Annotated in this window: 51 protein-coding genes (1 of these 51 cut by a window edge); 20 read left to right on the forward strand and 31 right to left on the reverse strand. The window is 74.5% G+C overall.

Annotated elements, in window-relative coordinates; translation table 11 throughout:
* Positions 1-77: 77 nt before the first annotated feature.
* From AB0N04_RS31760 to AB0N04_RS31790, 7 genes are all read right to left on the reverse strand, one after another.
* Entirely contained in the window at positions 78-899 is an 822-nt protein-coding gene (locus AB0N04_RS31760) for a sigma-70 family RNA polymerase sigma factor (RefSeq protein ID WP_360222175.1), read from the reverse strand.
* A 541-nt stretch (positions 900-1,440) separates the two neighbouring features.
* Positions 1,441-1,932 (reverse strand): hypothetical protein, encoded by a 492-nt coding sequence (locus AB0N04_RS31765; protein ID WP_360222172.1) that lies wholly within the window; start codon positions 1,930-1,932, stop codon positions 1,441-1,443.
* On the reverse strand, positions 1,929-2,993 hold the full coding sequence (locus AB0N04_RS31770) for an SCO0930 family lipoprotein (protein ID WP_360222169.1): 1,065 nt from the start codon (positions 2,991-2,993) through the stop codon (positions 1,929-1,931). The genes AB0N04_RS31765 and AB0N04_RS31770 overlap by 4 nt, the downstream gene beginning before the upstream one ends.
* Before the next feature lie 136 nt (positions 2,994-3,129).
* The gene (locus AB0N04_RS31775) at positions 3,130-4,566 is read right to left on the reverse strand and encodes an NADH-ubiquinone oxidoreductase-F iron-sulfur binding region domain-containing protein (protein ID WP_360222166.1); all 1,437 of its coding nucleotides are present in this window, start codon (positions 4,564-4,566) and stop codon (positions 3,130-3,132) included.
* Complete coding sequence (locus tag AB0N04_RS31780) at positions 4,563-5,480, reverse strand: hypothetical protein (RefSeq protein WP_360222163.1); 918 nt, start codon at positions 5,478-5,480, stop codon at positions 4,563-4,565. The genes AB0N04_RS31775 and AB0N04_RS31780 overlap by 4 nt, the downstream gene beginning before the upstream one ends.
* Positions 5,477-6,883 carry a DUF1996 domain-containing protein gene (locus AB0N04_RS31785; RefSeq protein WP_360222160.1) on the reverse strand — a complete coding sequence of 469 codons (1,407 nt, stop codon included), beginning with the start codon at positions 6,881-6,883 and terminating at the stop codon, positions 5,477-5,479. Before AB0N04_RS31785 ends, AB0N04_RS31780 begins: the two co-directional genes overlap by 4 nt.
* 102 nt (positions 6,884-6,985) lie before the next feature.
* Positions 6,986-7,738 (reverse strand): DUF4142 domain-containing protein, encoded by a 753-nt coding sequence (locus AB0N04_RS31790; protein ID WP_363365628.1) that lies wholly within the window; start codon positions 7,736-7,738, stop codon positions 6,986-6,988.
* A gap of 350 nt (positions 7,739-8,088) precedes the next feature.
* Here AB0N04_RS31790 and AB0N04_RS31795 point away from each other — a divergent pair, with 350 nt between their 5' ends.
* Complete coding sequence (locus AB0N04_RS31795; RefSeq protein WP_360222154.1) at positions 8,089-8,991, forward strand: LysR family transcriptional regulator; 903 nt, start codon at positions 8,089-8,091, stop codon at positions 8,989-8,991.
* Positions 8,992-9,105: 114 nt separating this feature from the next.
* Here AB0N04_RS31795 and pstS read toward each other — a convergent pair whose 3' ends face one another.
* The 7 genes from pstS to AB0N04_RS31830 form a co-directional block, all read right to left on the reverse strand.
* Positions 9,106-10,290: a phosphate ABC transporter substrate-binding protein PstS gene (gene pstS / locus AB0N04_RS31800; RefSeq protein ID WP_360222151.1), complete on the reverse strand. Its 1,185-nt coding sequence runs from the start codon at positions 10,288-10,290 to the stop codon at positions 9,106-9,108.
* 144 nt (positions 10,291-10,434) lie between these two features.
* Positions 10,435-12,180, reverse strand: coding sequence for a beta-galactosidase (locus tag AB0N04_RS31805; RefSeq protein WP_360222148.1), 1,746 nt, complete (start codon positions 12,178-12,180; stop codon positions 10,435-10,437).
* A 50-nt stretch (positions 12,181-12,230) separates the two neighbouring features.
* Entirely contained in the window at positions 12,231-14,195 is a 1,965-nt protein-coding gene (locus AB0N04_RS31810) for a cellulase family glycosylhydrolase (RefSeq protein ID WP_360222145.1), read from the reverse strand.
* Between the two features lie 150 nt (positions 14,196-14,345).
* On the reverse strand, positions 14,346-15,185 hold the full coding sequence (locus AB0N04_RS31815; protein ID WP_360222142.1) for a carbohydrate ABC transporter permease: 840 nt from the start codon (positions 15,183-15,185) through the stop codon (positions 14,346-14,348).
* Positions 15,186-15,192: 7 nt separating this feature from the next.
* Positions 15,193-16,206 (reverse strand): sugar ABC transporter permease, encoded by a 1,014-nt coding sequence (locus AB0N04_RS31820; RefSeq protein ID WP_360222139.1) that lies wholly within the window; start codon positions 16,204-16,206, stop codon positions 15,193-15,195.
* The gene (locus AB0N04_RS31825; protein WP_360222136.1) at positions 16,206-17,474 is read right to left on the reverse strand and encodes an extracellular solute-binding protein; all 1,269 of its coding nucleotides are present in this window, start codon (positions 17,472-17,474) and stop codon (positions 16,206-16,208) included. The genes AB0N04_RS31820 and AB0N04_RS31825 overlap by 1 nt, the downstream gene beginning before the upstream one ends.
* A 74-nt stretch (positions 17,475-17,548) precedes the next feature.
* Positions 17,549-18,709, reverse strand: a complete 1,161-nt coding sequence (locus AB0N04_RS31830) for an ROK family transcriptional regulator (RefSeq protein ID WP_360222133.1) — start codon at positions 18,707-18,709, stop codon at positions 17,549-17,551.
* Between the two features lie 175 nt (positions 18,710-18,884).
* Here AB0N04_RS31830 and AB0N04_RS31835 point away from each other — a divergent pair, with 175 nt between their 5' ends.
* On the forward strand, positions 18,885-20,999 hold the full coding sequence (locus AB0N04_RS31835) for an alpha-galactosidase (RefSeq protein WP_360222130.1): 2,115 nt from the start codon (positions 18,885-18,887) through the stop codon (positions 20,997-20,999).
* Positions 21,000-21,101: 102 nt separating this feature from the next.
* Here the strand turns inward: AB0N04_RS31835 and AB0N04_RS31840 are convergent, their stop codons facing one another.
* Both AB0N04_RS31840 and AB0N04_RS31845 read right to left on the reverse strand, forming a co-directional pair.
* Positions 21,102-21,821: a hypothetical protein gene (locus tag AB0N04_RS31840; RefSeq protein WP_360218052.1), complete on the reverse strand. Its 720-nt coding sequence runs from the start codon at positions 21,819-21,821 to the stop codon at positions 21,102-21,104.
* Complete coding sequence (locus AB0N04_RS31845; protein WP_360218050.1) at positions 21,818-23,011, reverse strand: tryptophan 7-halogenase; 1,194 nt, start codon at positions 23,009-23,011, stop codon at positions 21,818-21,820. Before AB0N04_RS31845 ends, AB0N04_RS31840 begins: the two co-directional genes overlap by 4 nt.
* Positions 23,012-23,390: 379 nt before the next feature.
* Between AB0N04_RS31845 and AB0N04_RS31850 the strand changes: the two genes are divergently transcribed.
* The gene (locus AB0N04_RS31850) at positions 23,391-24,773 is read left to right on the forward strand and encodes a cytochrome ubiquinol oxidase subunit I (protein WP_360218047.1); all 1,383 of its coding nucleotides are present in this window, start codon (positions 23,391-23,393) and stop codon (positions 24,771-24,773) included.
* 8 nt (positions 24,774-24,781) lie between these two features.
* Positions 24,782-25,795, forward strand: coding sequence for a cytochrome d ubiquinol oxidase subunit II (gene cydB, locus AB0N04_RS31855; protein WP_360218044.1), 1,014 nt, complete (start codon positions 24,782-24,784; stop codon positions 25,793-25,795).
* Between the two features lie 131 nt (positions 25,796-25,926).
* Here cydB and AB0N04_RS31860 read toward each other — a convergent pair whose 3' ends face one another.
* Both AB0N04_RS31860 and AB0N04_RS31865 read right to left on the reverse strand, forming a co-directional pair.
* Entirely contained in the window at positions 25,927-26,520 is a 594-nt protein-coding gene (locus tag AB0N04_RS31860) for a hypothetical protein (protein WP_360218041.1), read from the reverse strand.
* 181 nt (positions 26,521-26,701) lie between these two features.
* Positions 26,702-26,905, reverse strand: a complete 204-nt coding sequence (locus AB0N04_RS31865; protein ID WP_360218038.1) for a hypothetical protein — start codon at positions 26,903-26,905, stop codon at positions 26,702-26,704.
* Between AB0N04_RS31865 and AB0N04_RS31870 the strand changes: the two genes are divergently transcribed.
* Positions 26,897-27,061, forward strand: coding sequence for a hypothetical protein (locus AB0N04_RS31870; RefSeq protein ID WP_360218035.1), 165 nt, complete (start codon positions 26,897-26,899; stop codon positions 27,059-27,061). The genes AB0N04_RS31865 and AB0N04_RS31870 overlap by 9 nt on opposite strands.
* A 74-nt stretch (positions 27,062-27,135) precedes the next feature.
* On the opposite strand, the gene AB0N04_RS31875 is transcribed toward AB0N04_RS31870, so the two are convergent.
* Positions 27,136-28,104, reverse strand: coding sequence for a DUF4436 family protein (locus tag AB0N04_RS31875; RefSeq protein ID WP_360218032.1), 969 nt, complete (start codon positions 28,102-28,104; stop codon positions 27,136-27,138).
* A gap of 206 nt (positions 28,105-28,310) precedes the next feature.
* On the opposite strand from AB0N04_RS31875, the gene AB0N04_RS31880 reads away from it, so the two are divergent.
* The gene (locus AB0N04_RS31880) at positions 28,311-29,576 is read left to right on the forward strand and encodes a threonine/serine exporter family protein (RefSeq protein ID WP_360218029.1); all 1,266 of its coding nucleotides are present in this window, start codon (positions 28,311-28,313) and stop codon (positions 29,574-29,576) included.
* Between the two features lie 39 nt (positions 29,577-29,615).
* Here AB0N04_RS31880 and AB0N04_RS31885 read toward each other — a convergent pair whose 3' ends face one another.
* Entirely contained in the window at positions 29,616-30,650 is a 1,035-nt protein-coding gene (locus tag AB0N04_RS31885; RefSeq protein ID WP_360218026.1) for an Lrp/AsnC family transcriptional regulator, read from the reverse strand.
* Positions 30,651-30,942: 292 nt separating this feature from the next.
* Between AB0N04_RS31885 and AB0N04_RS31890 the strand changes: the two genes are divergently transcribed.
* The 3 genes from AB0N04_RS31890 (at position 30,943) to AB0N04_RS31900 (ending at position 34,072) form a co-directional block, all read left to right on the forward strand.
* Complete coding sequence (locus tag AB0N04_RS31890; protein ID WP_360218023.1) at positions 30,943-31,785, forward strand: NAD(P)H-binding protein; 843 nt, start codon at positions 30,943-30,945, stop codon at positions 31,783-31,785.
* 7 nt (positions 31,786-31,792) lie between these two features.
* The gene (locus AB0N04_RS31895; RefSeq protein WP_360218020.1) at positions 31,793-32,710 is read left to right on the forward strand and encodes an alpha/beta hydrolase; all 918 of its coding nucleotides are present in this window, start codon (positions 31,793-31,795) and stop codon (positions 32,708-32,710) included.
* Between the two features lie 147 nt (positions 32,711-32,857).
* A complete protein-coding gene (locus AB0N04_RS31900; protein WP_360218018.1) occupies positions 32,858-34,072 on the forward strand; it encodes a saccharopine dehydrogenase NADP-binding domain-containing protein in 1,215 nt (404 codons plus the stop codon).
* A gap of 208 nt (positions 34,073-34,280) precedes the next feature.
* On the opposite strand, the gene AB0N04_RS31905 is transcribed toward AB0N04_RS31900, so the two are convergent.
* Positions 34,281-35,012: a hypothetical protein gene (locus AB0N04_RS31905; RefSeq protein WP_360218015.1), complete on the reverse strand. Its 732-nt coding sequence runs from the start codon at positions 35,010-35,012 to the stop codon at positions 34,281-34,283.
* Positions 35,013-35,085: 73 nt separating this feature from the next.
* Positions 35,086-35,208 carry a hypothetical protein gene (locus AB0N04_RS31910; RefSeq protein WP_360218012.1) on the reverse strand — a complete coding sequence of 41 codons (123 nt, stop codon included), beginning with the start codon at positions 35,206-35,208 and terminating at the stop codon, positions 35,086-35,088.
* Between the two features lie 403 nt (positions 35,209-35,611).
* Between AB0N04_RS31910 and AB0N04_RS31915 the strand changes: the two genes are divergently transcribed.
* Positions 35,612-35,974 carry a hypothetical protein gene (locus AB0N04_RS31915; RefSeq protein WP_360218009.1) on the forward strand — a complete coding sequence of 121 codons (363 nt, stop codon included), beginning with the start codon at positions 35,612-35,614 and terminating at the stop codon, positions 35,972-35,974.
* A gap of 113 nt (positions 35,975-36,087) precedes the next feature.
* On the opposite strand, the gene AB0N04_RS31920 is transcribed toward AB0N04_RS31915, so the two are convergent.
* From AB0N04_RS31920 to AB0N04_RS31930, 3 genes are all read right to left on the reverse strand, one after another.
* Positions 36,088-36,639 carry a DNA starvation/stationary phase protection protein gene (locus AB0N04_RS31920; protein ID WP_360218006.1) on the reverse strand — a complete coding sequence of 184 codons (552 nt, stop codon included), beginning with the start codon at positions 36,637-36,639 and terminating at the stop codon, positions 36,088-36,090.
* 246 nt (positions 36,640-36,885) lie between these two features.
* The gene (locus AB0N04_RS31925) at positions 36,886-37,485 is read right to left on the reverse strand and encodes a hypothetical protein (protein WP_360218003.1); all 600 of its coding nucleotides are present in this window, start codon (positions 37,483-37,485) and stop codon (positions 36,886-36,888) included.
* Positions 37,482-38,585, reverse strand: a complete 1,104-nt coding sequence (locus AB0N04_RS31930) for a polyprenyl synthetase family protein (RefSeq protein WP_360218000.1) — start codon at positions 38,583-38,585, stop codon at positions 37,482-37,484. The genes AB0N04_RS31925 and AB0N04_RS31930 overlap by 4 nt, the downstream gene beginning before the upstream one ends.
* Positions 38,586-38,845: 260 nt before the next feature.
* Here AB0N04_RS31930 and AB0N04_RS31935 point away from each other — a divergent pair, with 260 nt between their 5' ends.
* From AB0N04_RS31935 to AB0N04_RS31960, 6 genes are all read left to right on the forward strand, one after another.
* Positions 38,846-40,843, forward strand: a complete 1,998-nt coding sequence (locus AB0N04_RS31935) for a prolyl oligopeptidase family serine peptidase (RefSeq protein WP_360217997.1) — start codon at positions 38,846-38,848, stop codon at positions 40,841-40,843.
* A complete protein-coding gene (locus tag AB0N04_RS31940) occupies positions 40,840-40,998 on the forward strand; it encodes a hypothetical protein (RefSeq protein ID WP_181970410.1) in 159 nt (52 codons plus the stop codon). Before AB0N04_RS31935 ends, AB0N04_RS31940 begins: the two co-directional genes overlap by 4 nt.
* A 79-nt stretch (positions 40,999-41,077) precedes the next feature.
* Positions 41,078-43,015 (forward strand): RiPP maturation radical SAM C-methyltransferase, encoded by a 1,938-nt coding sequence (locus AB0N04_RS31945; RefSeq protein ID WP_360217994.1) that lies wholly within the window; start codon positions 41,078-41,080, stop codon positions 43,013-43,015.
* Positions 42,996-43,670 carry a DUF5825 family protein gene (locus AB0N04_RS31950; protein WP_360217992.1) on the forward strand — a complete coding sequence of 225 codons (675 nt, stop codon included), beginning with the start codon at positions 42,996-42,998 and terminating at the stop codon, positions 43,668-43,670. Before AB0N04_RS31945 ends, AB0N04_RS31950 begins: the two co-directional genes overlap by 20 nt.
* A 49-nt stretch (positions 43,671-43,719) precedes the next feature.
* A complete protein-coding gene (locus tag AB0N04_RS31955; protein ID WP_360217990.1) occupies positions 43,720-44,919 on the forward strand; it encodes a cytochrome P450 in 1,200 nt (399 codons plus the stop codon).
* Entirely contained in the window at positions 44,912-46,321 is a 1,410-nt protein-coding gene (locus AB0N04_RS31960) for an MFS transporter (protein WP_360217987.1), read from the forward strand. Before AB0N04_RS31955 ends, AB0N04_RS31960 begins: the two co-directional genes overlap by 8 nt.
* 282 nt (positions 46,322-46,603) lie before the next feature.
* Here AB0N04_RS31960 and rpmB read toward each other — a convergent pair whose 3' ends face one another.
* Complete coding sequence (gene rpmB / locus AB0N04_RS31965; protein WP_360217984.1) at positions 46,604-46,840, reverse strand: 50S ribosomal protein L28; 237 nt, start codon at positions 46,838-46,840, stop codon at positions 46,604-46,606.
* Between the two features lie 263 nt (positions 46,841-47,103).
* Here rpmB and AB0N04_RS31970 point away from each other — a divergent pair, with 263 nt between their 5' ends.
* Positions 47,104-48,474, forward strand: coding sequence for a histidine-type phosphatase (locus AB0N04_RS31970; RefSeq protein ID WP_360217981.1), 1,371 nt, complete (start codon positions 47,104-47,106; stop codon positions 48,472-48,474).
* Between the two features lie 63 nt (positions 48,475-48,537).
* Here the strand turns inward: AB0N04_RS31970 and AB0N04_RS31975 are convergent, their stop codons facing one another.
* Both AB0N04_RS31975 and AB0N04_RS31980 read right to left on the reverse strand, forming a co-directional pair.
* Positions 48,538-49,269: a YcnI family protein gene (locus AB0N04_RS31975; protein ID WP_360217977.1), complete on the reverse strand. Its 732-nt coding sequence runs from the start codon at positions 49,267-49,269 to the stop codon at positions 48,538-48,540.
* Between the two features lie 137 nt (positions 49,270-49,406).
* A complete protein-coding gene (locus tag AB0N04_RS31980; protein ID WP_363365629.1) occupies positions 49,407-50,114 on the reverse strand; it encodes a hypothetical protein in 708 nt (235 codons plus the stop codon).
* Between the two features lie 224 nt (positions 50,115-50,338).
* Here AB0N04_RS31980 and AB0N04_RS31985 point away from each other — a divergent pair, with 224 nt between their 5' ends.
* Genes AB0N04_RS31985 through AB0N04_RS31995 form a run of 3 tightly spaced genes read left to right on the forward strand, consistent with a single transcriptional unit; the run spans position 50,339 to position 53,370 of the window.
* The gene (locus tag AB0N04_RS31985; RefSeq protein WP_360217971.1) at positions 50,339-51,433 is read left to right on the forward strand and encodes an ABC transporter substrate-binding protein; all 1,095 of its coding nucleotides are present in this window, start codon (positions 50,339-50,341) and stop codon (positions 51,431-51,433) included.
* Positions 51,434-52,498: an iron ABC transporter permease gene (locus tag AB0N04_RS31990; protein ID WP_360217968.1), complete on the forward strand. Its 1,065-nt coding sequence runs from the start codon at positions 51,434-51,436 to the stop codon at positions 52,496-52,498.
* Positions 52,495-53,370 carry an ABC transporter ATP-binding protein gene (locus AB0N04_RS31995; protein WP_360217965.1) on the forward strand — a complete coding sequence of 292 codons (876 nt, stop codon included), beginning with the start codon at positions 52,495-52,497 and terminating at the stop codon, positions 53,368-53,370. Before AB0N04_RS31990 ends, AB0N04_RS31995 begins: the two co-directional genes overlap by 4 nt.
* An 87-nt stretch (positions 53,371-53,457) precedes the next feature.
* Here AB0N04_RS31995 and AB0N04_RS32000 read toward each other — a convergent pair whose 3' ends face one another.
* The 3 genes from AB0N04_RS32000 to asnB form a co-directional block, all read right to left on the reverse strand.
* Positions 53,458-54,399 carry an isocyanide synthase family protein gene (locus tag AB0N04_RS32000; protein WP_360217962.1) on the reverse strand — a complete coding sequence of 314 codons (942 nt, stop codon included), beginning with the start codon at positions 54,397-54,399 and terminating at the stop codon, positions 53,458-53,460.
* Between the two features lie 101 nt (positions 54,400-54,500).
* Positions 54,501-55,796, reverse strand: coding sequence for a cytochrome P450 (locus AB0N04_RS32005; protein ID WP_360217959.1), 1,296 nt, complete (start codon positions 55,794-55,796; stop codon positions 54,501-54,503).
* Between the two features lie 70 nt (positions 55,797-55,866).
* A protein-coding gene (asnB, locus tag AB0N04_RS32010) for an asparagine synthase (glutamine-hydrolyzing) (RefSeq protein WP_360217957.1) crosses the window boundary here: on the reverse strand, positions 55,867-56,308 show its 3' portion. 1,391 nt of this gene lie beyond the right edge of the window; 442 of the gene's 1,833 nt are visible here — the last part of the coding sequence; its start codon lies off the right edge, out of view — the gene reads right to left on this strand; it ends in the stop codon at positions 55,867-55,869.

Here is a 56,308-nt window from a genome sequence, read left to right on the forward strand (position 1 = left end):
GCCCGGACCGCCTCCCGGCGGTCCGGGCCGACCGCTCCGGCCGGGCCCCGCCGCCTCCGGCGCCTGTCGGCGGCGGCTCAGTGCGGCCGCACCGGCACGTGGCGCAGCGGCACCATCGTGGAGGTCCCGATGCTGGAGTTGGCCCGGCGGAACTGTTCCGCGACCCGCCCACAGCCGGGGCACTCCTGCAGGTGCCGGGCCAGCTCACGGGCCCGGCGGCGGCCCGGGCGGCGGGCGGCTCCGGTCAGCACCGACGTGAAGTACAGGCACCCCTGCCCCGTGCCCTCGTCCAGGTGCGCGCTCAGGTACGCCTCGCGCAGGCCCCCGCGGGCGCGGGCCGCGAGGGAGCGCACCCCGCTCGGGGTCATGCTCATCCGCTGGGCGACGGTGGCGGCGGACTCGCCCTCGACCACGAAGAACCAGAGCAGCACCTGCCACCGTTCGGGGAGGGCGCGGTAGGCGCCGGCGATGAGCGCCGTCTCCTCGGCCGCGAGCAGCGCGTCCTCGGTCTCGGCCTCGTCGGCCAGGCACTCCGCCCAGGTGTGGAAGTCGGCCGCCAGGACGACGCGGTCCCTGGTCTGGGCGCTCCACTCCATGGCGGTCCGGCGGACGCAGGCCTTCAGGTAGGGGCGCCAGGCGTGCCGGGGGCCACGGCCGCGGGCCACGGACTGGTAGGTGCTGGCGTAGGCCTCGGCGGCGAGGTCCTGGGCCGTCTGCTGGTCCCGGCAGAAGTGGCGGGCGTAGGCGAGCACGGCGCCGTGGTGCCGGGTGAAGACCTCGGCCATGACCTCCCGGATGCGGGAGGCGCCGGTCGGGGTCGGTGTGGTGAGCACCTCCGCGAGTTCGGCGTCGCTCAGGGCGCTCAGTCCCGGTTCGCGGGTGCTGGTCAGAAGGGTCACCTTGTCCTCCTCGGCTATGGCCTTCGTCCGGCGGGGAGCTCGCGGGCCCGGCCGGTGGCACGGCCGCAGGGGCCGGAGTCGCCTGGACGAAGGTCGCGACGGCGGTCTGCTGCTGGGCCGTCGGGACGGTGTGGCGGGAAGGGCCTCAGCACACCAGTCCCACGGGTTTCGGGGCAACCGTCCGGGGGGAGCCGTGCGCCGGGTGATTCCGGATCCGAATGTGCGGAGTCGGTGTGCGGCCCGCCGGGCGGGTCCGGGGTGGTGCGGGAGGGACCCGGGGGGTGGGCCGCGGCCCCGTCCCGGCCCGTGGCGAGGTCTCGTCAAGTGCCGGGGCCCCCGGATAACAGAAAAGGTCATACGGCATTCGCATGGTTGAACGACCCCCGCCGGCCGGGGCATGACACCGTGCCAGGCGTGGTCCGTACCAGCGTACTTGGGGCGGCCGCGCCGCCGGACGTACGCCGGCGAGGGCCCCCGCCGGCCCGACGCCGGTGGGGGCCCTCGCCCTTGTCGTCACTGCTCTCGCTGCCGCCCCGGGGCGTCACCCGCCTTCCGTGTGCGCGTGTCCGCCGGTGTGGTCGGCGCCGCCGACGACCGTCCCGCCGAGCAGCCCGTGCAGGAGGTCCGTGGTGGCGTCGGACAGCACCACCACCCACTCGTCGCCGACCAGGTACGACCCGCCGTAGGCCCGCGCCTCCTCGATCCAGGCCTGCTGGGCGCGCGGGGTGGGGAAGGTGGCGATCCAGGTCTCCTCGCCGCCGACGGTGCACAGGCCCTGCCGGAGGTCCGCCGCGTCGGCGGTGATCTCCGCCGCACAGCCGATCCGCTGCGCCAGCTCCTCGACGGAGCTTCCGCCCGGTCTCCGTGCGGCCTGCACGGTGCCGGCCTGCGAGGTGCCGGCCAACCCGCCGGATCCCCAGAGCAGTTCGGTGGCCCCGAGGGCGAGCAGGACGGTCAGCGCGGCCCACTTGAGCGGGGCGCCGACGCGCCGGCCGGGGCCGGCCTGCGCGAGGGCGGGGCCGGGAAGCCTCACTTGCCCGTCGCCGGCTTGCCCTGCGGGTTGATGGCCGTCCACTGGTTCCCGGCCAGTCCGTTGCCGAGGGCGTCACCGTAGCCCTTGTCGCCCGAGTAGACGTACACCGGCGTGCAGTTGATGCTCAGCTGCCAGGTGCCGTCCGGGCGCTGCATCTTGCCGACGAGCTTCGGGTCGACGCCCTTGATCTTGGCCGGGTCCACCGGCGCCGCGGGCATCCAGGTCTTGAGGCAGTCCCCCTCGCAGTTGGAGCGCATGGGCCAGGCGGTGTCCTTCCCGTAGTGGTAGAGGGTCCGGCCGTGGGCGTCCACCATGATCGGGCCGAGCTGGGGGTGGTCGAAGATCGAGAGCTGCACCCCGGCCGGGGGCTGCGGGGAGGACGGCGGCATCGGGGCGGCCGTCGCCGTGGGCGCGGCGGTGGGCGTGGCCGTGGCCGTCGCGGACGGTTGGGCACCGGCACCGGCGCTCGCGGCCTTCGACCCGTCCGGCGCCAGGGCGTGCCAGGTGCCGCCCACGCCCTCACCCTTGGTGTCACCGGGCGCGGTGTCCTGCGCGTAGCGGTAGGCGGGCCAGCCACCCACCGTCAGCTGGTGGGAGCCGTCGCCCCGGACGATCTCACCGAGCTTGGCCTGGTCGATGCCGGTGCCCGCCATGGTCATGGCGTCCTTGGTGACGGGCGGCCAGGTGGTGGCACAGGCGCCGGCGCAGTTGGACATCGGCGGCTTGGCCGTGTCCTTGTCGAACCGGTAGAGCGTGAAGCCCTGGCCGTCCGTCAGGACGGAGCCGAGCTTGTCGTCCACCCGGACGGCCAGCTGCCCGCCGGGTCGGCCGCCGCCGGCCGCCGGCGAGGCCGAGGCCGAGGCCGACGATCCGTAGTCGCCGTAGGAGCCGTAGCCACCGGCCGGGGCCGGCGCCGTCGCCCCGGCCAGCTGCCCGGGGTCGGTGCTCCCCTTGGCGGAGTCGGCGCTGCTGCTGCCGTTGCCGAAGGCCGCCATCAGCACGAGGCCGGCCAACAGGAGGCAGACCGCCACCAGTCCGTAGCGTTTCGTGGTCGTCGTCAAGGTGTTCCTTGCCTTTCCATCGATGGAGCCAGGGATCCCACGGGCGGTACGAGCCCGGGATCCGAAGGGGTACGGGACCGGACCGGTCGGGTCCGGAGCGGGTGGAACGGTGGCGCGCGGGCCGCGGCGCGGCGGCTCACTGGATCCGCAGCGCCAGGGCCGGGCAGCGGTCGACCGCGCGGGCCGCCTGCTGGAGCAGCTGCGGCGGGACGGGCATCACACCGGCGGAGGGGAAGCCGTCCGCCTCCAGGCTGATGACCTCGGGCAGGACGCTGGTGCAGAGCCCGTGGGCCTCGCAGAGCGTCCAGTCCACGACGATGCTCCCGGCGCTCTCCACGGCCGGCATCGGGAGCACGCCCTGCACGGGCCGGCCGCAGCCGTAGCGCTGCCCGTGCAGGTGCAGGTCCTCGTCGAAGACCTCCAGGGCCGAGGCCACGAACCGGGAGGCCGCATCGGGGTGGCTGCACGCACCCCGGCCGGTGACCGCCCGCATCCTGGTCTCGACGACGTCCAGGGCGGCCCGGCCGCCGCCGCGCACCACCTCCTCCAGCGCCTTCACCAGGGCCGGCAGCCCGAGGTAGCACGGCCCGCACTGGCCCGCCGTCTCGTCGGCCAGCCAGCGGGCGACCCGGAGCACCTCGCCCAGCGGGCAGGTGGTGTACGGCAGCGGCAGGATCGCGCCGGCGCCCAGGGCCCCGCCGAGGCTGCGCAGGGACTGCCGGGACACCTCCGCGGTGGCGGCGGCCGCCGGGGTCAGCCACGTGCCGTGGTAGCCGCCGGTCAGCACGCCCTGCCCGGCGTCCAGGCCGAACATCGCCAGCAGCTCGCCGAGCGGGACGCCGGTGGGCGTCTCCACCACCCGGGAGCCGGCGAGGGTCAGCAGGACCGTCCCCGGCTCCGCGGGGGTGCCGACCTCGCGGTAGGGCAGCGCCCCGAGGCGGGCCGCGACCGCGAGCTGCGCGTAGGTCTCGGCGTTGGAGAGCAGGGTCGGCACTCCCCGGACCCCGCTGTCGCTGGTCCGCACGCCGCCGCCGCGCGGCAGGGCGATCCCGTTGGAGATGCCGCGGGCCAGCGCGCTCCCCTCCCCCGAGACGAACCGCTCGGGGAGCCGGACGACGGACACCGGCACCCGGGTGACCCTCCGCTCGGCCAGCGCCCTGCGCAGCGACTGCTCGGTGTCCCCGCGGGTGACCCCGAGCGTCACCTGCTCGGCGTCCAGGGCGTCCGCCGCCAGCAGGGCGCCGTCCAGGACGAGGTGCGGGGTGCGCAGCAGCAGGGCCGCGTCCTTCAGGCAACTCGGTTCTCCTTCGGTGCCGTTGACCACCACGACCGGGCGGGCCCGGCGCCGGGCGGCCGCCTTGACGACGGCCCGGAGCTTGCGGGCGAACGGGAAGCCCGCCCCGCCCCGCCCCCGCAGGTCGACGTTCTCGGCGAGGTCGGCCAGCTCGTCGGCCGGCAGCGTCGGCATCCCGCCGTGCACGACCAGGTGGGCGCGGTGGTCCAGGCGCTCGTCGCGTTCGAGGCCGGCGAACAGGACCGGCCGGCCGAGCCAGGCGATCGGTGCACCGCTCATCCGTCCCGTCGCCGCCGTCCGGTGCCGAGGCCGACCCGCGGCCGGTCGGCCGCCTGCGCGCGGCCCGGGGCCGCGGGGCGGATCGGGGCGGCCGGGCGGACGGGGGCGCCGGGCCGGCGTTTGCTGCCACCGTTGCGCAGGGCCATCCGCAGCCCGAGCACCACGATCACGCCGACCACGGCCGCTCCGTAGAGGACGGAGACCCAGGGGGCGGGCAGCCGGCCCGCGTGCAGGCCGTGGACCAGGGCGGCGCCCCACGCCGGGTAGGCGCAGATGTGGACGATCCGCCACCGCCGCGCCCCGCCGGTCCGGGCCAGCAGCCCGCGGGCCGCCCCGGCGAGGGCCACGGCGAGGAGCAGGTAGCCGGCCAGGACGCCCAGTCCCAGGACCACCGGCCGGTGCGGGTCCGCGAAGGGGACGAACGCCGCGAGTGCGCCGATCCGGTGCTGGATCAGGTTCATCCACACGTGCAGGACGAGGAAGACCACGCCGGCGACGCCCATCGCCCGGTGGATCGCCTGGGCGGCCAGCCGGTGGACGGGGTAGAGCAGCAGCCGGTCGGTCGCGGCGAGGCCCCACAGCACCGCGGAGGAGAAGGACACCAGGGTGATGACCCCGGCGGCCACCCCGAGGAACGCCTGCAGCGCGCCGTTCACCGCCACGGCCGTCAGGCCGAGTGCCACCGCGAGCACCGGGAGCAGCGACCAGGCCCTGCGCGCACCCGGGCCGCCGGGTTCGGGGCGGTCCCCGGCGGTGCCGTCCGGCACCGGCTCCGCGCCGGCGACCCGGCGCACCTGGCGTCCGCGGCCCGCCCTGCGCGCCCGGCCGGCCCTCGCCGGCCCGGCGGCCGAGTGCCAGGCCAGGCGTCCGTCCTCCGTCACCATCGCAGAGCCCTCCGGGCTGGTCGGGGTCATCCGCAGCGACGCCCCTCGTTGATGCAGCTCGCCATCTGGTCCAGCAGGTTGCGGTTCATCACATTGATGAAGTCCCCGTGGTCGGTGATCGGGTTGTGGAGCTGCTCGGGGAAGGTGTCGACGGCGAAGCGCACGCCGGACGGCACGTCGTAGGCGACGCGCTCGGTCAGCTGGGGGATCGCCCGGAAGTTCTTCGGGCAGCTGCCGTCCGCCCGGGAGAAGGCGGTGTGGGTGCGGTGGTTGGCGCTGTCGACGTTCCGGCCGTCCCAGCAGTCCGGGAACTTCAGGGTCCGCACCACCCGGCTGCCGTTGGGGCAGATCGGGTACTTGTCGGCGAGCTGGCGGTCCTCGAAGCCGGTGCAGCTCCAGGAGGCGTGGGCGTTGGCCGGGCCGTTGGTCAGCGCCTTGGCGTCGCCGGTGATGATCCGCAGGAAGCGGGTCATCGGCTGGACCTTGTTCCCGGCGGCGGAGGAGTAGGTGATCCCGACCTCGGCCGGCTGCAGGATGCGCCCCACGTTGCGGTCCTTCCCGCCGCCCGGCGCCTTGGCGTCCTTCTCGGCGACGCCGTCGAGGACTCGCAGCACCGGCCAGTAGTAGGCCGACTGGTCGCCGTTGGAGCAGGTGGTGCCGGCGCCGGCGAGCTTGCCGTTGGCGGAGAACGCGTCGGTGACGAGGTTGCCGACGTAGTCGTGCATGTGGTGGGCGCCGTTGCTCACCCCGGGCGCCACGATCACGTTGTCCGGGTTGAGGTGGCGGTTCTCGTTGCGCCCGCACTGCGAGGTGAAGGTGCCGGTGGCCGGGCCGGTGCGGCTCGGTTTGGCGGTGTTCGGATTGACGGTCCTGATGTCGACGAAGCCGCGCCCGAGGCCCTGCTTCCCGCCGGCCGCCGCCGCGTTGCGGTCGGCCGCCGCGCTCTTGTCCTCGGGGGCGTAGTCCTGGGCCGAGGAGTCGACCACCAGGTCGTGCCGGATGGCGCAGGTGGCGAGCCCGGAGACGTCCTCGGGCAGACCGGAGTCGGGGCCGGCACTGGCCGCGAGCTTGCGCAGGGTCGCCGACCGCTTGTCGGCCAGCTCGCCCATGACGCGCTGCTCGCCGCCTCCGGCGCCGGGCTCGGAGAGGCTGCGGTACGCGTCCGCCACCTGGACGTCGAGGTCGGCGAGGTCCTGGCCGACCTCGGGCTGGGCGGCCTCCGGCACCGAGGCCAGCGCGTCGCCGACGTCCGCGCAGGCGACGGTGCCCGGCTGGGTGCCGGCCGCCTGGGAGGCGGACTGCGGGGAGCGCGACGGGCGCTGCCCGGCGAACGCGGCCGCGGCGAGCACCGAGGCGCCGCTGACCGCCAGTATCCCGGCCAGCAGAAGGGCGAGTGCCTTCCGCCTGGCCGTGTCACGTTTGTGAATCCTCATCTTGGCACCTTCGGAACGGGATCGGGCCTGTGGGACAGGCGGGGGAATTCCTCTTCGCCGCGGGCGTGGGGGCAGCCGCGCGACGGGCGTTCAAGACACTCCCTAGCGCTGGGTCGCCGGGCCGGACGCGGGGCCCTGGCTCGGGCTCGACGGCGGGGAGGCGGCGGTGGCCGACGGTCCGGAAAGGTCCCCGAATTTCACCAGGCCGGTTTCCTCCAGGACCGTCATGTGGTCGAGCACGGTGGAGTTGGCCGTGGTCGCGAGATCGCGGACGGTGGAATTCTGGGTCCCGGCGCGCACTTGGGCGACCACCGCGAACACCTGGCCGTGGGCATTGCGCACGATGTTCGCGAACAGCCGGTCGAATTCGGGCCCCTGGGCGTCGTCCAGCTGTTTCAGCCACGCCTTCTGCTGGGCGGAGGGTTCTTCCGGGACGCCCAGGCCCAGGGTTCTGGCCGTGTCCAGCACGGCCCGGTCGAGGTCGGTGTGTCCGTCGATCAGGTGCTGGCCGGCGGTCCTCACCTCGGCCGTGCCACCCTTGGCGACGGCCATCCGACCTGCGGGGATCTCCCACAGACCGGCCAGCCGGACCCGTTTGACGAAGTCCCGGTCGAGCGGGGTCAACGGCCCGGTCGGCGTCTGCACCGTGCCCGGCGACGCCTCCGCCCGCGGCGCGGTGCGGTACGAGCCCGCCGACCGCAGGACCGGGATCGCCAGGGCCGTCACCGTGAACACCACGGCCACGACCACGAGCAGGGTGGCGAGCCACCGCGGGGGGCGGTTCGCGCGGGGAATCCCGTAGACGGCCTTTCCGGGTTCGCGTTTCTTCCTCGAAGTAGACATCGACTTCCTCATCACGCCGGGATTCCGTTCACCGCCACCGGGCGGAACGGTTCGACGGCGTGCGCGCCGCGAAACCTCCCGGGAACCACCGGCCACTGGCGGGCCGGTCACCGTGAAAAGAGGCCGGAACCGGGGTTTCGTCCCGCGACTTTGCCCATCCTTTACCGACGGCGTTCGACGACGCCACGGCGGAGGGCCTTTCCCGACGCTTGTTCGACAATCCGTCAGCATGTGCGAGACGGCGAGGGAAGGCCACTGTGGCGCGAAGCCCGACAGGCGGTACATTGCCCTACCGGTCGGTACCGCAAGGCGCCGCACCGGCCCCCCGTGCCCCACTACCGTCCGGACGCGAGCGAGGCCATGTGCGACTGAACCTCAATCAACTGGCGATATTCGCCAAGGTCATCGAGTGCGGCGGCTTCTCCGCGGCGGGCCAGGTGCTGTTCCTGAGCCAGTCCTCCGTGTCGAAACAGGTGCAGAACCTGGAAATAGCCCTGCGGACCCAGCTGGTCGACCGCTCGGGCCCGAAGATCCGTCCGACCCTGGCCGGCGAGGTCCTGCTCGCGCAGTCCAGGGAGGTGCTCGCGCTCGCCGACCAGGCCGTCGCGGCCGTCCAGGCCGCGACCCTCCTCGCCGAGGACCCGCTGGTGATCGGCAGCACCAGCACGATCAGCGGGCACTTCCTGCCCTCCGTCCTGCTCGAACTGCGGCAGCGGGCCCCCGAGGTCCGGTTCAGCCTCGTCGTCGACAGCGCGGACCGGCTGGCCCAGGCCCTGGAGGAGGGCCGGATCGGTGTGGCGCTCAGCGGCGGCCCGCTGCCGCCCGGGCGCTACCGGGCGGAACGCCTCGCCGGCGACGACATGCTGCTCGTCTGCCCGGCCGACCACCCCCTGGCGGGGCGCGAGGTCACCCCCGCCGAGCTGTCGAACGAAACGTTCCTGCTGCGCGAGGCCGGGTCCCAGACGCGCCGTCAGCTCACCGACCTCCTGCACGGCTGGGAGCTGTCCGGCGCCCGGACGCTCGACCTGTGGGGCACCGAGGGCGTCAAGGAGGCCGTGCGGATCGGCCTGGGGGTGGGCCTGGTGGCGCACCGGTCCGTCCGCCTCGAACTCCGGCACGGCGAGCTGGCCGAGCTCCGGATCCACCCGGCCCCCGAACGCCGCACGGTGACGGCCGGCTCCACGCTGGCCCGGCCCCTGACGGCCTGCGAGCAACTCCTGCTCCTCGCACTCCGGGACGTCACCCGCGCACCCGCGCCGGTGTGACCTGCTCCTCGAAGGTGCGGCCCCCGCGGAGGCGCCACCGGTCCGCCGCCCGGCGGTGGGCGGCGGACCGGTGGGCGGCGGACCGGTGGGCGGCGGACCGGTGGGCGGCGGGTTTCAGGAGAGCTGGGACACCACCGCACCGACCTTGCCGGTGATCTCCGCGGGCAGCGGGACGTATCCCTTCGCGCCGATCGCCTGCTGGGCGGCGTCACTGGCGGTGTAGGTCAGGAAGGACTTGAGGGCGGGCAGGGTGGCGGCCTTGTTGCCCTTGTCGCACACGATCTCGTAGGTGACCAGGACGATCGGGTACGCGCCCTCCTGCTTGGTGGCGTAGTCGAGGGTCAGGGCGAGGTCGTCGCCGGTACCGGCGACCTGGGCACCCGCGAAGGTGGTGGCCGCGTTGGCGGCGGTCGCGTCGACCGGCTGCGACGCCCCGGTGGCGACGGCCGCGCTCTTCAGACCGTTCGTCTGGGCGTAGGACAGCTCCACGTACCCGATGGAGTTCTTGTTCTGCTTCACCTGGGCCGCGACCCCGGCGCTGCCGTTGGCCGACTCGCCGCCCTTGCCCGCCCAGGTCTTGCTCGGCGGGTACGGCCAGGCCCCGCCGGAGGTGGCGGCGAGGTAGGAGGTGAGGTTGGCGGTGGTGCCGGAGTCGTCCGAGCGGTGGATCGCCTCGATCCCGGCGGTCGGCAGGGTGACGCCGGGGTTGAGCGCGACGATCGCGGGGTCGTTCCACTGGGTGATCTCCGAGTTGAAGATCTTGGCGATGGTCGGCCCGTCCAGGACCAGCTTGTCCACGCCCTCCGCGTTGAAGACGATCGAGACGAGGCCCGCCACCATCGGCAGGTCGATGCCCTGGCCGCCGGTGCAGACCTGCTTCGTGGCGTCCACCTCGGCCGGCTTCAGCGCCGTGTCCGACCCGGCGAAGGCCACCTTCCCGACGGTGAACTGCTGGATGCCGGCGCCCGAGCCACCACCGCCGTAGTTGATCGTGATGCCCTGGCAGGCGGCGCTGAAGGTGGTCTTCCAGATGTCGATCGCGTTCGCCTGCGCCGTCGAGCCGGCCCCCAGGACCTCACCCGACCCGTTGCAGGCGATCGGCGATCCGCTCGCCCGGGCGCTCGCCGGGCTGCTCGCCGCGTCGCTCGCCCGGACGACCGCGGGGCCGCTCGCCTGCCCGGTCGACGCCGAGGTCGGGGTGTTCGAACCGGATCCGCACGCCGCGACCGACACGAGGACGGCGGCCGCGGTGGCGGCGTGGCGGAGGGTACGGCCGGGGAGGGTGGCCCGTCGGGGCATGCGCGGTCTCCTGGACGACGGTCGGCGGGGGACGCGGCCATCCTCGGCCCGCCTACCGGGCACGCCCGGCGACGACATGCCGCACACACGCGCCGTAGGTGAGGTGTTCACCTGCTGTACACCCACGGCTCCCCCGCGTGGGCGTCAGTCCTCGGTCGGGCCCAGGTCGGGGCGGTCGCGCAGCTCGACGGTGGGCGCGGTGCAGGCGTGGAGCTCCAGGACGGTGACGTCGTTGGCGCCGGGGCGGAGCACCGGCGCGGGGACGTACAGGGTGGCCTGCGGGCCGCGGGACCAGTAGCGGCCGAGGTTGAAGCCGTTGATCCACACCTGGCCCTTGGTCCAGCCGGGCAGCGCCAGGTACCCGTCGGCGGGCCGCTCGACGTGCAGCCGGCCCCGGTGGAAGGCCGGACCGACGACGGGGGCGGCGGGCGCGAGGGCGAGGCCGTCGAGGGTGTCCAGGGGCAGCGCGCGGCTGGACCAGCCGGCCGGCTCCTCGCCGTTGACGGTGACCGGGCCCAGCAGGCCCTTGCGGTCGTGGATGCCCGTCCCGTAGTTCACCCGGCCCTGGTTCTCCACCAGGACGGCCAGCCGCGCCCCGCGCCGGGGGGCGGTGAAGGCGATGGCGTGCTCGTGGTCCTCGCGCTCCAGGACGCCGACGGGCTGCCCGTCGACGAAGACCTGGGCGCGGTCGCGGACCTCGCCGACCCGCAGCACGGCGGGCCCGGCCGCCGGCAGGTCCGTCTCGTACAGCACGAAGCCGAAGGACCGGCCGAGCAGCTCCATGCTCAGCGGCCGGTCCGCGGCCACGGCCGGGCCGAACAGCTGGTCCTGGCCGAACAGGCCCGCGCAGGAGTCGAGTTCGACGGTGACGGGGGCGAGCTTCGGGCCGGGGGCGGGCACCGGCTCGGCCGGGACGGGCGCGTGCCGGGCGATGACCTCGCGGAACGCCCGGTACTTCGGGGTGGGGTCGCCGGCCTCGTCGAGGAGCGAGTCGTAGTCGTAGGAGGTGACGGTGGGCCGGTAGGTGCCCTTGTCGTTGGCGCCGTTGGTGAAGCCGAAGTTGGTGCCGCCGTGGAACAGGTAGACGTTGACGGAGGCCCCGGCGGCGAGCAGCCGGTCCAGGTCCGCGGCGGCGTCGGCCGGATCGCGGGTGGTGTGGGTGGCGCCCCAGCGGTCGAACCAGCCGATCCAGAACTCCGAGCACATCAGCGGCCCGGTCGGCTGGTGCCGGCGCAGCTCGGCGAGGCCGGCCTCGACCCGGCTGCCGAAGTTGGCGGTGCGCAGCACCCCGTCCAGGCCGCCGCGCCCGAGGTCGGCGGGCTGGTCGCAGGTGAACAGGGGGACGTCGACGCCGTGGGCGCGCAGCAGTGCGGCGAGGTCGGCGAGGTAGCCGGTGTCCTCGCCGTACGCGCCGTACTCGTTCTCCAGCTGGACGGCGATGACCGGCCCGCCGCCGGTGGACAGGTACGGCTTCAGGGGCGGGAGGAGGTCGGCGAAGTAGTCGTCGACGGCGCGGAGGAAGCGGGGGTCGCGGCTGCGCAGCCGGATGCCGTCCTCGGCGAGCAGCCAGGCGGGCAGGCCGCCGCCCTCCCACTCGGCGCAGATGTACGGGCCGGGCCGCAGCAGCACGTGCAGGCCCTCGGCGGCGGCCAGGTCGAGGAAGCGGGGCAGGTCGAGACCCCCGTCCCGCCGGAACTCGCCGCGCCGGGGCGCGTGGAGGTTCCAGGGGACGTAGGTCTCGACCGTGTTGAGCCCCAGCAGCCTCGCCTTGTGGAGCCGGTCGGCCCACTGCTCCGGGTGGACGCGGAAGTAGTGCAGTCCGCCGGAGAGGATGCGCAGCGGGCGGCCGTCGAGGCGGAAGCCCTCGTCGGCGATCTCCAGTCGAGGCATGCCGGGTGCTCCTGGCTTCGGGTGCGGGGCGGTCGGGGTGTGGGGGCGGATCAGCGGAGCGGTCGGCAGAGCAGGGCGTCGGGGGCGCCGCCGTGCATCCACCGCCAGGTGAAGGCGACGCCGGCGAGGTACTCGTCGTCGGCGCACTGGCCCTTGTAGTGGCCGGGTGCCCAGTCGCTGGCGTTCGATCCGCCGGTGGCGGGCCGGTTGTCTCCGTGGTCGAACCAGACGAGGCGGTTGGTGGCGGGCAGCGCTGTGGCGGAGGGCGCGCAGAGCAGGGTGGCCATGGCGTTGCCGTTGACGCTGTAGCCGACGGCGAAGCCGTTGTCGGGGCACTGGAGCTTGTTGTAGCCGCCGGCCCAGTCGTCCTTGACGTAGCGTTCGTCGGTGACGGCCGTCCAGGCGCCGGCGCTCTTGGCGGGTTGCCCGGCGTCGGTGCACAGACCGCGGTTGGAGCTGCGGGCGAGGCCGACGACGCGCTCGGTGTCGGGGCAGTTGCCCTTGCGGTAGCCGACCGCCCAGTCGGCCGCGGGGCGCATGGTGCGGGAGAGGTTCTGGTCGCCGAAGTCGAGGTCGACCGTGTTCCAGTGGTCGACCGGCGGGACGGCGCCGGTCCTGGCGGGGGCGTCGACGAGCTTGTTCCAGTCGGCGGCGCGCCAGTCGCCGGGGTCCTCGACGCCGGTGCGCCGGCCGGTGGCGTCGTAACTGATCAGCGCCCAGTTGTCGTTCGGCTTGCCGGTGGCGTCGCTCCAGCCGACCAGCGGCCACTGGGCGAAGTCGGTGTCGTTCTTCACCAGGATGTCGGTGAAGCGGTCGAACCAGTCCTTCTCCTTGGCGTTGTCCGAGCCCCGGCCGCCGGCGCCGAACTCGCTGATCCACACGGGGGCGGTGAAGTGCTGTCCGGCCTGGGTGACGAACAGGGCCTCGTCGTCCACGGCCTGGACGAGCTGTTCGGGGGTGAGGTCCTGGTAGCGGGGGTCGTTGGTCTCGCCGTTCTGCCAGCCGCCGCTCGCACCGGTGTGGTGGGGCCCGGTGTAGCCGTAGAAGTGCGCGGAGTAGACCAGCTTGCCGGAGTCGATCAGGGTGTTGGAGAGGGTGCGGACCGGGGTGAGCATCGGGCGGCCGTGGCTGAACATCCCGGAGGGGATGCCCTGCCAGTTGATGCCCTCCATGATGATCAGCAGGTCGGGGTCGGCCTCGAGGATCCTGTTGCCGGCCTGTTCGAAGGCGGCGTAGAGGTCGTGGTCGTCGCCCCACCCCCAGTTCGGGTCGTCCCAGGTGTCGCGGCGGACCTCGTTGCGCAGGTCGGCGCCCACCACGCGCTTGTTGTCCTTGTACCGCTCGGCCAGGAACACCCAGTCGTCGACCCACTGCTGGGTGGACTGGCCGCTGTTCCAGCGCTCGTTGCCGTCCAGCGCGCAGCAGAACCGGTAGCTGGTGGTGTGGTTGTTGAGGACGACGGCGAAGCCGTCGGCGGTGAGCGCGGCGACCACGGCGTCGTACACCTGGAGCGGGGTCTTCCCCCTGAGCTGCGGGTTGGCCGCGACGGCGGAGTCCGGGACGGGCGCCGTGTCGTGGATCATCGCGTTGGCGAACGGGAGCCGGATGCTGTTGACGCCCACCGCGTGGAAGTCGGCCGTGATCCGGCCGAGCGGGGTGCGGTCCAGGCCGAGCGGGATGTCGTGGGAGACCTGTCCGGCCTGGTTGTTCGCCGGGTCGTCGACGGCGCCGCTGCCCTCCCAGGTGCCCTGGGCGCCGGCCCAGTTGCCCGACTTGAGTTTGAAGCGCTGGCCGTTCGCGTCGACGACGTACCGGCCCCGGGTGGACAGCGGCCCGGTCCAGGAGGCGGCGAGTCGGTCCCCCGTCAGCGCGACGGGGGCGGCGGAGGCGGTGCCGGTGGTGGGCGCCGTGCCGGTGGCCGGCGCGGCGACGGCGCCGGGGGCGGACAGGACGAGCAGTGCCGCGGTGGCGAGTACCGCGGGCAGGCCGCGCGGGGCGGTTCCGACGGATCGCACGAGGGCGGATCGCACGAGGGCGGATCGCACGGGGGCGGATCGCACGGGGGCGGATCGCATGAGGGTTTCCCTCCGGTCTGGTGGGGTGAGGGAGGTGCTGGGTGGTGCGGGCCCCGGCTCACGGCGTCCGGGGAGACGGGGGCGGGCGGCTCAGCCCTTGAGGCCGCTGGTGGCGATGCCTTCGACGATGTACCGCTGGGCGATGAGGAACATCGCCACCAGCGGGGCGACGGTCACGACGGCGCCGGCGAACAGGCCCGGCAGGTTGATGGTCTGCGAGGTGAGGAAGGTGGACAGGGCGATCTGTGCGGTCCACGCGGACGGGTCCTGGCCGATGACCAGCGGCCACAGGAAGGAGTTCCAGCTGTCGATGAAGGCGAGCGCCCCGAGCGAGGCGAGCATGGCGCCCGAGGCGGGCAGGGCGATCCGGCGGTAGAGGCCGGTCCAGCCGAGGCCGTCGAGCCGCCCGGCCTCCTCGATCTCGGCGGGGAACCGCAGGTAGAAGTTGCGGAACAGCAGGACGGCGAAGGGGTTGAACAGGCCGGGGGCGATGACGCCCCACAGGGTGTTGACCCCGCCCATCGAGCCGACCACCACGAAGGTGGGCACGAAGGTGACCGAGCCGGGGATCATCAGGGTGGCCACCACCAGGGCCAGCAGGACGCCGCGTCCGGGCACCGGGATCCGCGCGAAGGCGTAGCCGGCGGCGGAGGCCAGGAGCGTCGAGACGGGCGCGGTGATCCCGGCGATCAGCAGGGAGTTCCCGAGGGCCTGCCCCATGTGCAGGGTCGGGTCGTCGAAGAGCGCCGTGAAGTTCTCCCAGTGCGGGTGGGCGGGCCACCAGGTCCACCGGGGCGAGGTGAGGCCCCTGGCGTCCATCAGCGCGTTGCGCAGGATCAGGTAGAACGGCGCCAGGAAGGCCGCCGTCAGCAGGCCCACCAGCAGGCCGCGCGCGCCGGGGCGCAGGCGCCTGAGCAGGTCGGTCGTCATGGTCGGTTCACTCCTCGCCCTTGCCGAAGCCGGTCAGCCGGCCCTGGATCAGGGTGGCGCCCACGATCAGCGCGGTGAGGACGAAGGCCCCCGCCGAGCCGAGGCCGTAGTCCTGGGCGCCCATCGCGGTGTTGTAGAGGTAGACCAGCGGGGTCTGCACGGGCGCGGTGGCGGTGCCCGAGAGGCCGCTGTTGAACAGGTTGTAGAACTCGTCGAAGGCCTGGAAGGCCGCGATGAACTGGAGCATCAGCACCGCGACGGAGGTGTTGCGCAGCAGCGGCAGGGTGATCAGCCGCAGCAGCCGCAGACCGGTGGCGCCGTCCAGGGCGGCGGCCTCGTGCACGTCGTGGGGGACGGCCTGCAGGCCGGCCAGGAAGAGCACCATGTAGAAGCCGACCTGGAGCCAGAGCCGGACGCTGACCAGGACGATCCAGTACAGCGGGGGGTCGGTGGTCTGCAGCCAGGGCACGGCGGCCATCCCGAACCAGCCCCCGACGGTGTTGGCGATGCCCGCGGGCAGGCCGTTGAACAGGCACATCTTCCAGAGCAGCGAGGCCGCGACGTAGGAGACGGCGGCCGGGATCAGGAAGGCCGTGCGCACCACGGCCCTCCCGCGCCGGACGCGGTGCACGAGCAGGGCGAGGCCGAGCGAGGCGGCGAAGGTGACCGGCACGACGGCGAGGGTGAACAGCACGATCTGGACGAGCGAGGAGCGGAAGGCCGGGTCGGCGAGCAGGTGCCGGTAGTTGTCCAGGCCGACCCAGTGGCCGAGGGCGATGCTGCCGTGGGCGTCGCTGAGGCTGAGCAGCAGGCTCCAGCCGATGGCGACGTACTTGAAGATCCCGAGGCCGATCAGCATCGGGCCGGTGAGCAGGGCGAACGCCGCCCAGGCGCGCCGGTCGGCACGCCCGGGGCGGCGGGCCGGGGCGGGGCCCCGCGGTGGGGCCGCGGGGCGCCCGGTACGTGCGGTGCGTGCGGGGCGCGGCACGGTGTCCGGGGTGGTGTCCGGGGTGGCGTTCATCAGCCGCGCTGCTTGTCCACGGCGGTCTGGGCCTGCGCGGCCGCGTCGGCCAGCAGCTGTGCGGGGTCGCCCTGCCCGGCGGCGATCCTGGCGGCGGCCGCGTTGAAGGGCGTGGCGACGGCGGTGTCCCAGGTGCTGGGATTGCTCCTGCCGTACCGGGCGGCGAGTTCGACGGTCTCCTTGGCGGCGCCCCGGGAGAGCTTGTCGGCGCTGGCGGCCACCGAGGTGCGCGGCGGTATGTGGAGGCCGTAGCTCTCCGCGAAATCCTTCTGGAGGTCGGTCTGTTCGATCCAGAGCCACTGGACGAACCGCTTGGCCGCGTCCACGTGCCGGCCCTTGGCGTTGACGCAGCTGGTCCAGCCGCCGACGCGCAGCACGGGGCTGCCGCCCGGCTTGAAGGCCGGCCAGGGCAGGACGCCGAAGTCGTCGCCGAGCGCGGTGCCGATCGCGGGCATCGCCCACAGGCCGCACCACTGGATCGGGACGACGTCCTGGGTGAGGGCGGACGGGTCCCACCAGTCGGTGGTGAAGCCGAGCAGCAGGGACTGGTCGTCGTGCAGCCGCTTGAGGCCGGCGATCGCCTCGACGGCCTGCGGCGAGGCGAAGCCCACCTTGCCGTCGGTCACCAGGTCGCCGCCGTTCGAGCGGACCGCCAGCAGGGGCGTGTCGCCGATGCCGTCGTTGCCGACGAACAGGCCCTTGCCGCTCCTGGTGGTGAGCGCCCTGGCCGCGGCGACCAGTTCGTCGAAGGTGGCGGGCGGGCGGATCCCGGCCTTGTCGAGGGCGCTCCTGCGGTAGTAGAGCATCATGACGTCGTCGATCATCTTGACGCCGTGGGGCTTGCCGTCGACGGTCACGTAGGCGAGGTCGCCCGGGTTGAAGTCGGAGCGCGCCGCGCCGTACAGGTCGTCGAGCGGGGCGATCTGGCCGCGCCGGGCCATGCCCTCGCTGAAGTCGCCGATCTCGAAGACGTCCGGGGCGCCGTCGGTGAGCAGGGTCGCGTTGATCTTGCTGGTGTAGTCGCCCGGCACCCAGGTGACCTTGACCGCGATGTCGGGGTGGGCCTTGGTGAAGGACTCGGCGTAGCGGGTGGCGGCCTGCTGGCTGCCGGCCTCGCCGTAGGCGTGGAACCAGACGTTCAGCGTGGTCCTGGCGCCGGAGGAGCCGCCGGTCGGGTCGGTGCTGCAGCCGACGGCCGCGCCGGCGACGAAGAGCAGCGAGCCGCTGAGGAATCCACGTCGGCTGAGCTGCGGTCCGTGTGCGCTCATTTCGCATCCTCGGGGGTGGGGGTGTGGGTGTGTCCGTCCCGGCCGGTGCCCGCTACGGGGGCCGGCGCCCGGCCCTAGGGGAAGAGGGCCTGGATGCCGAGCACCGCGGCTCCTCTGGCCCACTCCTCCCAGGGGAGCGGACGCAGCGTCAGCGGGCACTTCGCGGCGGCCTTGAAGCAGTGGGCGGCGTACGCTTCCCTGATGTGCGTGCCGAACAGGTCGTAGGTGTCGAGGCCCTCCCCGGTGACGACGACCCGTTCGGGGCCGAGCAGGTTGACCAGGGTGGCGATGCCGGTGCCGATCGCCCGGCCGGCCCGGGCGAAGGCCGCGCGGGCGGCGGGATCACCGCCGCGGGCGAGGTGGACGGCGCCGTCGAAGTCGAGGTCCGGGTCCGCGGCGGCGTGCCGGACCGCGGCCAGGATGGCGTCGCTGGAGGCGATCGCCTCCACGCAGCCGGTCTGGCCGCAGTGGCAGACCGGTCCGGCCGGGTCGATGGAGACGTGCCCCATCTCGCCGGCCACCCCGTACGCCCCGGCGATCAGCTGCCCGTTGACGACCAGTCCGGAGCCGATGCCCGCCCCGATGGTGACGAGCGCGAAGTACTCGGTGCCGATGCCCTCCCCGTACCAGTGTTCGGCGGAGGTGAGGGCCTTGACGTCGTTCTCGACGGTGACGCTCAGGCCGGTCGCCCGCGCCACCGTCGCGGCCAGCGGGACGTCCCGCCAGCCGGGGAGGACGGAGTAGCGGACCCGCCCGGCGGCGCGGTCCACGTCCCCGGAGACGGAGATCCCGAGGTGGCGGGTGCGCTCGCGGAACGCCGGGTCCGCGTCGAGCAGTCGCTCGACGAGCGCACCGACCAGGGCGCACACGGCCTCCGGGCCGCGGTCCTCGCCCAGCCGGACGTCGGCGGTGGCCCGCATGCCGGCCCGCAGGTCGCAGACCGCGCCGAACAGTGCCTCGGCGCTGATCTTGACCCCGACGAAGTACTCGCGGTCCACCGTGACGGCCAGCGGGTTGACGGGCCGTCCGGCGCCGGGGGCGGTGCGCTCCGGGGGGAGTTCGTGCAGGTAGCCGTCGTCGATGAGCGGCCGGGCGGCCTTGGTGACGGCGGTGGAGGACAGGCCGGTGCGGCGGGCCAACTCGACCCGGCTGAGCGGTCCTTCGGTGAGCAGCAGCGCGAGCATCGAGGTCTCGGCCGGTGCGGTGACCAACGGCTGGGCATGGGTGGGGAACACGGCTGCAACCTACGACAAATAAATAACTTCTTCCAGTATTGATTTTGACGATCCAACAGATCTAACCTCGGGGCCACCCGTGTGCCCCGCCACCACACCAAGGACCCTTCCCCGGAAGGCCGTTCACCGCTCCGGCTCCCGGTCCGACCACCGCTCTCCTCCCTGGGGGACACCCGTGCCTTCCGCCCCTTCCGCCGTCACCTTCGACGCCACCCTCGGCCTCGCCGTGCTCCGCACCCCGAACAGCGTCTACGCCCTGCGCATCGGCGCCGACGGCAGCCCCCGCCACGTCCACTGGGGCCCCGTGCTCGACCCCCGCGGACTCCCGCACCCCCACTCCCCCGCGGACAGCAGCTTCGAGGACGAGGCCGCCGCCGACGAACTGGGCGTCCAGAGCGGCGCCCGCTTCGGCCCGGCCGGCCTCCAGGTGCGCTTCCCCGACGGCACCTCCGGCGCCCAGTGGCGCTTCCTCGGCCACCGCGTCGACGGCGGCGAACTGCGCCTGCGCCTGGCCGACCGCGGCTACCCGCTGACCGCCGAACTCTGCTACCGGGTGCACCCCGACAGCGACGTCATCGAGCGCTGGACCGAACTCACCCACACCGCCGCCCCCGGAGACGACTTCGGCCCGATCACCGTCCACCGCCTCGACTCCGCGTCCTGGACGGCCCCGCCGCTGCCCGACGCCCGGCTCAGCCACCTGGTGGGCGGCTGGTCCAGCGAGTTCCAGCTGCACCGCGACCGGCTCCCCGTCGCCGAGACGGTGCTCACCAGCCGCCGGGGCCTCACCGGCCACCACGCGAGCCCCTGGCTGGCCCTGGACGACGGCACCGCCACCGAGGAGCGGGGCGACGTGTGGAGCACCGCCCTCGCCTGGAGCGGGAGTTGGCGGATCGCCGTGCACCGGGACCCGGTCGGCCGCACCACCTGGACGGGCGGCTTCGGCCACGAGGGGCTCAGCTGGTCCCTGCGGCCGGGCGAGACGCTCCGCACCCCGGTCTTCGCCGGCCTGCACACCCCGGACGGCTTCGGCGGGGCGAGCCGCGCCTGGCACCACCACGTCCGCACCCGCGTCCTGCCGGAGCCCGACCGCGACCGGCCCGTCCTCTACAACTCCTGGGAGGCCACCGGCTTCGACGTCGACCAGGAGGGCCAGTGCCGCCTCGCCGAGCTCGCCGCCGGGCTCGGCGCCGAACTCTTCGTCCTGGACGACGGCTGGTTCGGCGCCCGCACCGGTGACCACGCCGGCCTCGGCGACTGGACCCCCCGCCCGGAGGCCTTCCCCGACGGCCTGCGGCCCCTCGCCGACCACGTCCACGGCCTCGGCATGGCCTTCGGCCTCTGGGTCGAGCCGGAGATGGTCAACGCCGACAGCGACCTCTACCGCGCCCACCCCGACTGGGTGCTCCACTCCCCCACCCGGGACGCGACCGAACTGCGCCACCAGCTCGTCCTCGACCTCTCCCGACCCGAGGTCGAGGACCTGGTCCGCACCACCCTCGACCGGCTGGTCGGCGAGAACGCCGTGGACTGGCTCAAGTGGGACGCCAACCGCCCCTTCACCGAGGCCGGCCGGGCCGGCCACCCGGATCCCGACCGGGTGTGGATCGACCACACCCGGGCCGTCCACCGGATCATGGACCGGCTGCGCGCCGACCACCCCGGTCTGCGGATCGAGGCCTGCGCGGGCGGCGGCGGCCGCGTAGACCTCGCCGTCCTCGCCCGCACCGACCAGGCGTGGACCTCCGACAACACCGACCCCGTCGACCGGATCGCCATCCAGCACGGCTTCGGCCAGCTCCTCCCCGCGCAGTCCATGGCCGCCTGGGTCACCGACTCGCCGAACGGCCTCACCGGCCGCGCCACCCCGCTGCGCTTCCGCTTCCACGTCGCCATGGCCGGGGCGCTCGGCCTCGGCGGGGACCTCACCCGGTGGACACCGGACGAACTCGCCGAGGCCGCCCGCCTGGTGGCCGAGTACAAGCGGATCCGGCCACTCGTGCAGCACGGCCTCCAGCACCGGCTCACCGGCCCCGACGGGCTCACCGCCGTCCACTACGCCGCCGCGGACGACACCGAGCACGCCGTCCTCGTCTGGCGCCCCACCACCCGGTTCGGCCACCGGCCCGCCCCGCTGCGCCTGCCCGCCCTGCACCCCGCCGCGCGCTACCGCGACCCGGAGACCGGCCGGGTGTACGACGGCGCCCTGCTCCGGCACCGCGGCCTCGATCCGGACCTGCCCGCCGGCGACTACGCCAGCCGCCTGATCCGGCTGCACCGGGCCGACTGAGGCACCCCCGTCCCGGTGGGCCGGGCGTCCGCCCGGCCCACCGCGCACCCGCGCGGGCCCGGACCTCCCCCACGGCCCGGGCCCGCGCGCGCTGCGGCGACCCTAGTGGTCGTTGAGGCTGGTGCCGTTCCACCACCCCTGGCGTCCGACGGTGAACGTGACGGTCCGGGCGCCGATCTGCCCCTCGTAGCTCTGGCCCTTCGTCAGCAGGCTCCGGTCGATGACGCCCTTGGGGTCCTTGATGCCGAGGAAGGTGACGGCGCCGGCGTGGTCCAGGTTGCTCTGCTGGAAGCCGGAGGGCCGGACGGTGGTGATGACCTCGTCCCAGTTCCTGGGTGCGGCGAGCTGGTGGGCCAGGTGGACCTCGGTGCCCTGGCCGAAGGCGAGGTAGGTGAGGAAGTCGGGGTAGTCGGTGGCGTCGAGCGGCCGGTAGTGGACGACGTCCTCCTTCCGGCAGGTGGCGATGGTCGCGTCGAGGATCGTGGTGAAGGTGCGCCGCCCCTCGCCGTCGACCGTCACCCGCTCCAGTTCCACCGGCAGCGAGGTGCGGGTGCCGTCGACGATCTCCGCGAGCGGCCAGTGGCCCTCGGTGAACAGGGAGTAGTAGACCTGCTCGTTCTGGTACCGGGAGAGGTCCTTGAGGTACGTCTGGCGCAGCTGCGCGTCCAGCCCGAACTTGTTGATCATCTGGAAGGCGTGGACGGGCACGAAGTAGAGCGGCAGGTGGTAGGCGAAGATCGTGCCGGTGCCGATCAGCAGGAAGCGGTGGCCGTGCCGCGGGGCGGCGGATCCGTCGGTGGAGGCGGCGTCGGGGGTGGTCATGCGGGCGCTCCTGTGGGTGCGGGGGGAACGGGTCGGGTGCTCCCCCGGCCGGCGGCGGGGCGCGCGGCCCCGGCGACGCGGCGGCGGTGCCAGAAGGGGTGCTCGGGCCACCGGCCTTCGAGGGAGTAGTAGGCGCGCCGGTTGCGCAGGTGGACGGCACTGATCGTGTCGAGCTCGCTCGCGTACCCGGCGAGGGCCGTCCGGTCGCCCCCGAGGTGGCGGTGGACGGCCTGGCCGGCCCGCAGGCCCGTGTACAGGGCGGTGAGGATGCCCTGGGAGGAGAGCGGGTCGAACGCGGCGGCGGCGTCCCCCGCCGCGGTCCAGCCGTCCCCGGTGACGACGTCCAGCCGGGCCGTGTGGGCGGGCGCGCGCCGCACCGGGGCGCCGGCCGGCCACGGGTGCGCGGCCGCCCACCGGGCGGTGTGCCGGGTCGCCCCAAGCCCGGGGAGGGGTTCGGCACCCCCGGTCCGGGCGCCCGGCAGGTCGGCGTCGGTGTAGCGGGCGAGCAGCCGGCGGCCGCCGGGCAGCAGCGCCGTGTACCACCAGCCGTCGGGCACCGCCTCCACCAGGGTCGAGGCGTCGGCCACGGGTTCGGCCGGTGCGGGCAGGGTGAGGTGGAGCGCGACGAGCCGGTCGTCGACCGTGCGGCGGGCCCCCGCGGCCGTGGCCAGGGCGGCCCGGCGGCCGGTGGCGTCGACCAGCCAGCGGCAGCGCACGGCAGGGCGCGCGTGCCGGCCGCGCAGCTCGACCGTCCAGCCGCCGTCGCCGTGGCGCTCGGCCGGGCGGACCAGGGTGCGCTCGGCCACCACCGCGCCGCCGCCGCGCGCGCGGTCGCGCAGCCCCCGGTCGAAGCGGGCCCGGTCCAGGTGCCAGCCGTGGCCGTGCGGGTCGTGGATGCTGTCCTGCGCGGCGAGCTCCGCCGAGCCCCAGGCCGACAGGTTGGCGCGGCAGGGCAGGTGGTGGCGTCCGTCGAGCAGGTCCTCGGCACCGAGGTCCCGCAGCAGGACCCGGGCGGCGGCCGGGAGCGCCTCGCCGACGGACGGCGCGCCGGTGGCGGCGTCGGCCAGCAGGACGCTGCGGCCGGCCCCGGCGAGCGCCAGCGCGGCCGCCGCGCCGGCCGGGCCGCCGCCCGCGACCACCACGTCGTACCTCGCGGGGTGGATCCCGGCGCGGGCGATGTCGTCGTCCACGGGGTCGCGCACTCCTTCCGAAGGGGGAGCTCGGAGGTTCGTCGGACGGTGGCGGCCGGGTGACCGTGCGCGGGACTGCGGGACCGTCGACGGACGGTTCACGGACGGTTCACGGACGGGGTTCGGCCACCGGGGGAACCTCTGACGGTGCCCCCAGACTGACAGATCGACCACGATCCACCGGTGGGGCTGCGGGCCGGATCGCGCACTTCACCCGGACGGCTGGACGGGGCGGGCACGCCGGCGGGCGCCGGGCGGCCGCCCGGGTGGTTCCGCCGATCGGCCTGCACCCGCCGGAGCGAACCGCGGCGGTGGCACCCCGCCGGCCCCGCGGTCGCGTGGTTGACTGAGGCCGAGCGTCCGGCGATGGGGAACCACATTGAGTCAACTCGACCTGGCCAGGCTGCAGTTCGCCATGACGTCGGTCTACCACTTCCTGTTCGTGCCGGTCACCATCGGCCTGGGTTTCCTGACCGCCCTGCTGCAGACCGGCTGGCACCGCACCGGCCGGACCGAACTGCTGCGGCTCACCCGGTTCTTCGGCGTCCTCCTGGTGATCAACATCGCCGTGGGCGTGGTCACCGGCCTGGTGCAGGAGTTCCAGTTCGGCATGGACTGGTCGGAGTACTCGCGCACCGTCGGCGACGTCTTCGGCGCCCCGCTGGCCATGGAGGGGCTGGCCGCGTTCTTCCTGGAGTCGACCTTCCTCGGCCTGTGGCTGTTCGGCTGGGACCGCCTGCCGCCGCGGGTGCACCTGGCGACGATCTGGGCCGTGGCCGTGGGCGGCGCCCTGTCCGCGGCCTTCATCATGATGGCCAACTCCTGGATGCAGCACCCGGTCGGCTACACCATCGACCCGTCCAGCGGCCGGCCCCGGCTCGACGACGTGTGGGCGCTGTTCACCAACCCGGTGTTCCTCCGCGGGTACCTGCACGCGGTCCTCGCCTCGGTGGTCACCGGGTGCGCGGTGATGCTCGCCGTCTCCGCCTGGCAGCTGCGCAGGGGCTCCTCCCCGACCGCCTTCCACGCGACCGCCCGGCTGGCGCTGGTCGTGCTGGTCCCGGTGCTCCTGGTCGCGATGCTGGTCGGCAGCGAACTCGGCGTCACCGAGGGGAAGTACCAGCCGATGAAGATCGCCGGCGCCGAGGCCCAGTGGGACACCTGCCAGCCCTGCTCCTTCTCGCTCTTCCAGGTCGGCGGCGGCAAGAACGACATGACCCCGACCCGGATCGTCTCCGTCCCGCACCTGCTCTCGCTGCTCGCCACCAACCACTGGAACGGCCAGGTGCTGGGGCTCAACGCCGTCCAGGCCCAGTACGAGCAGCAGTACGGGCCCGGCGACTACGTCCCGAACATCTTCGTCCAGTACTGGGCGATGCGGGTGATGGCGTACCTCGCCGTCGTCCTGCTGCTGGTCGGGCTGTGGGGCCTGTGGCTGCTGTGGCGCAAGCGGCTCGGCACCGCGCGCCGGTTCCTGCGGGTGGCGGTCTGGGCCTCGGTGCTGCCGTTCCTGATGAACACGGCGGGCTGGCTGCTCACCGAGAGCGGGCGCCAGCCGTGGATCGTCCAGGGGATCCAGCTCACCCGCAACGGCGTCTCGCCCTCGGTGGGCACCACCACCGTCGCCATCAGCATCCTGGTGTTCTTCCTGCTCTACGCCGCGCTCGCGGTGGTCGAGGTCGTCCTGATCGCCCGGTACGCCCGCAAGGAGCTGTCCCCGCCGCCCGCCGAGGACGCCCCGGTCCCGGCCCTGAGCTACTGAGGCCCCCGATGGCGCTCGCCACCTTCTGGTTCATCGTCACCGCCGTGCTGTGGACGGGCTTCTTCGTCCTGGAGGGCTTCGACCTGGGCGTCGGCATGCTGCACACCGTCGTCGCCCGCGACGAAGCCGGCCGGCGGGCGGCGATCAACACCATCGGCCCGCTCTGGGACGGCAACGAGGTCTGGCTGATCGTCGCCGCCGCGGCGATGTTCGCCGCGTTCCCCGACTGGTACGCCACCGTGTTCTCCGCGCTCTACCTCGCCCTGATCCTGCTGCTGGCCGCACTCATCGTGCGCGGCGTCTCCTTCGAGTTCCGCGGCAAGGGCGAGGGCGCCCGCTGGCGCCGCACCTGGGACACCCTGCTCACCGGCGGCAGCCTGCTGGTGCCCCTGCTGATCGGGATCGCCCTCGGCGACCTGCTGCACGGCCTGCCGATCGACGGCGACCGGGAGTTCACCGGCTCCTTCGCCGACCTGTTCTCCTGGTACTCGGTGTTCGCCGGCATCACCCTCGTCCTGCTCTGCCTGCTGCACGGCGCGACGTTCATCGCCCTCAGGACCACCGGCGCGGTGCGGGCCCGCGCCAAATTGCTGGCCCGCCGCATCGCACCGGCGGCCGTCCTCGCCGTGCTGGCCTTCCTGCCGTGGACCCACTCCACCGCGGGCAAGGGCGTGCTGCCGGACATCCTCGAACTCGTCGCCGTGCTCGCCGTCCTCGCCGCCGGCTGGCTCGTCACCGGGCGGCGCGAGGGCTGGGCGTTCGTGGCCACCGCGGTCACGATCGGGACGACCGTCCTGTCGATGTTCGTCGACCTCTACCCCCGGCTGGTCGTCTCCAGCACCGACCCCGCCTTCGACCTGACCGTCCACAACAGCGCCTCGGGCGGGTACGCGCTGAAGGTCATCAGCGTCGTCGCGGTGGTCTTCCTCCCGCTGGTGCTCGCCTACCAGGGCTGGACGTACCACGTCTTCCGCCTGCGCGTCTCCGCCGAGGACTTCGCGCCGTCCCGCACGGCGGAGTGACGGGCCGGGGCCGTCGCGGGACCGGACGACCGAGGGTCCTCGCCCGGGTGGGGCGAGGACCCTCGGGGTGCGGGGCCTGCTGAGCCGTCGGGCCGTCAGGCCTTCGGGGCGGTCGGGGCCGTGCGGGCCGGCTAGGAGGGGAAGGGCCAGACCGGGCACCACGGCCAGACGATCTGGCCGGGGATCGGCGGGCCCCACGGCGGGCAGGGCGGGAGGGGCTGCGGGGCGGGCGGGGCGGAGGTCCACAGGACCTTGCCGTCCAGGGCGACCGCGATCGCGCCCTCGTTGTAGATGTCCAGCTCGGCGCCCCAGCGGCCGCCCGTCTGGCTGTTCCACAGCGGCGCGTTGGCGGCCGAGTAGACGACGAGATTGCCGTCGCCCTGCATGACCAGCACGTTGCCGTTGGGCATGGCGCCGGGCGCCACCCAGACCGGCTTGTTGTCGCGGTAGAGCACGACGTTGCCGTCGCCCTGCATGGCGAGCATCACCCGGCCGTCCGGCGAGTACCAGGCCTGGTTGCGGGAGATCGACGTGTTGCCCGGGATGCGGGTGGGCGTGGACAGCGCCGCGAGCGCGGTGGCGGACGCCTGGACGGGTGCCTGGGCGGACGCCTTCGCGGTCGAGGGCGCCGCCGGGGCGGCGTGGGCGGATCCTGCGGTCAGGGTGGCGAACCCGACGGCGGCGACGGCCGCCAGGGCGGCGGCCCGGGTGCGGAAAGTGGTCATGGCAGGGCTACGGGTCCTTTCGAACGGGGACGGCGGTGGGGCCGCTGGGGCCCGTCCCGCCGACGGCGCGTCAGCTGGGTTCCGCGCGCCGGGCGCTCAGGCTATGGCCGTCACCCGTGGGGGCTGCGGCAGTTGGACCGGCAGCTGACCGGCACCCGCGCGGGCGCCGGCGAGCCGCCCGCTAGCTCCGGGCGACGAGGTCCGCGAGACGGGTGAGCGAGGTCTCGACCACCTCGGTCTGGGTGCCGAGGCGGTGCGCCTCCTGCGGGGGAAGGTCGACGCGGGCGGTGATCCGGGTGGCGCGGCCGTCGTCCAGGGGCTCCAGCCGCCACCTCAGGCCGTCGGCACGTGGATCGAGGACGTCACGTCCCGGGACATGACCCACCGGATCGAGAACGAGGTCCTCCAGGCGAACCGGGCGGCCTTCACCGAGGCCTGCCGCTACCCGGACGGGACCAACGTGCTCTGCACGGCGGTGCTCGACCTCGACGACGACGGCCGGATCGTCCGCGAGCTCGGCCTCCAGGCCTGGGACGGCTGACCCGGCCCGCCCCGGGCCCGGCCCGCCGGCCCGGGGCACCGACCCTGCCGCTCGCGCCCGGGCGCCGGGCCGGGTCAGGGCGCGGTGGCGGCCGCCTCCGCCTCCTTCTCGCGGCGCAGCCGGTGCTCGGTGCGGATGCCGCACCAGGCGGTGCAGGTCAGGCTGGCGGCGATGATCCCCTCGGCCCAGAAGAAGGCGACGTAGTCCATCAGCGAGCCGATCGGCGGCGAGCCCGGCGCGGCGTTGCGCATGCCGATCAGGGCGAACAGGCTCGCCGCCATCCAGCCCAGCGAGGGCCAGACCAGGCCCTCCCGCTTGCGGTACAGCACCTCGGCCGCACCGAGGACGGCCAGGGCCAGCGCCCACATCGCCGCGATCATGAACCAGGAGAGGATGAAGGTGCTGCGGGAGCGGGTGATCCGCGCGTCCAGGGTCACGACGCCGGCGCTCGCGGGCGCCGCCTGCGGGCCGGGCGCGGCCTGCGGGCCTGCCGCGACCTGTGGGCGCAGGACGAAGAACGGGTCGGTGTCGGTGAAGACGATGCCGACCGGGACGGCCGCGCCCCCGCTGGTGGCGCCGAAACCGACGTCCATCCGGTAACGGTCGAAGGGGTAGTCGGTCTTGGTGCCGTCGTACATCCCCACCTGGACGAGCTGGGACGGCGCGTTCTCCCCCTCGGCCGCCCTGATGGTCACCTTGGGGGTGCCGGTGACGGAGATCTCGACCGGCCGACCGAAGGTCTGGGAGTCCGGTGCGGCGGCGAACCGGCCGTGCGGGACGGGTGTGACGTAGAGCGTCAGCTGCTGGGCCACCGGGTCCACGTCCTGCGCGGTGACGTCGAGTTCGATCCAGTCCGGCGCCGACGGGACCGCCAGCTCGCGGGTCTGCTCACGGGTGTTGCGCTCGTTCAGGTAGAGCCCGATCCCCCCGCCGCACAGGGCGGTGACCATCGCCAGGACGACGATGAACCGCCAACGGCGGCGGCGCGGGCGCCGGTGGGGTGCGGTGCGGGGCGCGCTGGTGACATCGGTGCTGACCTGCACGGTCGTCCTTCCTGCAGTGCTGGTGCTGCCCCACACCTGCATTTAACTGAAAATTCAGTCAAACCCCTCGAAAGACCGCCGTCGCCGTCCCGGTCCGTGGCCGGGAACCGGGCTCGGCACCGGGATCGACGCCGCCCGGGGCCGCCGCCGCGGACCCGGCACCCCGTCCGAGCGGGCGATCCGGGCGCTATGGGACCATACGCGCCATGTTCAGCACGTTTCCGCCGGATCGGGGCCCCCACGCCCCGGCCGGCCCCCCGACCGACCCCCGCCGCCGCCTCCTGCTCGAACTGGGCGCGGCCCTGCTGAGCGGGGGCCTGCCGGTCCACGACGTGGAGGAGGAGCTGCGCGGGCTCGGGCGGGCGCTGGGTGCGCCCGAGGTGCGGGTCGCGGCCTTCACCACCGGCCTGTTCGTCGCGCTCGGCCCGGACGACGCGACCGTCCTCGAGCCCGTCGGCCCCGCCCTGCGGTTCGAGCAGACGGCCGACCTCCTCGATCTGGTCCACCGGCTGCGCGCGGGCGCGGTCGACGGACACCGGGCGCTGAGCGATCTGGACGCGATCCGCCGGGCACCGGCCCGCTGGCCCACCTGGGTCGCCGACCTCGGGATGCTGCCGGTCGGGGTGGGGCTCTGCCTCTTCCTGCAACCGGTGGCGGTGAACGTCCTCGCGTCGGCGATCGGCTCACTGATCGTCGTGGGCCTCACCATGACGGCCCGCCGGCTGCCGCTGCTGCGGCCCCTGCTGCCCGTCACCGCCGGCTTCCTCGTCTCCGTCCTCGTGCTGGCGGCCGCCCGGGCCGCGCTGCTGGACGGGCCGCTGCGCACGATCGTCGCCACCCTGGCGATCCTGCTGCCCGGCGCCCTCCTGGTCACCGGGCTGTCGGAGATCGCCGCGGGTGCGGCCAGTGCGGGGACGGCCAGACTGGTGTCCGGCTCCGTCCAGCTGGCCCTCTTCCTCGCCGGCGTGGTGGCCGCCACCGCCGCCACCGGCGTCCCCGCCTCCGCGCTGGCCGACACCAGGGTGGCGGAGCCGAGCTGGTGGGTGATCTGCCTGGGGCTGGCGCTCGCCGTGGCCGGGCTGGTCGTCAACGTCTACACCCCGCCACCGGCCATCCCCTGGATCGTCGCGGTGATCGCGGTGACGGCCGCCGTCCAGATCCCGGTGACCTCCGCCAACGGCGCGGCGCTCGGCGGGCTGGCCGGCGCGGTCACCGCCGCCGCCGCGGCCACCGTCGCGCACTGGCTGCCGGGCGGTCCGTCCTGGCAGGTGCTCTACCTCCCCGCGTTCTGGGTCGTGGTGCCCGGCTCCTTCGGTCTGCTCAACACCGCGCAGATCGAGGTCGGCAACGGGGCGCACGCCGTCCTCGCCGCGGTGTCGGCGCTGTTCGGGGTCAGCGTCGGCACGCTGATCGGCTCGGTCATCAGCCGGATCCCCCGGCCCGCACCCGCTCTGCTGCGGCCGGGCGCCTGAGCGGAGGCACCGCGGCCGGGCGGGCCGCTCCCGCTGCCCTCACCTCGACGGGAGCGACGGGAGCGACGGGACCGGCGGGACCGGCAGCGGAGTGCGCTTAACGGCGTGACCGACGATGGCCGTCTCGACGTGGGTGATGCCCAGGCCGACCAGGTCACGGGAGAGGAAGCCGTAGAGGGCCGTCAGGTCCGGGAAGTACGCGGCCGCGTGCAGGTTGGAGGGGCCCGAGGTCGCGAACGCCCCGTGCACCGAGGGGTGGTCGGCCAGCGCCTGCCCGGCCGAGGCCAGGTGGTCCGGGGCCACCTGCAGCAGGAACTTGGCCTCGATGGACAGCCCGAGGCGGCGGGGGTCGACCAGCACCTGGGTGACCAGCCGGCCCTGGGCCGCCATGTGGGCGAGGCGCCGGCGCACCGTGCTCTCCGGGTGGCCGGTGCGCGCCGCAAGGGCCACCGCGCTCAGCCGTGCGTCCGGCGTGAGGGCGTCGATCAGCGAGCACTCCACGGCGTCCGTCTCGACGCCGTACGGCCCCGGGGCACCGGAGGCGGCCGCCCCGGGGGCCGGCTCGGCCGGGCGCAGGGCCTCCCGTTCGGCCGCGGTCAGCACCTGGTGGCGCCACTCGGAGGTGAGCCGGAAGACGTGCAGGATGGTGGCGCTCTCCAGGGACGTCACCGCCTGGGTCGAGGGCAGCCGGCGGAAGACCAGGTGGTCGCGCGAGCCCGGCTCGGTACGGGCGACCGCGAAGACCTCGTCGCCCGACGTGGTGACGTCGATGAACGGGATGTCCTCGCGCGCCGCGAGCGCCGCCACGATGGTGTCGAGCTTGCCCCGCAGGACCCGGATGCGCAGGAAGAGGGCCCCGGCCGAGCCCCCGTTGCGCGGCCGCGCCACCGGCGAGATCACCACCCGCACGGTGCCGTCGGCGCCGAGCGCCTGCAGACGGCGGCGGACGGCCGCGGCACCGAGCCCCAGCACCTGGGCCGCCCGCTCCGCCGTGAGGCGGCCGTCGCACTGCAACGCGGCCACCAGCCGCTGGTCCGGGAGGCTCAGGACGGAACTCGCCGATTCACGCGCCATGCGTGCGAGTTTCGCCGATTCACGCACCGTGCGTGCGAGTTTCGCCCATTCCGGGGCCTCGCGGCGCATCTCCCGGGGAGCCCGCCCCGAGGATGGAGGTCATCCGTTCCGCCCCGTCCCCGACGCAGGTCGGCGGACCCCGAGCCCCGGAAAGGAGCGACCAGTGATCCTCGACCCGCGCATCTGGTTCCCCGGCCTCACCGACTGATCGTCAGCACCACCGGCGCCGCGCCGACGGCACGGGGGTCCGCCGGCGCGGCACCCATCGGAAATCCCGGACAGGAGAACGCACATGATCATGGTCACTGGCGCGACCGGGACGGTCGGTCGCGAAGTGGTGGAGCTGCTGGCGGCGCAGGGCCGCGAGACGGCGGCCGTCACCCGCGGTCCCGCCGCCGGCGGGTTCGCCGACGGCGTCCGGCCGGTCGTCGCCGATCCGTCCCGGCCGCGGTCGCTGGCACCGGCGCTGGACGGCGTGGAAGCCCTCCTGCTCAGTCCGCGCGCCGTCGACGGCGCCGCTGCCGAGCTGCTGGCGCTGGCGGCCGAGCACGGCGTGCGACGCGTCGTGGTGCTGTCGGCCGTCACCGTCGAGTACGGCGGCGGGTACCGGCGCTTCGCCGAGGAGTTCGCGCTGGTGGAGGCCGCGGCCGCGGCCTCCGGGCTCCAGTGGACCTTCCTCCGGTGCGCCGACTTCGCCGCCAACGCGCTCGCCTGGGCACCGCAGATCCGTGCGAACGGCACCGCCCGCGGTGTGCACGGCGCTGCGGCCACCTCCCCCGTCCACCAGCGGGACGTCGCCGAGATCGCCGTACGGGCACTGCTGGACCCCGCCCACGCGGGCCGCGCCCACCCGATCACCGGGCCGGAGTCGCTCACCCAGCACGACAAGGCCCGGATCATCGGCGAGGCGATCGGCAGGGACCTGTCCTTCGAGGAGATGCCCCCCGAGCAGCTGCGCCGGGCGATGCTCGCCCAGGGGCTGCCCGAGGACGTGCCCGACCGGCTGATCGGCTACGCGGCCGCGTGCCTGACCGACCCCGGACCGACCACGGACACCGTCGCGCGCCTCCTGGGGCGCCCCGCCCTCACCTTCGCCACCTGGGCCGCCGAACACGCGGCCGCCTTCCGGAACTGAGGCCGCCATGGACGTCACCACCGGGAACGACCGCACCGCGCCCGACCGCAGTGCCGTCATGAAGCGGATCGAGCTGTCGGCCGGGACGATCGAGTACCGGGACACCGGTGGCGACGGCCCCGTCCTGGTCCTGCTGCACGGTCTGCTGATGGACGCCACGCTGTGGGACGACACGATCGCCCGTCTGGCCGCCGACCACCGCTGCCTGGCACCGACCCTGCCGCTCGGGGCGCACCGGCTCCCGATGCGCCCCGACGCCGACCTGTCGCTGCCCGGTGCGGCGCGACTGGTCGCCGAGTTCCTCGACCGTCTCGGGCTGCACGACGCCACGCTCGTCGGCAACGACACCGGCGGGGCGCTCCTCCAGCTCCTCATGAGCGACGGCGCCACCCGGATCGGGCGGGCCGTCCTCGTCTCCTGCGACGCCTTCGACAACTTCCCGCCCGGGCTGACCGGCAGGACGCTGCTGCTCACCGGACGGCTCCCGCCCCGGCTGTTCGGGCTGTTCATGCAGCAGATGCGGCTGCGCGCCGTCCGACGGCTGCCGGTCGCGTTCGGGTGGCTGACCAAGCGCGGCGACGCCGCCACCGCCCGGTGGATGACACCGGTCCTGCGGCAGTCCGGCATCCGCCGCGACACCGTGCGCCTGCTCCGGGCGGCGGCGGCCGACACCCGCCTCCTGCTCGAAGCGGCCGAGGGCCTGCCGGGCTTCGACCGCCCCACCCTCGTGGTCTGGGCGGCCGAGGACCGCGTGATGCCACCCGAGCACGCCCGCCGCCTCGTCGAGCTCGTCCCCCGTGCACGGCTGGCCGTGGTGGACGACAGCTACACGCTCGTCCCGCTGGACCAGCCCGGACGACTCGCCGACCTCCTCCGCGAGTTCGCCCGTGCACCCGACCCGTCAGGTGCCGGCCGAGCCGGCTGACCCGGGGGCCTTCGGCCGGTCGTCTGCGCCTGCGAGCGGCACCCGACGCGCCGGGCGCCGGGGACCGGCGCGCGGGCCGGGACGTTGACAGTGCCGCGACGGGCTCCTAGCGTGGCGCAGCCGACTACCCGCGAGTAGGGACCCTTGATGGCCGAGCCCCGCCCGTACGACCTCGTCCTGTTCGGTGCCACCGGGTTCACCGGCGGACTCACCGCCGAGTACCTGGCCCGGACCGTGCCCGAGGGCTGCCGCTGGGCACTCGCCGGACGCGACGAGCGCAGGCTCGCCGCCGTCCGGACCAGGCTGGCGCGGATCGACCCGCGCTGCGCCGACCTCCCCCTGCTGACCGCGGACGCCGCCGACCGCGAGGCGCTGCGCGCCGTGGCCGCCGGGGCCCGGGTGGTGGTCTCCACCGTCGGCCCGTACCTGCAGCACGGCGAACCCCTGGTGGCGGCCTGCGCGGACGCCGGCACCGACTACGTGGACCTCACCGGCGAACCCGAGTTCGTCGACCGGATGTACCTCCGGCACCACGAGCGCGCGGTGGCGACCGGCGCACGGCTGGTGCACGCCTGCGGCTTCGACTCCGTCCCGCACGACCTCGGCGTGCTGTTCACCGTCGAGGAACTGCTGCGCCGCGGCGGCCCGGCGACCGCGCTCAGGGTGGAGGGCTTCGTCCGCGCCGGCGGCACCATCTCCGGCGGCACCTTCGCCTCGGCGATGACGGCCTTCTCCCGACCGCGCGCGATGGCCCGGGCCGCCCGGGCGCGCCGCGCCGTGGAACCCCGGCCGAAGGGACGGCTGGTCCGCACCCCGACCGGCCGTCCGCACCGCTCCCGGGTGGCCCGGGCCTGGGCGGTGCCGATGCCCACGATCGACCCGCAGGTGGTGTCCCGCTCGGCGGCCGCACTGGGCGCGTACGGCCCCGACTTCGGGTACGCGCACTACGCCGCGGTGCGACGGCTGCCGATCGCCCTCGCTGGTGTCGCCGCGGTGGCCTCGATCGCCCTCGCCGCCCAACTGCCGGTACTGCGAAGGGCCCTGGGGCGGCTGCGCAAGCCCGGAGACGGCCCGGGAGAGGACCAGCGGGCCCGCTCCTGGTTCGCCGTCCGGTTCGTGGCCCGGGAGCGTGGCGGACGGACCGTCCTCACCGAGGTGTCCGGGGGCGACCCGGGCTACCAGGAGACCGCGAAGATGCTCGCCGAGGCGGCTCTCTGCCTCGCGTACGACGACCTGCCGCCCGTCGCGGGACAGCTGACCACGGCGGTGGCGATGGGCCGACCGCTGATCGACCGGCTGATCGCGGCGGGCCTCTCCTTCCGGGTCCTGGACACGCCGCCGACGGCCGCCCCGGGCCGCTGACGGGCGGACGGGTCGGCAGCGGGCGGCCGGCGCCGCGCCGATCAGAAGACCGGTCCCGGTGGCACCCCGGCACGTCATCGGGCCCGGTCGACGAGGGCGTCCTGCACCTGCTGCGGAGGTGGGGGGACTCCGCCGAGGCCGTCTACCAGCTCCTCAGCGCGTAGGGCCGGATGCCCCGTCATCGACGCCGGCCTGCGCTGGTCGAAGGTCAGGCCGAGCCGGTCGCCCCCTCCACCGTCCACCAGGACCGGGGGTCGTCGCAGCCCTCGACGGCCACCCGCTCGCCGTAGCCGTGCTCGGCGAGGCAGCCGCCCCCGTTGGCGTGGAGCCTCAGCCGGGTGGCGGTGCGCCCGTCGGACGCCTCCCGGCCCGGCGGCCCCAAGGGGGTGTGGGCGTCCACGACGCCCCACCGCTGGCCGCCGTCCTGCTGCCGCTCGTCGGCCAGTTCGTACGCGAGGTAGACCGAACCGTCGGGGTCGGCGGTGAGTACGAGGGGCTGAGGCGCCTCCTCGTCCGTGCTCACCAGCAGCGACTGGAGGACCACCTCGCCGTCGGCAACGGGCCGGACGAGCCATTCCTGGTCCCCGCCCGCGCTCTCCGGCATGGCGATCACGCCGGCCCCGTCGGCCGCGCGGGAGCCGTCGACCCCGGCCGCCGCCATCCTCAGCGCCGCCGGTCGGGCCGTCAGGGTGCCGAGCCCGCCGAGCTGTCGGGGTGCGGCCACCGGCGCGTCGGCCGGCCACAGCGGCGACGTGCCCGTCCGGTCGGTCTGCTCCTGCGGGAGGAGTCCGCCCCGGGCATCCGGCTGGTCCGGTCCGATGACCGCGGCGGGCGGCGGTGCATCCGTCGTCGGCTCCGCCGGTCTCTCCTGACGGACCACCAGGACACAGGTGAGCAGGGTGAGCGCGGTGGTGGTCTGCGCGGCGACGCGCACGGCCATGTGAGGCAACTTGACTTTCCTCCCGAGCGGTTGGGGGTGTCGAAGGATGCGGCGGGGGTCCCGGGCCGCCGGGTCAGGAACCGCCCGGCACGGCGGCCGGCGTGACCCGGACCGGCGCCACGACGGTGGCGGCCACGGCCGGCAGGGCGAAACGCCGCTCCTTCTTGCGCAGGTCGGCCGGGCTCTCGTTGCTCAATGAATCTCTCCTCGTGGTGGTGCGGACCCGGCCGGGGCCGGAGTGGCGCGGTGGTTCACGGTGCGGTGCCCGGCGCTTGGGTGGTCTCACGGTTCGGTGTCCGGCGCTTCGGTGGTTCACGGTGCGGTGGTCGACGGGCTTGCGCTCGACGGTTCAACGATTCACCCGGCGAGGGTTGACGGTTCGGCGGCGACGGACGGCGGGCGACCGGTGCACGCGCGCCGCCCGGTCGGCGAAGGCGCCGCCCGGTGCGCGATGCCAGGGCGGTTCACCACCGTCGGAGCGACCGCGCCCTGCCGTTCGGTACCGTGGTCCAGGGTGTCGCGCCGACCCTGCGGGGCACCGGCCCGCCCGCTGGATCGTCAGGACCGGGCAGCGCGGCCTGACCGAATCCGACCGGGCGATGCTGCTCGGCTGGCGCGACCCGGTCGAGGGTGTCTTCGAGGTCCGACGCAAGGACGGGGACGCCGTCATCCTGCTGAACCTGGTGGACGACCAGCGACGAGCTGCTCCTCCCCCCTGGCGAAGCGGGGGAACGCCTCGCCGCCTGGCCGCCGCCCACCCGGACACGGTCGACGCGGTGTTCCGGGGGCTGCTGCGGAAACCCGGGTTCACCTGGAGCGAGCACGGCGAGGACCTGCTGCACCGGCGCAAGCCCTGGTACTTCGAGCGGGAGCCCCGCCCGGGCGTCTCCGTGATCGGCGAGCGCCTCGGCGAACTGGCCGCCGGCACCCGACCGCGCTTCACCAGGGCGCGGCGGGCCTGACCGGGCTGCTCCCCCATGAGTGAGGGGAGGCGGCGGACCGGTTCGCCGGCGCGGCGCTGAGCCGGGCCCGGGGCGAGCCGGGCCCGGCGGGGGGCTCAGGCCCGGCGGGGGGCTCAGGCGTCCGTGTCGGGGGTGACGAGGTGCTCGGCCAGGAACCAGACCTGCGTCTCGCCGGTGCGGATGACCTGGGAGACCAGGAGGTCCTGGGTGCCGTCGTCGCCGAGGCCGGCCGTCCGGGTCGCCGCGTCGCGGGTGTCGGCGAGGATGCCCTCGTGCGCGTCGAGGAGGCGCGAGAGCATCGACTGCACGTCCTCGATGCCGTCCGGCGGGCGGTGGACGCCCGTGATCAGCGCGGCGTGCCGGGGGTCGCCGACGGCGACGCCGCCGAGGCTCTGCACCCGTTCGGCGAGCGCGTCGACCAGCTCCAGCTGCTCCTGGGCGTGCTTGTCGAAGAGCAGGTGCAGTTGGTAGGCCGTCGGCCCGCGCATGCCCCAGTGGCACTTCTTGTAGAGGGAGTACAGGAACTGGGTGTCCGCGAGGACGCGGTTGAGCCGCTGGCACGAGTACTGCCGGGCGTCGTGGGAGAGGGCGATCGGCAACTGCGTGACGGTGCCGAACTCCTGGATCTCGGGGCGGTGCTGGTGGAGGCGGGGCTGGCTGGGCACGGTGGTCCTGGGCTCCTCGGTGGGGTCGGGTGAAGGGTGCGCATCGAGTCGGCGCGTCCTGCCGGCGGTGGCGCGCCGATCCGGTGGCCGGGCACGCGGCCCGCGGCGGCATCAGACTAGGAGCGCGCGGGCCGCGGACTGTTCCGACGGCGCACCGCTCACCGCCGGTGCGCGCACGGCGTCGACGGACCGGGCCCTCGGGCGGCACCTGCGGCCAGGGCACGCCTCCGTGACGCCGGAACACCCTCAGGCGTGCGGCGGCAGGACCTCGATGATCTCGGCGATGCCGCCGGCGGTCCGGGTCTCGTACATGACGATCACGTCACCGGGCTTCAGGTGCCGCCACTGCTCCACCTGCAGGGGTGCGAGGCGGACGTCGGCCGTCTCGCCCGGGCCGAGCCGCGGCGCGAACTCCACCCAGAGCCGCGCGACGTTCAGATCCTGTTCCCCGGCCGCGGTGCGGTGACCGATGTCCCACAGCGGTCTGAGCCGGCCGTCCCCGTCGAAGGCGTTCCGGCGTCCGCTCTCCTCCGTTCCCAGCAGGGTCAGGCCGGCCCGGATCGTGCCGTGCCCGACCTCCCAGGCCCGCCACCGGCACCAGCGGCGGGTCCGGTCGAGCATCATCTGCCGAGCGGCTTCGGCGAGCTTCTCCCAGAAGGCGGTGGACACCGGGCGGACGTCCGCGATCTCGATGAGCATGTCGAGCACCGTCTCCCACTCCTGGAGCTCGATGTCCCGGCGGACGTCCGCGATCGTCAGGCCGTTCTCGGCCGTGGCGTTCCCGGGCAGCAGGTCGACGGCCTGCCGGAGGAGGGTGAACGCGTCGTCCGTGCCGTTGGTCGTCAACTGGCACCGGCCGCCCGGTCAGGCCCCGGGATCACGTTGGCCGGCGGGAGGCCTTCGAAGAAGGCGACGGCCTCCTCCCGCCAGTGCGGGCGCCAGCCCGCGGCCTCGGCGCGGGCCGCGTCGGCGCAGCGGCGCATGTCCGCGCGGAGCTTGCCGTCCACGCCCAGCTGCCGGGCCAGCCCGCGGACCTGCTCGACGGTGGCGGCCGGGCAGTGCGGGTCGCCGAGCGCGGACTCGACGACGGCCCGCTGCGACGCGTCCGCGCGGGCGAGCAGGGCGCTCACGGCGTAGCTGCGGCGCCCCGCGCGGAGGTCGGCGCCGGTGGACTTGCCGGTGGCGCCCTCGTCGCCGAAGAGGTCGAGGTAGTCGTCGCGCAGCTGGCCGCCGATGCCGACCAGGGTCGCGTACCGGCGCAGCCGTGCGTCGTGGCCGACCAGGTCCGCGCCGGCGGCCAGCAGGCCCAGGCGCAGCGGGGCGAGCACGGAGTAGCGGGTGGACTTGTACTCGCAGACGGTGTGCAGGAACTCCTCGTCCGGGATCGGGAGGAAGTCGCGTTCGAGGTCGACGATCTGGCCGGTGACCGTCTCGGCGGCCGCGTCCAGCTGCACCTCCAGCATGGCCTGGCGCAGCTCGGCGGGGACGTCGGCCTCCAGCAGGACCCGCATCGAGAGGAAGGCGGCGAGGTCCCCGGCCAGGACGGTCAGGCCGAGCGCGGTGCGGTCCGCGTCCGGGAACTCCCGGCGGTAGGCCTCGTGTGTGGAGGGCCCGCCGCGGCGGACGGGCGCGTCGTCGATGAGGTCGTCGTGGACGAGTCCGTGCGTCTGGAGCAGTTCGATGCTCAGCGCGGCCTCGGCCAGGCCGGGCACCGGCTCGGTGGTCACCAGCCGGGCGGCCTCGTACAGCAGGGCGACCCGCAGCCGCTTGCCGCCGCGCAGTGAGAGGTCCCGCAGCAGCTCCAGGCAGCGCGGGGTGAAGCGGCTGAGCGGCGGTGTGTCGAGGCGCTCCGGCAGGGCCGCGAAGTAGGCCTCGAAGCGGAGGTCGATCCGGCGGCGGTGTTCGGCGGCTCGTGCGCGGGCGGCTGCCATGATCGTCTCGTTCACGGGGCCCACCCTCGCATCCGCCCGGGTCGGCCCGCGCCTCCGGGGTCGGGGCGGGCGGTTCGCCCGGACGGCCGGGGCAGACCTTTCGGCCAGTCGTGCGAAAGGTCTGTTCATGACCACGACACCCCCCTAGAGTGGCCGCGATCCTCCACAAGTGGCCTTTTCTTCACGTCGGTTCACCGGCTCTTCACGGCCGGTTCGCTGACCTCGGGACGTTCAGCGCAGCCTGTTCCCATCATCGAGCCGGAAGGGCCGGGTCCGTGACGCAGGCGTTCCAGTCCCCCGGCTTCGCCGCGTTGGCGGCCGGCCGCGCGGTCGAGACCCGGCTCGTCGACGAGCGCTGGCAGGCGGTGGCCTGGGACCTCGGGACGGGCCGGCGCCGCGTGGTCACCGACCGGCCGGAGGGCGTCCACCTCAGCGAGATCGAACCGGACGGCGACGCCGTCTGGTGGTTCGACGCCGACCACGCGGGGGAAGGGCGGTGGCGGCGCGAGCCCTTCGCCGGCGGTCCGGCCGGCGAGGCGCTGCACGGCGTGCCGCGCGGACGGGCCTACGGCGTCGCCTTCGACCGGACGGGTGCGCTCGCGGCGGTGGCCGTCGGCGTCGACGGCGCCTCGCACTGCTACGTCGGGCCGCCCGCGGGCGAGGCCCGGCTGATCGGCTCGGCGCCGGGGTACCTAGGCCTGGCCGACCTGTCGCCGGACGGCCGGCTGCTCGCGCTCGCCGGGCAGCCCGACGGGGACGACGCGGTGGTCCTGTGGCCGACGGCGGCGCAGGCGGACGACGAGACGGACGGCAGCACGGACGGCACGGCGAACGGCACGGCGAACGGCAGCGCGCACGGACTGCCGGGCGCCCGGCCGGACGGCCCGCTGCGGATCGCCGGGAACCGTGGACTGCGGCTCTGGCCGATCGAGTTCAACCCGCTCGCGGTACCCGAGCCGGAGCTGCTGCTGGTGGTCGAGGAGGAGGACCGGTACGCCCTCGCGACCTGGAGCGCGGACGCGGGGCTGCGCCGGCACCCGGGGCTCTCGTTCGACGCGCAGATCACGGCCGGCTGGTACCAGGGGCCGCGCGGAGTGCTGATCCAGCACGAGCGGGCCGGACGGAGCCGCCTGCTGCTCGCCGACCTCGACCCGCCGGACGGACCGGGGGCGACGACACGGAGGGCGGCCCGGCGGGAGGAGGGAACGCGGCAGGAGCCGGCCTGGCAGGGGACGAGGGACCAGGAACCGGAGCCGGCCCGACGGGCCCCGTCCGTCCGGGAGATCAGCACCCCGGGCGGCACGATCCACGACCTCTCCTGCGCCCCCGACGGCACCCTGTACTGCGTCTGGAGCCGGGAGTCGACACCGCCCCGCCCGCTGGTGCTGCGCCCCGGCACGGAGGTCGCCCACCACCCCGGCCCGGACCACGACGGCACCTCCCGCACCCGGCGCTGGACGACCCGGCCGTACGGGCGCATCCACAGCTTCGTCAGCACCCCGGCCGGCCCCGGCCCGTGGCCGACGCTCTTCCTGGTGCACGGCGGCCCCGCCACCCACGACCGGGACTCCTACGACCCGCGGGTGAACGTCCTGGTGGAGCAGGGCTACGCGGTGGTGCGCACCAACTACCGGGGCTCCACCGGCTACGGCGCCCGCTGGCAGCACGAGTACGGCCACCGGGTCGGGCTGGCCCAGATCGAGGACCTGGCCGCCGTCCGCGCGGACCTGGTCGCCGACGGTACGGCGCTCGCGGAGCGCACCGGCCTGTGCGGGTTCTCGTGGGGCGGCTACCTGGCCCTGCTGGCGATGGGCGCGCAGCCGGACCTGTGGTCGCTCGGCATGGCCGCCCAGCCGATCGCGGACTACCCGGCCGCCTACCGCACCACCACCCCCGCCCTGCGCGCGCTGGACCGGCAGCTCTTCGGCGGGACACCGGACGAGGTCCCGGAGCGCTACCGCGCGGCCGACCCGCGGTCGTACGTGCACCAGGTCCGCTCGCCCGTCCTGCTGGTCGCCTCGCGGACCGACGAGCGCTGCCCGCCCGACCAGGTGGCCCGCTACGCCGCCGACCTGGGCCGGCTGGCGGTGCCGCACGAGCTGCTCTGGGTGGACGGCGGCCACTACAGCCGCCGGACCGCCGACCACCGATCGGTGCTGACCGCGATGGTCCGGTTCGCCGGGCGGTCCTGGCCCGCACCACTCCCCCGGCCACCCCGGGGCGATCGCCCCGGGGTCCCCGCCGAGTCGATGGAAGGAGGTGAACAGCCATGAAGCGACGCAGCATCCAGAACGACCCGATCAGCACCCCGGAGCGTGACCGGGGCGCCGTGGTGGTCCAGAACTTCGCGCTCGACATCACCAAGGCCGCGCCGGTCGCGCCTGCCCTCAAGGGGCAGCCGAAGCCGAAGCCGGAAGCGAAGAAGTGACCCTCCGTCGCTCCGGGGCGCCCACGGTGCCCCGGAGCGACACCTCACCGACCGTCTGCGGACAACAGAAGTGGCCACCATGCGTATCGTCCTGCTGCACATGCCCTGGGGCGCGATCGACGTGCCGTCGCTGGCGCTCGGGATCCTGCACACCGCCGCCGTCCGTGCGGGCCACCGGGTCGACGTGCGCTACGCCAACCTGGACTTCGTGGACTGGGCGGCCGGGACCACGGGATTCGGCGCGGACGACTACCAGTACTTCTCCGAGAAGTCCTACTTCCAGGGCGCGGGGGACTGGGCGTTCGCCGGCGCGCTGTACGGCGACGACGAGCCGGCCCCGGGCCCCGACGGCGACAGTCACGGCGACGGCGACAGTCACAACCACGATTTCGCGGGCTACTTCGAGTACCTCGCCGCCAACGGCGCGAGCGAGCAGGAGATCGCCCTGACCCGGGCCACCCGCGCGATCGCCCCCGCGTTCATCACCCGCCTGGTCGAGGAACTCGCCGCCGACCCACCGGACCTGGTCGGCTTCACCACCACCTTCCAGCAGAACACGGCGAGTCTGGCCGCCGCGAGGCTGCTCAAGCAGCGCTGCCCGCAGGTGCGGACGGTGTTCGGCGGCGCGAACTGCGACGGTCCGCAGGGCGCCGCGCTGCACCGCAACTTCCCCTTCCTGGACTACGTGGTGCGCGGCGAGGGCGAGGCCGCCTTCCCGGCGCTGCTGGCCGGCGGCGACCTCTCCGCGGTCCCCGGGCTGTGCTGGCGCGACGGCTCCGGGAGGTCGACGGCCAACGCGATGTCGACGCGCCCGCTGCCGCCCGCGGCGATCCTGGCGCCCCGCTACGACGGCTTCTTCGAGCGGCTCGACGCCTCCGTCGCGGCCGGCTGGGTCGACCCCAAGCTGGTCGTCGAGGGCTCCCGGGGCTGCTGGTGGGGCGAGAAGCACCACTGCACCTTCTGCGGGCTCAACGGCTCCTCGATGGAGTTCCGTTCCAAGCCCCCGGCGGACTTCCTCGCCGAGGTGCTCGCGCTCGCCGAACGCCACCAGCTGCTGGACGTCTACGTGGTCGACAACATCCTGGACATGGGCTACTTCGACACCGTCCTGAAGTCGCTGACGGAGCTCCCCGTCGACCTGCGGCTGCACTTCGAGATCAAGGCCAACCTGCGCCGCCACCAGTTCCAGCTGCTCGGCGACTCGGGCGCGGCCCAGGTGCAGCCCGGCATCGAGAACCTGAGCACCCGGGTCCTGCGGATCATGGACAAGGGGGTGACGGGCTGCCAGAACGTCCGTGCGCTGCGGGACGCGCAGAGCGCCGGGGTCTCGGTGACCTGGAACTACCTCTACGGCTTCCCCGGCGAGCAGCCGGACGACTACGAGTCGGTGATCCGCCAGCTGCCCGTGCTGCACCACCTGGACCCGCCGACCGGCGCGGGGCGGATCGCGATCGAGCGGTTCAGCCCGTACTTCGACCGCCCCGAGCTCGGCTTCGCGATCACCCGGCCGGCCTTCCAGTACCGCGCGACCTACCGCCTCCCGGAGAGCGAACTGAACGAACTGGCCTACGTGTTCACCGCGCCGCCGCGCGGGATCGGCGGCGGGCTCGCGGAGCGGCTGGGCGCGGCCGTGGACACCTGGCTCGCCCGGTTCCCCGACAGCCGGCTCACCCACCGGGACGCCGGCGACCGGATCGTGCTCGTCAACACCCGTCCCGGGTTCGACTGGCGGGTGGTCGAGCTGACCGATCCGGTGGAGCTCGCCGTCTTCCGGCTGCTCTCCCAGCCCCGGTCGGCCGCCGCGCTGGCCGCCAAGACCCCCGGCGGCGCAGCGGCGGTCGGGCCGGTGCTGGAGCGCTTCACCGCCCTGGGCCTGCTGTTCCACGACGGGGACAGTTTCCTGCAGGTCGCCGTCGAGTCCGACAACCAGGTGCTGATGCGGATGCAGCACCGGCACGGCCCCGTCGCCGTCCACCCCCACGCCGAGGAGGTGCTCGATGCCGTCGCGATCGGCTGAAGCAGCCGACGCCGCCGCCTGGCGTGCGGCCGACCCCGAGGTCGAGCTGTGGCTCGACTACGACCCCGCCGCACGGGAGTTGCCGGGCTACGCGCTCGGTCGCCGCAGGCTGCGCGGCCCGGTGCAGGAGGAGGTCACCGAGCTGCACCGCGCCGGGGTCCGCTGCCTGCGGCTGACCGGGCCGGTGCACCTGTGCGCGGACGCGCCGGCGGCCTCCGCGCGGGCGCTGACGCTGCTGCGCGAGGCGACCGGGCAGGGGCTGGCCGTGCTCTGGCAGGCGGTCTGCACGGACGGCTGCGCCGCGCGGCGCCGGTTCCACCACCTCTACCCGCCCGAGCGGGTGACCGGGTGCGCGCCGGAGGTCGCCGACGGGTGGCGCGCCACGTACTACCCGAGCAAGTGCGTCTTCCGGCGCGGCCCCGGCTTCGTCGAGGTGCGCGACCGCCGGTTCGGGACGCTGGAGCTGTTCACCATCGACGAGCCGGGCCACCTGGCGCAGGTGGAGGCGCTGTCCGAGGGCGTCGACCTCGAGCTGCTGCCGGACGCCGTCCACCGGGACTTCGCCGACGCCGGTCTGATCGCCGAACAGGCCGGCCGCGCCTGGTTCCTGCCCATGCGGGTGCGGCGCTGGCCCTTCCCGTCGCTGACGGTTTAGCCGCGCACGGCCGCCCGTCCGCGAGAGCTTCGATCCCGAGGAGAGATCCATGACCACCGCGGTCGACGACGCCGCCGCGCGGATGTCCGCGTTCATCCGCGACCCCTACCCCACGCTCGCCCGGATCCGCGAGGGCGGCGCGGTCTCCGTCGTGGAGTTCGGCGAGGGCCTGCCGGTCTACCTGGTGACGCGCTACCAGGACGTCCGGGCGGCGCTGATGGACCCGAGCTTCGGGCAGGACGTCCGGCGCAGCCAGGCCATCGCGAGCGGGCGGGGCTCCGGACTGACACTCGGTTCGGAGGTGGTCCACATGCTCAACAGCGACCCGCCGGACCACACCCGGCTGCGCCGGCTGATCCAGGGCGTCTTCACCCGCCGGCGGGTGGACCTGATGCGACCGCTGGTCGAGCGCATCGCCGGCGGCCTGCTGGACGGGCTGCGCGGCCGGGAGACCGCCGACCTGGTGACGGACTTCGCCTTCCCGCTGCCGATCATGGTCATCTGCGATCTGCTGGGCTTCCCCCCGGAGGACATGCAGGCCTTCCGCACCTGGTCGACGGCGATCCTCACCCAGGGCGGCGACCTGACCTTCGCCCAGGCGACCACCGAACTGAACGACTACCTCCGGGAGTTGATGACCGCCCGACGGTCCTCGCCGAGCACGGACATCCTCACCGACCTGGTGCAGGCCTGCGACGCCGGCGAACTCACCGAACAGGAGGTGTTCTCGATGGTCTTCCTGCTGCTGATCGGCGGCCACGAGACCACCGTCAACCTGCTCGGCACCGCCACCCTCGCCCTGCTCCACCACCCCGACCAGCTCGCCTGGCTGCGCGCCAACCCGGCGGCGATGCCGGTCGCGATCGACGAGTTCCTGCGCTACGAGTCCCCGGTGAGCATGGCCACGCTGCGGTTCACCAACGCCGCCGTGACGGTCGACGACGTGGAGATCCCCGCGGACGAGCTGGTGCTGCTCTCGCTCGGCGCGGCCAACCGGGACCCGGCCCGCTTCGCCGACCCGGACCGGCTGATCCTGGACCGCGGCGATCCGGGCCACCTGGCCTTCGGGCAGGGCCTGCACCGGTGCCTCGGCTCCTTCCTCGGCAAGCTGGAGAGCGAGGTGGCGCTGACCGGCCTGCTGGAGCGCTTCACGCGGATCGAACTGGCCGCCGCGGAGGAGACGCTGCCCTGGCGCAACACGATCATGCTGCGCGGCCTGGAGTCGCTGCCGGTCTCACTCGATGGCTAGCCGCTCGGGAGCGGGCGACGCACCGGCGGGCGGCACCGCGGCGGGCGACGCACCGACGGACGGCGCGCCGGCGGGCGACGCACCGACGGGCGACGCACCGACGGACGGCGCGCCGGCGGGCGACACCGCCCGGACGGACGCCGCCCGGACGGGAGGCCCGGGAGCGCGCACCGCGACGGGCCCGGGGCGGTTCCGCCCCCGGATCGGCGCCGCGCCCCTGCGGGCACGCGGCTACCGGCTGCTGGTGATCGGGCAGGGCACCTCGGAGTTCGGCAACGCGTTCCAGCTGGTCGCCCTGCCGCTGCTGGTGTACTCCCTCGCCGGGGGCGCCCGCCAGTTGAGCCTGGTGGTCGCCGCCTACGGCGCGGGGCGGCTGGCCGCCACCCCGCTCGGCGGGATCCTCGCCGACCGGTTCGGGGCCCGGCGGGTGATGCTGACCGCCGACCTCGGCCGGCTGCTCGCCACCGCCGGGCTGTGCGGGATCGCCGCGGCCGGGGTGGCCCGGTTCTGGCTGATCGGCGGGCTCGCGCTGCTGGTCGGCCTCGGGGCGGGGGTGTTCCTGCCGGCCGCCTGGGCGATCACGCCGACCCTGCTGCCCGCCGAGGACCTGCACGCGGGCAACGCGCTGAACAGCACGGTCACCTTCGGGGCCGGACTGCTCGGTCCGGCGCTGGCCGGCCCGCTGGTCGCCTGGCTGGACCCGGCCGCCGCCCTGGGCGTGGACGCGGCGACCTTCGCCGTGTCGGCGGTGACGCTGCTGCTGATCGGTCGCGGCACCCCCGTCGCACCGCCCGGCCCGGTGTCCGAACGGGCCTCCGTGCCGCGGAACTTCCGTGCCCTGCTGCGGGAGTCCCCGTTGCTGCGGGCGGTGCTGACGGTGACGGTGATCGCCAACCTGACGGTGGGCGGTGCCACCCGGGTCGCCCTGCCGACCCTGGCCACCCACGGCTTCGGCGCCGGTGCCGTCGGGCTGGGCCTGCTGCTGGCCGCGTTCACCGGCGGCGCGCTGGTCGGCGGCCTGTTCGCGGCCGGGCTCACCGAGGTGCGCTCGCGGGGCCGTACGGCGATGCGCTCCGGTCTGGTGATGGGTGCGGCGATCGGCCTGGTGCCGTTCACCGGCCTGGTCGGCGCCGTGCTGCTGCTCTGCCTGGCCGGCGGCGCCAGCACGGTGACCAACGTCCTGGTCGTCACCGGCGTGCAGAGGAGCACTCCGCCCGCGCTGCTGGCCCGGGTCATGGCGGCCGTCACCTTCTGCGCGCTGGGGGTCTTCCCGCTCTCGGTGATCGCGGCCGGCGCGGCGGTGGACGCGTTCGGGAGCCGGAGCGTGTTCGCGGCCACGGGGCTCTGCCTCCTGGGCGCCTTCGGGTACGCGTTGACCAGGCCCGCGATCCGCGGACTGTGAGGGCACCGCCCGCCCGGTGGCGGGGGTGGCAGATGCCAGGTCGGACGGCCGTTCGGTCGGGCCAATGCGATCCGAATGTCCCCTCGGGGCCATCGGGGGTCAGGAGACGGGTTCGAGGAGGTCCCCGAAAGCGTCGGGCAGGACCTTCCCGCTCCGCTCCCCCGCCATCAGCTCGGCGTCGGTGAGCAGGCAGGAGTCGAGGAGTCCGACGATCCCGTGGGTGTCCAGCCCCTCGGCGGTGAAGACGAGTTGCTGGACGCGGTCACCATGGGCGGCGTGCCATCAGACCTTCCCTCCTCGGGCGCGGATGCGGGCGACGGCCGCCTCGACGCCGATCGCGTCGACGGTGCGGATGCCCTTGGCGCTGAGCGTGAGCCGGACGTACCGGCCCTCTCCGGGCAGCCAGTAGCGCTTGTGCTGGATGTCGGGGTCGAACCGGCGGGGGGTGCGGCGGTGCGAGTGCGAGATCGCGTTGCCGAAACCCGGCCGGCGGCCGGTCAGTTGGCAGTGGGCGGACATCGGGGCTCCGTCCTGGGGTGCGATGCGAGCGGGTCGGGCGGTCGGTGCGGCCACTCTACATGAAAATGGATGTCATTTCACAAGGCCCTCGCTCACCCGCCCGGCGGCCACCAGCCCGGGCACGCCGGTTCGACCGGCGGCAGGCGTTCAGCCGCCCGTAACCCCGGCCATGACACGACGTCGACAGGGCTTCTCGTCACCGTGTCACCGTGCGACGGCCCGGAGCTACCGACCGGTAGACCGATCCGACCCGAAGGGCCGCCGTGAAGCGCACCGCCCCCCTGTCCGCTGTCATGGCCGTCTCCCTCGCCGCCGGCGTGCTGTTCACCGCCGGCACCGCGTCCGCGCGGGAACGGCCCGCCACGTCGCACACCGGGCACGACCTCTACGGGACCAAGACCCCCTACGCCCCGCAGGGCGGGCCGGGCCACTACCAGAAGCCGCCGAAGGGCTTCGTGCCGGTCTTCACCGAGAACGTCGCCCGCCACGGCTCCCGCGCCATGACCGACAGCGGCGACGGCGACGCCGTCCTCGCCGTCCTGCGCCGGGCGCAGGACCGGGGCGCGCTCACCGGCCTCGGTGCGCGACTGGGCCCGCAGGTGCAGTCGCTGCTGTCCGCGGCCGCCGCCCTCGGCTACGGCAACCTCTCCGCCCGCGGCGCCGAGGAGCACCGGCAGACCGCGCTGCGCATGGAGCAGCGGCTGCCGTCCCTGTTCGCGGGCATCGCCGCCCGGCACGAGCCGATCGTGGTGGAGACCTCGGGGGTGCCGCGGGCGGTCGCCAGCGCCGGTGCGTTCACGGGCGGTCTGACCTCCGGCGATCCGGCGCTCACGGGCCTGATCAAGGAGCCGGTCACCGACAAGGACCTGCTGTACTTCCACAAGCAGCCGCAGAACGCCGACTACCAGGCGTACGTGAAGGGCGATCCGGCGCTGGCCGCGGTCCTCGCGCGGATCGACGGTGACCCGCGCACGGCCGAGACGGCGCACCGGGTCGTCGCGCGCCTGTTCCGGGCGGACTTCACCGCGACGATGTCCGCCGCGGACCAGGTCTCCTTCGCCCGCTCGCTGTACCAGCTGTACGGCGCGGCGCCCGACCTCCGCACCGAGGCGCCGGACGTCGACCTCGCCCCGTTCCTGACCGACCGCGACGCCCGGTGGCTCGCCTACCTCGACGACGCCGAGGAGTTCTACCAGAAGGGCCCCGCGTTCAGCGGACGCACCATCACCTACCGGATGGCCGGGGTCCTGCTGGACGACCTCCTCGCCCGGGCCGGGGCCAAGGCCGCCGGCACCGACGGCGACGGCGCGGTGCTGCGCTTCACCCACGCCGAGGAGATCGAGCCGCTCGCCGCCCTGATGGGCCTGCCGGGCAGCACCGCGCCCGCCGACCCGGGGCAGCCCTACACCTACCGGAACAACCCCTGGCGCGGTGCGGAGGTCTCGCCGATGGCGGCCAACATCCAGTGGGACCTCTTCGCGAACACGCCCTCCGACGGCCGGCCGGCCACGCACCTGGTGCGCATGCTCTACAACGAGAAGGAGACCGCCTTCAAGGCGTCCTGCAAGCCCGTGGCCAAGGGCAGCTACTTCTACGCGCTCGACGAGCTCGAGCACTGCCTGGCCCACGGCTGACGCCCGCCCGCCGCGGGCGGCGGGCCCGGGTGAGCGCCTGGTGGGCGCCCACCCGGGGCGGGGTCAGGACCGGCGGCCGTCGCGCCGGCGCAGGCCGAGGACGCCGAAGGCCGTCCCGGCGACGCCGACGAGGATGCCGACGACGCCGAGGGTGCGGGCCGTGGTGTCGGAGGAGGACGAGGACGACGCGGCGGCCGCGGGTGCCGCCTGCGGGGCGGCCGCCGGGTGGTCGGTGTCGCCGTCGGCGGCGGCCTTGGTGAGGGTGAGGGTCGGGGCCGGGTGCTGGGGCTCGGGCTGGCCGGCCGCGCTCTCGTCGATCCAGCGGACCACGGTGCCGTCGTCGTAGGTCTGCAGGGCCTTGAAGACCACCTTGTCGGTGTCGGTGGGCAGCGCGCCGAGGGAGATCCGGAAGTCCTGGAACTGGCCGGGGGCGATCTTGGTCCCGGCGGCCGCGGTCCAGGTGACCTTCGAGACGGCCTCGGTGATCTCGTCGCCGTCGTCGGTCTTGATCGGGGTGGACAGCTTGGTCTTCTCGGTCGTGGCGGTCCAGCCGGGCAGCGGCTCGGTGGCGACCGAGGCGATCGGGTGGTCGGCCGGCAGGGTGACCTCCAGCTCGGTCGTGGCGGCGGTGTCGCTCTCGTCCGGGACGCGGAAGGCGATGGCGGTGTAGCCGCCCTGGGAGGCGGTGCCGGGCTGGACGGTCACGTGCGCGAACGCGGGGGCGGCGGTGGCGAGCACGGCGGCGGTGGCCAGCGCGGCCGCGGTGGCGACGCGTCGGGAAGCGGTGGAGCGCATGGGGCGGGGTTCTCCGTCCGGGAGATGGGCACGGCGTGCACCGGCGCGGCGGAAGCCGGGCCGGGGCCGTGCGGGGAGGGGGATCGTGACGGTCGGTGCGGCGCCCTGGGCCATGAGCCGGCGGCCCTAGACACGCCCTAGACGCCGACCGTCCGTGGAGGCCCCCGGAGGACCAGGCTGTGCCGCAGGACCGCCGGCCTCGGGAGCACCTCGTCGGCGCGGCCGACCGGAGCGGCGCGGGGCGCGGTCCGCGGGCGGACGGGAGCGGCCCGACCGGCCAGCCGGGCCACGGTGTCGGAGAACCGTCGGCGCCAGCCGCGGGCCGACTCCGGCAGGGCCCGCGCCAGGTCCATCAGCCGCCACAGGAGGACCTTGACCCGGTGCAGCAGCCACCCCGTGGCGAGCGCCGCACCGGCGTGGGCGGCGAGCATGGCCGGCGAGTGCCCGAGCATCCCGGAATGGGCCGCCGTGTGCGCGGCGCCGCCGCCGGTCACCGCGGCCGGGTGGTGGACGTGCACGTGCCCGCCCGGAGCGGCGACCCTCCTGGTCCGGTCGGGCAGGGGCGCTTCCGGGGCCGCCTGCAGCCACAGGTGCAGGCCCAGCTGGCCGACCGAGAAGGCGCCCGTGATCGTGGGCAACGACCGTCGCCGCCCCGACCCGGCGGCACCGGCGAGGGCCGTGACCAGCCAGCCGAGGAGCAGCGGGCCCGGCTCCACCCGGCCACCGGCCGCGGTGTGGGCGGCCGCGGCCAGCGCGACGCTCACCGAGGCCAGCACGACCGCCCGCACCAGCCGCACATCGGCGGCGGCGGTGCGGGAGCGCGGGAGGGACGGCGGCGCGGGCATGGCCGCCCCATCATGGCAGCCCGGCCCGGGCCGGGCGGCCGTCCCCCCGAAACCCTCCCGGGGCCCCCGCAACGGCGTGCGGCATCACCACGCGGCATGGCGCCGGGGAGCGGCCCGGGAAAATCCCGGACGCACCCGGGAACTACTCCGGCGCCGGGCCCGACTACCAGAGCCGGGCCCGCAACCGTCGGCCCACTGCACCCGGATGTTCCCAGGAGAGTTCCATGCGTTCTCGTGTGTTGTGCGGCATGGCCGCCGCCGTCGCCGTCCTCGTGACGGGATGCAGCAGTGACGGAGGTGCCGGGGCCGGCGACGCGGGAGCGGCGACGTCCGCAGCTGCTTCCGGGGCCCCGTCGGCAGCGGCGTTCCCGGTCACGGCCACGGACTGTGCCGGCAAGGAGACGGTGTTCGACGCGGCGCCGAAGAGGATCGTCACCAGCAACGCCTCCGGCCTGGAGATGCTGCTGCAGCTCGGTGCGGGCGACCGGGTGATCGGCACGGGCTTCCCGCCCGGCAAGGGCACCCTGCCCGCCGGGATCGCCGACGCCGGCGCCAGGGTGCCGGTGCTCGGGGACATGGTGATCCCCAAGGAGAAGCTGCTCGGCTCCGGCGCCGACCTGTACGTGGAGACCTTCGCCGACATGGGCGGCATGGGCGGCGGGATGGGCACCACGCCGACCGACCAGGAGTACCGGGCCGCCGGGATCAAGCGGGTCTTCCTGCACTCCACCTCCTGCGCGGCCACGGCCCCGGCCGCCGTGCAGGACCTCGCCGGTGTCGAGACCGACATCAGGAGCCTCGGCAAGGTCACCGGCACCTCGGCCAAGGCCGAAGGCCTGGTCGCGGACATGGAGAAGAAGGTCGCAACGGTGCGGACCGCGCTGGCCGGGGTGCCGGCGGACAAGCGCCCCGGCTACTTCTTCTTCGACTTCGACGCCGGCACCAAGCAGCCGATGGCGGTGGGCAACCGGCAGGTCGGCAACGCCGTGATCGGGCTCGCCGGTGCCCGCAACGTGTTCGGCGACCTCGACGGCGACTTCAAGCCCGTCTCCTGGGAGGACGTCGTCGCGAAGAACCCCGACTGGATCCAGCTCGGCGTGCGCAACCGCGGCAGCGAGGCCGAGAACGGGAAGGCGTTCGACGAGGCGGAGAAGTTCCTGCGCGAGTTCCCCGCCACCAAGGGGCTCAAGGCCGTCCAGGAGGGCCGCTTCGTGCGGATCGGCTCCGAGGTGACCACCATCGCCGGCACCCGCAACGCCGACACCGTCGAGCAGATCGCACACGCCCTCTTCCCCGACCTGGTCAAGGACGCCCGGTAGATGACGGCCGCACCCGCTGCGGCGCCCGTCCGCCGGCCCGCGCGCACCGCGCGGGCCGGCGCCGTCGCGTCCGCCCTCGTCGCCGCACTGGTCCTCGCGCTCACCCTGGCCGTCTCGTTCGGTTCCGTGGACATCCCGGTCCACGAGGTGTGGACGGTGGTGGCGCACCGGATCACCGGGACGGCGCCCGAGGCCGGCACCCGGGACCTGATCGTCTGGCAGCTGCGCGTCCCCCGCGCCCTGCTCGCGGCACTCGTCGGTGCCGGACTGGGCCTGGTCGGCACCGCCGTCCAGGCCCTGGTGCGCAATCCGCTGGCCGACCCCTACCTGCTGGGCATCTCCTCCGGTGCGTCGCTGGGCGCCGTCGCCGTCATCGTCCTCGGTGCCGGCACCGGCTTCGCGTTCGGCTTCGGCGTCTCCGCCGCCGCGTTCGCGGGGGCCCTGGGCTCCTTCGCCCTGGTGTGGGCGATCGCCCGGCGCGGCGGCGGCTTCGCCCCGATGCGCCTGGTGCTGGCCGGGGTGGCCATCGGGCAGTTCCTCTCCGGGTTCACCAGCTTCCTCGTCCTCCAGGCCGGGGACGACCAGCAGACCCGGGGCGTGCTGTTCTGGCTCATGGGCAGTCTCGGCGCGGCGACCTGGGACCAGCTCGCCGCCCCGGCCGCCGCCGTCGCCCTGGGCTGGCTGGCCCTCCAGGCCCGGGCCCGGCACCTCAACGCCCTGCTGATGGGCGACGAGACCGCCGCCGGACTCGGCGTCGACACCGCCCGGCTGCGCCGCGAGCTGTTCGCCGTCACCAGCCTGCTGACCGGGGTGCTGGTCGCGGTCTCGGGCGCGATCGGCTTCGTCGGCCTGCTGGTCCCGCACGTGTGCCGGCTCGTCGTGGGCGGCGACCACCGCCGGCTGCTGCCGCTGTCCGCGCTGACCGGTGCCGTCCTGCTGGTCGCGGTGGACACCGTCGCCCGCAACGCCCTGGACACCCAGGAGCTGCCGATCGGCGTCGTCACCGCGGTCGTCGGCGCGCCCGTCCTGCTGTACCTGCTCGACCGACGGCTGGAGCGCGGATGAGGATCACCATCGAGCAGGTCACCGTCGCCCTCGGGGGCCGGGACGTGCTCTCCGACGTCGGACTGATCGCCGCCGAGGGCGAGATCGCGGGGCTGGTCGGGCCGAACGGCAGCGGCAAGTCCACCCTGCTGCGCACCGTCTACCGGCACCTGCGTCCGCGGGCCGGCCGGGTGCTGCTGGCCTCGCGCGACGTGCGCTCACTGGCCCCGGCCGAGGCCGCCCGGCACGTCGCGGCGCTGCCCCAGGAGCGCGGCTCGGACTTCGAGTTCAGCGTCCGCGAGGTCGTGGCGATGGGCCGGACCCCGTACAAGCGGGCCTTCGCCGGGGACGACGAGCGGGACCGGGCCGCGGTCGCCGAGGCGCTGGAGCAGGTCGGCCTCGGGGCGTACGCGGACCGCCGGTTCGCGCAGCTGTCCGGCGGGGAGCGGCAGCGGGTGCTGCTGGCGCGGGCGTTCGCGCAGCAGCCGGACGTGCTGGTGCTGGACGAACCGACCAACCACCTCGACGTCCGGCACCAGGTGGAGCTGCTGGCCGTGCTGCGCGCGCAGCGCCGCACCACGCTGATCTCGCTGCACGACCTGAACGCCGCGGCCTCGCTCTGCGACCGGCTGCACGTCCTGCACCGGGGTGCGCTGGTGGCCTCCGGCACGCCGCGGGAGGTGCTGACGCCCGAGCTGCTGGCGGAGGTGTTCGGCGTGCGGGCGGCCGTGGTGGAGCATCCGCTGACCGGTGATCCGCTGATCGCCTTCGACCACCGGCAGCCCGCCCCGGCGACGCGCGCGGAGGCGTCCACCGGTGGGACCGCCGGTGAGACGTCCACCGGTGGGACCGCCGGGGAGGCCTCCGCCGGGGAGCGGACCGTCCCCGTGTAGTGCCGCCGGACCGCCGCCCCCGGGCTCCCGTCGGGAGCCCGGGGGCGGTCGTGCGTCGGGCGCCTGCCGCGCCCGGCCGACGGATGGTCAGGACTCCTCGAAGTGGCTGGGCCGCCCGGCCCGCAGCACCAGGCTGCCCTGCTGCTCGGCGTCGGCCCGGCGCATCAACCGCCAGCTGCCGTCCGCGCGGTGCAGGACGGTGGAGTGCCACGGGGTGGTCCAGGCGTCCGGGGCGTCGAGCAGACGGATCCCGAACTTGGCGGCACCGCGCGGCTGCGGGTGGATGGACAGGCGGACGGTGCGGGGGTGGTGCTCGGCGATGAGGTCGCCCCAGGCGCGGCTGCGCTGGATGACCCCGTACGCGCGGCGGCGGCACTCCCGTTGGAGGGCCGATCTGGTGCCGGTGAAGTCCACGGTGTCCTCGGTGAGGAAGCGGGTGATGCCCCGGTAGAGGGCGAGGGTGTGTCCGTCGCGCTTCACCTCGGCGCGCAGGTCCTCGACGGTGGGCGCGTACGCGGCGTGCACCCGGGCGCGCTTCTCGTCGTACGGGAGGTCGCCGAGCACGTCGCGCAGGTCGAAGACGGAGAGGCTGGTCAGGCCCTCGCGGCGGATCATGGCGGCGAGTTCGTCGGAGTAGGCGTCGATGTGCGGATCGGGGACGCGGATCAGGTCGCCGAAGATGTGCCCGTCGGAGCAGATCTCCATCCGGGCGCCGGGCTCGTACACCTCGCCGACCGCCCGGCAGAGGTCGTCGAGGAAGGTGAGCGAGAGCCGCTCGCCCTCGTCGGGGAGGTGTCCGAGGACCTTGGCGGGGCTGGGCGACTTGCAGGGGAAGCCGGGCAGGGTGAAGACGATCCGGTCCCCCGCCTCGACGAACTCGGCCAGTTGCCGGAGCTGTTCGGGGAAGTCGTCGGCTCCGGCCGCAGCGGCGGTGTCGGTGGCTCGGCGGTGGGGCAGCAGCAGGTCCAGGACGGCGGCGCAGGTCTGCCGGACGGATCTGGAGGTACCCAGAACGGACGGGGTGGGCATGCGTCTCCTCCGTGAGGGCATGGCGGGGCGGCGGCCCGGCGCCCGTTCCCCCGGTGGGGCGGGTGCCGGGCCGCCCTGGCGGGCGGGGCGGGAGCGGGGTGTCAGGTGGTCGGGCGGGTGTGGAGCGGGGTGCGCCGGTCGTAGGCGACCGGGAGCCGGTTGACGCCGCGGGCGAGGACGGCCGGGATCCAGGTGAGGTCGTCGAGGGGTTCGGCGGGCCGCAGTCCGGGCAGCCGGGCGAGCAGGGTGGCGAGGGCGGTCTGCAGTTCGGCCCGGGCCAGCGCGGCACCGGGGCAGAAGTGGACGCCGTGGCCGAAGGCCAGGTGGGAGTTCGGGCTGCGTTCGAGGTCGAGCGTGTCGGCGTCGGGGAACTGCCCGCCGTCCCGGTTGGCCGCGCAGAGCGAGACGATCACCGAGTCGCCGGCCGGGATGCGGGTGCCGTGCAGGTCGCTGTCCTCGGCGAAGAACCGCCAGGTGGTGAGCTCGAAGGCGCTGTCGTAGCGCAGCAGTTCCTCGACCGCGCGGGGCAGCAGGGCGGGGTCGTCGCGCAGCCGCTCCAGCTGGTCGGGGTGGCGGAGCAGGGTGATCAGCATGGTGGTGATCTGGTTGGTGACGGGCTCCTGGCCGGCGACCAGGAGCTGGAAGATCATCGAGTCCAGTTCCTCCCGGGTGAGCTCCCCCTCGTCCCGGGCGGTGACCAGGCGGGAGAGCAGGTCCTCCTCCCGGTGCGCGCGCTTGTGGGCGACGACCTCGGCGATGTACGTCTGCAGGCCGAGCAGCCGCGCCTCGTAGGCGGGCCGGCCCGGGTCCTGGGGCCCGACGGGCTGGACGACCTTGCCCCAGTCCCGGTCGAAGCGGGCGGCCAGCTCCGGCGGGAGGCCGATGACCTCCGCCAGGACCCGGAAGGGGAAGTGCGCCGCGAAGCCGGCCACCAGGTCCGCACCGCCCTCGGCGGGCAGCCCGTCCACGAGGGCGTCGGCGAGCTCCTGGAACCGCGGGCGCAGCGACTCCACCCGGCGCGGCGCGAAGGCGTCCAGGACGAGGCGGCGCATCCGGGTGTGCTCCGGCGGGTCCTGGTGCAGCAGGTGGGCCTGGAGCTGGGAGTGCTGGGGCTCGGGCATGATCGAGGCGAGGGCGCGCCAGTCGTCGTTGCCGAGCGCGTGGTTCTTGCCCAGGCGCGGGTCGTTGAGCGCCTGGTGGGCGGCCTCGTAGCCGGTGACCAGCCAGGCGGCGATGCCGGAGGGGAAGCGGACCCGGTGGACGGGGGCGGTGTCGCGCATCCGGCGGTAGAGGTCGTACGGGTCGGTCTTGTAGGCGGAGCCGTACAGCGGGATCGGCTCGCCGGCGGTGGCTCCGGTGACGGGGCAGCGGGCCCCGGTGCGGTCGGGGGTGGTCATGTCCGGTTCCTTCGGGCACATGGCGGTCGGGGTGGGGCGACGGGGGTGCGGCGGAGGTGGGGCCGCCGGGTCAGAGGGCCAGGGCGGGGCGGTGGTGGTCGAGCCAGAGCGCGAGGTCCACGACCCGTTCCAGCCGGAGCCGGTGGCCCCACTGCAGGCGGTCGGCCGGGGTGTCGAGGGTGGCCCTGACGACCGTCTCGTCCGCGATCTCCCGCACGTGGGGTGCGTCCAGCGCCTCCAGGGCGAGCCGCTGGAGGCCGGCGTTGTAGTCGGCGTGGTGGGTGGCCGGGTAGTGGTTCTTGGGCCGCCACAGCACGGAGTCCGGGGCGATGCCCCGGCCGGCGTCGCGCAGCAGGCTCTTCTCGCGCCCGTCGTGGTTCTTCATCGCCCAGGGGGTGTTGAAGGCGTACTCGACGAGGCGGTGGTCGCAGTACGGCACCCGGACCTCCAGGCCCCGGGCCATCGAGAGGCGGTCCTTGCGGTGCAGCAGCTGGCGCAGCCACCGGGTGAGC

Source organism: Kitasatospora sp. NPDC051702 (assembly GCF_040681575.1).
Lineage (GTDB): Bacteria > Actinomycetota > Actinomycetes > Streptomycetales > Streptomycetaceae > Kitasatospora.

Coding starts and splice junctions, on each gene's coding strand:
- AB0N04_RS31775 (WP_360222166.1), bottom strand. CDS start 4,566: ATGAGCGGTGCACCGATCGCCTGGCTCGGCCGGCCGGTCCTGTTCGCC.
- AB0N04_RS31780 (WP_360222163.1), bottom strand. CDS start 5,480: ATGACCCCGACCAGCCCGGAGGGCTCTGCGATGGTGACGGAGGACGGA.
- AB0N04_RS31785 (WP_360222160.1), bottom strand. CDS start 6,883: ATGAGGATTCACAAACGTGACACGGCCAGGCGGAAGGCACTCGCCCTT.
- AB0N04_RS31790 (WP_363365628.1), bottom strand. CDS start 7,738: ATGAGGAAGTCGATGTCTACTTCGAGGAAGAAACGCGAACCCGGAAAG.
- pstS (WP_360222151.1), bottom strand. CDS start 10,290: ATGCCCCGACGGGCCACCCTCCCCGGCCGTACCCTCCGCCACGCCGCC.
- AB0N04_RS31805 (WP_360222148.1), bottom strand. CDS start 12,180: ATGCCTCGACTGGAGATCGCCGACGAGGGCTTCCGCCTCGACGGCCGC.
- AB0N04_RS31815 (WP_360222142.1), bottom strand. CDS start 15,185: ATGACGACCGACCTGCTCAGGCGCCTGCGCCCCGGCGCGCGCGGCCTG.
- AB0N04_RS31820 (WP_360222139.1), bottom strand. CDS start 16,206: ATGAACGCCACCCCGGACACCACCCCGGACACCGTGCCGCGCCCCGCA.
- AB0N04_RS31825 (WP_360222136.1), bottom strand. CDS start 17,474: ATGAGCGCACACGGACCGCAGCTCAGCCGACGTGGATTCCTCAGCGGC.
- AB0N04_RS31840 (WP_360218052.1), bottom strand. CDS start 21,821: ATGACCACCCCCGACGCCGCCTCCACCGACGGATCCGCCGCCCCGCGG.
- cydB (WP_360218044.1), top strand. CDS start 24,782: ATGGCGCTCGCCACCTTCTGGTTCATCGTCACCGCCGTGCTGTGGACG.
- AB0N04_RS31860 (WP_360218041.1), bottom strand. CDS start 26,520: ATGACCACTTTCCGCACCCGGGCCGCCGCCCTGGCGGCCGTCGCCGCC.
- AB0N04_RS31870 (WP_360218035.1), top strand. CDS start 26,897: ATGACCCACCGGATCGAGAACGAGGTCCTCCAGGCGAACCGGGCGGCC.
- AB0N04_RS31880 (WP_360218029.1), top strand. CDS start 28,311: ATGTTCAGCACGTTTCCGCCGGATCGGGGCCCCCACGCCCCGGCCGGC.
- AB0N04_RS31885 (WP_360218026.1), bottom strand. CDS start 30,650: ATGGCGCGTGAATCGGCGAGTTCCGTCCTGAGCCTCCCGGACCAGCGG.
- AB0N04_RS31890 (WP_360218023.1), top strand. CDS start 30,943: ATGATCATGGTCACTGGCGCGACCGGGACGGTCGGTCGCGAAGTGGTG.
- AB0N04_RS31895 (WP_360218020.1), top strand. CDS start 31,793: ATGGACGTCACCACCGGGAACGACCGCACCGCGCCCGACCGCAGTGCC.
- AB0N04_RS31900 (WP_360218018.1), top strand. CDS start 32,858: ATGGCCGAGCCCCGCCCGTACGACCTCGTCCTGTTCGGTGCCACCGGG.
- AB0N04_RS31905 (WP_360218015.1), bottom strand. CDS start 35,012: ATGGCCGTGCGCGTCGCCGCGCAGACCACCACCGCGCTCACCCTGCTC.
- AB0N04_RS31915 (WP_360218009.1), top strand. CDS start 35,612: ATGCTGCTCGGCTGGCGCGACCCGGTCGAGGGTGTCTTCGAGGTCCGA.
- AB0N04_RS31940 (WP_181970410.1), top strand. CDS start 40,840: ATGAAGCGACGCAGCATCCAGAACGACCCGATCAGCACCCCGGAGCGT.
- AB0N04_RS31945 (WP_360217994.1), top strand. CDS start 41,078: ATGCGTATCGTCCTGCTGCACATGCCCTGGGGCGCGATCGACGTGCCG.
- AB0N04_RS31950 (WP_360217992.1), top strand. CDS start 42,996: ATGCCGTCGCGATCGGCTGAAGCAGCCGACGCCGCCGCCTGGCGTGCG.
- AB0N04_RS31955 (WP_360217990.1), top strand. CDS start 43,720: ATGACCACCGCGGTCGACGACGCCGCCGCGCGGATGTCCGCGTTCATC.
- AB0N04_RS31960 (WP_360217987.1), top strand. CDS start 44,912: ATGGCTAGCCGCTCGGGAGCGGGCGACGCACCGGCGGGCGGCACCGCG.
- rpmB (WP_360217984.1), bottom strand. CDS start 46,840: ATGTCCGCCCACTGCCAACTGACCGGCCGCCGGCCGGGTTTCGGCAAC.
- AB0N04_RS31975 (WP_360217977.1), bottom strand. CDS start 49,269: ATGCGCTCCACCGCTTCCCGACGCGTCGCCACCGCGGCCGCGCTGGCC.
- AB0N04_RS31980 (WP_363365629.1), bottom strand. CDS start 50,114: ATGCCCGCGCCGCCGTCCCTCCCGCGCTCCCGCACCGCCGCCGCCGAT.
- AB0N04_RS31985 (WP_360217971.1), top strand. CDS start 50,339: ATGCGTTCTCGTGTGTTGTGCGGCATGGCCGCCGCCGTCGCCGTCCTC.
- AB0N04_RS31990 (WP_360217968.1), top strand. CDS start 51,434: ATGACGGCCGCACCCGCTGCGGCGCCCGTCCGCCGGCCCGCGCGCACC.
- AB0N04_RS31995 (WP_360217965.1), top strand. CDS start 52,495: ATGAGGATCACCATCGAGCAGGTCACCGTCGCCCTCGGGGGCCGGGAC.
- AB0N04_RS32000 (WP_360217962.1), bottom strand. CDS start 54,399: ATGCCCACCCCGTCCGTTCTGGGTACCTCCAGATCCGTCCGGCAGACC.
- AB0N04_RS32005 (WP_360217959.1), bottom strand. CDS start 55,796: ATGACCACCCCCGACCGCACCGGGGCCCGCTGCCCCGTCACCGGAGCC.